The 57,671-nt window shown below is 59.0% G+C and carries 49 protein-coding genes and 2 pseudogenes (1 of these 51 running past the window's edge); 23 read left to right on the forward strand and 28 right to left on the reverse strand.

Going from position 1 to position 57,671, the window contains the following annotated elements; all coding sequences use genetic code 11:
* Nucleotides 1-1,477 (reverse strand): IS21 family transposase (gene istA / locus Q3C01_RS23645; protein ID WP_458147706.1); only part of this gene is annotated, 1,477 nt, incomplete at its 3' end.
* A gap of 151 nt (nucleotides 1,478-1,628) precedes the next feature.
* On the opposite strand from istA, the gene Q3C01_RS23650 reads away from it, so the two are divergent.
* Complete coding sequence (locus tag Q3C01_RS23650; RefSeq protein WP_458147707.1) at nucleotides 1,629-2,894, forward strand: IS701 family transposase; 1,266 nt, start codon at nucleotides 1,629-1,631, stop codon at nucleotides 2,892-2,894.
* A 172-nt stretch (nucleotides 2,895-3,066) separates the two neighbouring features.
* Here the strand turns inward: Q3C01_RS23650 and Q3C01_RS23655 are convergent.
* A pseudogene (locus Q3C01_RS23655) lies at nucleotides 3,067-3,179 on the reverse strand (transposase domain-containing protein); the annotation flags it as partial.
* Between the two features lie 172 nt (nucleotides 3,180-3,351).
* Between Q3C01_RS23655 and Q3C01_RS23660 the strand changes: the two are divergent.
* Together Q3C01_RS23660 and Q3C01_RS23665 are read left to right on the forward strand one after the other, a co-directional pair.
* Nucleotides 3,352-4,017, forward strand: a complete 666-nt coding sequence (locus Q3C01_RS23660) for a site-specific integrase (RefSeq protein WP_458147708.1) — start codon at nucleotides 3,352-3,354, stop codon at nucleotides 4,015-4,017.
* Between the two features lie 142 nt (nucleotides 4,018-4,159).
* Nucleotides 4,160-4,435, forward strand: a complete 276-nt coding sequence (locus tag Q3C01_RS23665; RefSeq protein ID WP_458147709.1) for a hypothetical protein — start codon at nucleotides 4,160-4,162, stop codon at nucleotides 4,433-4,435.
* A gap of 466 nt (nucleotides 4,436-4,901) precedes the next feature.
* Here the strand turns inward: Q3C01_RS23665 and Q3C01_RS23670 are convergent.
* Nucleotides 4,902-5,271 (reverse strand): annotated as a pseudogene (locus Q3C01_RS23670) (IS66 family transposase); the annotation flags it as partial.
* Nucleotides 5,272-5,386: 115 nt separating this feature from the next.
* Complete coding sequence (ald, locus tag Q3C01_RS23675; RefSeq protein ID WP_458147710.1) at nucleotides 5,387-6,496, reverse strand: alanine dehydrogenase; 1,110 nt, start codon at nucleotides 6,494-6,496, stop codon at nucleotides 5,387-5,389.
* Between the two features lie 766 nt (nucleotides 6,497-7,262).
* Between ald and Q3C01_RS23680 the strand changes: the two genes are divergently transcribed.
* From Q3C01_RS23680 to Q3C01_RS23690, 3 genes are all read left to right on the forward strand, one after another.
* Nucleotides 7,263-7,997: a helix-turn-helix transcriptional regulator gene (locus Q3C01_RS23680; RefSeq protein ID WP_458147711.1), complete on the forward strand. Its 735-nt coding sequence runs from the start codon at nucleotides 7,263-7,265 to the stop codon at nucleotides 7,995-7,997.
* A 79-nt stretch (nucleotides 7,998-8,076) separates the two neighbouring features.
* A complete protein-coding gene (locus Q3C01_RS23685) occupies nucleotides 8,077-8,709 on the forward strand; it encodes an acyl-homoserine-lactone synthase (RefSeq protein WP_458147712.1) in 633 nt (210 codons plus the stop codon).
* A gap of 407 nt (nucleotides 8,710-9,116) precedes the next feature.
* Nucleotides 9,117-10,073 carry a LysR family transcriptional regulator gene (locus tag Q3C01_RS23690; RefSeq protein ID WP_458147713.1) on the forward strand — a complete coding sequence of 319 codons (957 nt, stop codon included), beginning with the start codon at nucleotides 9,117-9,119 and terminating at the stop codon, nucleotides 10,071-10,073.
* Here Q3C01_RS23690 and Q3C01_RS23695 read toward each other — a convergent pair.
* The 13 genes from Q3C01_RS23695 to Q3C01_RS23755 form a co-directional block, all read right to left on the reverse strand.
* Complete coding sequence (locus Q3C01_RS23695) at nucleotides 10,049-10,288, reverse strand: DUF2274 domain-containing protein (protein WP_458147714.1); 240 nt, start codon at nucleotides 10,286-10,288, stop codon at nucleotides 10,049-10,051. The two genes, Q3C01_RS23690 and Q3C01_RS23695, sit on opposite strands and share 25 nt — an antisense overlap.
* Nucleotide 10,289: 1 nt before the next feature.
* Nucleotides 10,290-11,486: a TraB/TrbI/VirB10 family type IV secretion system protein gene (locus Q3C01_RS23700; RefSeq protein WP_458147715.1), complete on the reverse strand. Its 1,197-nt coding sequence runs from the start codon at nucleotides 11,484-11,486 to the stop codon at nucleotides 10,290-10,292.
* Nucleotides 11,483-12,457 (reverse strand): P-type conjugative transfer protein TrbG, encoded by a 975-nt coding sequence (gene trbG, locus Q3C01_RS23705; RefSeq protein ID WP_458147786.1) that lies wholly within the window; start codon nucleotides 12,455-12,457, stop codon nucleotides 11,483-11,485. Before trbG ends, Q3C01_RS23700 begins: the two co-directional genes overlap by 4 nt.
* Nucleotides 12,457-13,140: a conjugal transfer protein TrbF gene (gene trbF, locus Q3C01_RS23710; protein WP_458147716.1), complete on the reverse strand. Its 684-nt coding sequence runs from the start codon at nucleotides 13,138-13,140 to the stop codon at nucleotides 12,457-12,459. The genes trbG and trbF overlap by 1 nt, the downstream gene beginning before the upstream one ends.
* 80 nt (nucleotides 13,141-13,220) lie before the next feature.
* Nucleotides 13,221-14,459 (reverse strand): P-type conjugative transfer protein TrbL, encoded by a 1,239-nt coding sequence (trbL, locus tag Q3C01_RS23715; RefSeq protein WP_458147717.1) that lies wholly within the window; start codon nucleotides 14,457-14,459, stop codon nucleotides 13,221-13,223.
* Nucleotides 14,460-14,462: 3 nt separating this feature from the next.
* Nucleotides 14,463-14,840: a putative entry exclusion protein TrbK-alt gene (trbK-alt, locus tag Q3C01_RS23720; RefSeq protein WP_458147718.1), complete on the reverse strand. Its 378-nt coding sequence runs from the start codon at nucleotides 14,838-14,840 to the stop codon at nucleotides 14,463-14,465.
* Nucleotides 14,840-15,574 carry a P-type conjugative transfer protein TrbJ gene (gene trbJ, locus Q3C01_RS23725; protein ID WP_458147719.1) on the reverse strand — a complete coding sequence of 245 codons (735 nt, stop codon included), beginning with the start codon at nucleotides 15,572-15,574 and terminating at the stop codon, nucleotides 14,840-14,842. Before trbJ ends, trbK-alt begins: the two co-directional genes overlap by 1 nt.
* Complete coding sequence (gene trbE, locus Q3C01_RS23730; protein ID WP_458147720.1) at nucleotides 15,574-18,012, reverse strand: conjugal transfer protein TrbE; 2,439 nt, start codon at nucleotides 18,010-18,012, stop codon at nucleotides 15,574-15,576. Before trbE ends, trbJ begins: the two co-directional genes overlap by 1 nt.
* A gap of 8 nt (nucleotides 18,013-18,020) precedes the next feature.
* The gene (locus tag Q3C01_RS23735) at nucleotides 18,021-18,281 is read right to left on the reverse strand and encodes a VirB3 family type IV secretion system protein (RefSeq protein WP_458147721.1); all 261 of its coding nucleotides are present in this window, start codon (nucleotides 18,279-18,281) and stop codon (nucleotides 18,021-18,023) included.
* Nucleotides 18,281-18,607, reverse strand: a complete 327-nt coding sequence (locus Q3C01_RS23740) for a TrbC/VirB2 family type IV secretion system protein (protein WP_458147722.1) — start codon at nucleotides 18,605-18,607, stop codon at nucleotides 18,281-18,283. The genes Q3C01_RS23735 and Q3C01_RS23740 overlap by 1 nt, the downstream gene beginning before the upstream one ends.
* Nucleotides 18,604-19,572 carry a P-type conjugative transfer ATPase TrbB gene (trbB, locus tag Q3C01_RS23745; RefSeq protein ID WP_458147723.1) on the reverse strand — a complete coding sequence of 323 codons (969 nt, stop codon included), beginning with the start codon at nucleotides 19,570-19,572 and terminating at the stop codon, nucleotides 18,604-18,606. Before trbB ends, Q3C01_RS23740 begins: the two co-directional genes overlap by 4 nt.
* Nucleotides 19,573-19,777: 205 nt before the next feature.
* On the reverse strand, nucleotides 19,778-21,082 hold the full coding sequence (locus tag Q3C01_RS23750) for an MFS transporter (RefSeq protein ID WP_458147724.1): 1,305 nt from the start codon (nucleotides 21,080-21,082) through the stop codon (nucleotides 19,778-19,780).
* Between the two features lie 103 nt (nucleotides 21,083-21,185).
* Nucleotides 21,186-21,839 carry a hypothetical protein gene (locus tag Q3C01_RS23755; protein WP_458147725.1) on the reverse strand — a complete coding sequence of 218 codons (654 nt, stop codon included), beginning with the start codon at nucleotides 21,837-21,839 and terminating at the stop codon, nucleotides 21,186-21,188.
* A 689-nt stretch (nucleotides 21,840-22,528) separates the two neighbouring features.
* On the opposite strand from Q3C01_RS23755, the gene Q3C01_RS23760 reads away from it, so the two are divergent.
* The 3 genes from Q3C01_RS23760 (at nucleotide 22,529) to Q3C01_RS23770 (ending at nucleotide 26,430) form a co-directional block, all read left to right on the forward strand.
* Nucleotides 22,529-23,800 (forward strand): protein kinase domain-containing protein, encoded by a 1,272-nt coding sequence (locus Q3C01_RS23760; RefSeq protein ID WP_458147787.1) that lies wholly within the window; start codon nucleotides 22,529-22,531, stop codon nucleotides 23,798-23,800.
* A 16-nt stretch (nucleotides 23,801-23,816) separates the two neighbouring features.
* Nucleotides 23,817-24,983 carry an AAA family ATPase gene (locus Q3C01_RS23765; protein WP_458147726.1) on the forward strand — a complete coding sequence of 389 codons (1,167 nt, stop codon included), beginning with the start codon at nucleotides 23,817-23,819 and terminating at the stop codon, nucleotides 24,981-24,983.
* A 172-nt stretch (nucleotides 24,984-25,155) separates the two neighbouring features.
* Nucleotides 25,156-26,430 (forward strand): hypothetical protein, encoded by a 1,275-nt coding sequence (locus Q3C01_RS23770; protein WP_458147727.1) that lies wholly within the window; start codon nucleotides 25,156-25,158, stop codon nucleotides 26,428-26,430.
* 1,098 nt (nucleotides 26,431-27,528) lie between these two features.
* On the opposite strand, the gene Q3C01_RS23775 is transcribed toward Q3C01_RS23770, so the two are convergent.
* From Q3C01_RS23775 to Q3C01_RS23785, 3 genes are all read right to left on the reverse strand, one after another.
* Nucleotides 27,529-27,747, reverse strand: coding sequence for a hypothetical protein (locus Q3C01_RS23775; RefSeq protein WP_458147728.1), 219 nt, complete (start codon nucleotides 27,745-27,747; stop codon nucleotides 27,529-27,531).
* Between the two features lie 147 nt (nucleotides 27,748-27,894).
* A complete protein-coding gene (locus tag Q3C01_RS23780; protein ID WP_458147729.1) occupies nucleotides 27,895-29,697 on the reverse strand; it encodes an ABC transporter ATP-binding protein in 1,803 nt (600 codons plus the stop codon).
* A gap of 896 nt (nucleotides 29,698-30,593) precedes the next feature.
* Nucleotides 30,594-30,737: a hypothetical protein gene (locus Q3C01_RS23785; protein WP_458147730.1), complete on the reverse strand. Its 144-nt coding sequence runs from the start codon at nucleotides 30,735-30,737 to the stop codon at nucleotides 30,594-30,596.
* A gap of 496 nt (nucleotides 30,738-31,233) precedes the next feature.
* Between Q3C01_RS23785 and cysD the strand changes: the two genes are divergently transcribed.
* Nucleotides 31,234-32,169 carry a sulfate adenylyltransferase subunit CysD gene (gene cysD / locus Q3C01_RS23790; protein WP_458147731.1) on the forward strand — a complete coding sequence of 312 codons (936 nt, stop codon included), beginning with the start codon at nucleotides 31,234-31,236 and terminating at the stop codon, nucleotides 32,167-32,169.
* Nucleotides 32,169-34,061: a sulfate adenylyltransferase subunit CysN gene (cysN, locus tag Q3C01_RS23795; protein ID WP_458147732.1), complete on the forward strand. Its 1,893-nt coding sequence runs from the start codon at nucleotides 32,169-32,171 to the stop codon at nucleotides 34,059-34,061. Before cysD ends, cysN begins: the two co-directional genes overlap by 1 nt.
* A 62-nt stretch (nucleotides 34,062-34,123) precedes the next feature.
* Here cysN and Q3C01_RS23800 read toward each other — a convergent pair whose 3' ends face one another.
* Complete coding sequence (locus Q3C01_RS23800) at nucleotides 34,124-34,963, reverse strand: DUF938 domain-containing protein (RefSeq protein ID WP_458147733.1); 840 nt, start codon at nucleotides 34,961-34,963, stop codon at nucleotides 34,124-34,126.
* A gap of 319 nt (nucleotides 34,964-35,282) precedes the next feature.
* On the opposite strand from Q3C01_RS23800, the gene Q3C01_RS23805 reads away from it, so the two are divergent.
* Nucleotides 35,283-36,668, forward strand: coding sequence for an FAD/NAD(P)-binding protein (locus Q3C01_RS23805; RefSeq protein WP_458147788.1), 1,386 nt, complete (start codon nucleotides 35,283-35,285; stop codon nucleotides 36,666-36,668).
* A 397-nt stretch (nucleotides 36,669-37,065) separates the two neighbouring features.
* On the forward strand, nucleotides 37,066-37,437 hold the full coding sequence (locus Q3C01_RS23810) for a DUF930 domain-containing protein (protein ID WP_458147734.1): 372 nt from the start codon (nucleotides 37,066-37,068) through the stop codon (nucleotides 37,435-37,437).
* A gap of 164 nt (nucleotides 37,438-37,601) precedes the next feature.
* On the opposite strand, the gene Q3C01_RS23815 is transcribed toward Q3C01_RS23810, so the two are convergent.
* From Q3C01_RS23815 to Q3C01_RS23830, 4 genes are all read right to left on the reverse strand, one after another.
* On the reverse strand, nucleotides 37,602-38,147 hold the full coding sequence (locus Q3C01_RS23815) for a GNAT family N-acetyltransferase (protein WP_458147735.1): 546 nt from the start codon (nucleotides 38,145-38,147) through the stop codon (nucleotides 37,602-37,604).
* Nucleotides 38,148-38,160: 13 nt separating this feature from the next.
* Complete coding sequence (locus tag Q3C01_RS23820; protein ID WP_458147736.1) at nucleotides 38,161-39,357, reverse strand: hypothetical protein; 1,197 nt, start codon at nucleotides 39,355-39,357, stop codon at nucleotides 38,161-38,163.
* A gap of 9 nt (nucleotides 39,358-39,366) precedes the next feature.
* Nucleotides 39,367-40,824 (reverse strand): coproporphyrinogen-III oxidase family protein, encoded by a 1,458-nt coding sequence (locus Q3C01_RS23825; RefSeq protein WP_458147737.1) that lies wholly within the window; start codon nucleotides 40,822-40,824, stop codon nucleotides 39,367-39,369.
* Between the two features lie 251 nt (nucleotides 40,825-41,075).
* Nucleotides 41,076-41,246 carry a hypothetical protein gene (locus tag Q3C01_RS23830; RefSeq protein WP_458147738.1) on the reverse strand — a complete coding sequence of 57 codons (171 nt, stop codon included), beginning with the start codon at nucleotides 41,244-41,246 and terminating at the stop codon, nucleotides 41,076-41,078.
* Nucleotides 41,247-42,224: 978 nt separating this feature from the next.
* On the opposite strand from Q3C01_RS23830, the gene Q3C01_RS23835 reads away from it, so the two are divergent.
* The 7 genes from Q3C01_RS23835 to Q3C01_RS23865 all read left to right on the forward strand — a co-directional run bounded on the left by Q3C01_RS23835 (nucleotide 42,225) and on the right by Q3C01_RS23865 (nucleotide 51,805).
* Nucleotides 42,225-43,064 (forward strand): radical SAM/SPASM domain-containing protein, encoded by an 840-nt coding sequence (locus tag Q3C01_RS23835; RefSeq protein WP_458147739.1) that lies wholly within the window; start codon nucleotides 42,225-42,227, stop codon nucleotides 43,062-43,064.
* A 579-nt stretch (nucleotides 43,065-43,643) separates the two neighbouring features.
* Complete coding sequence (locus Q3C01_RS23840; protein WP_458147740.1) at nucleotides 43,644-44,123, forward strand: GNAT family N-acetyltransferase; 480 nt, start codon at nucleotides 43,644-43,646, stop codon at nucleotides 44,121-44,123.
* Between the two features lie 1,224 nt (nucleotides 44,124-45,347).
* Nucleotides 45,348-46,865 (forward strand): GMC oxidoreductase, encoded by a 1,518-nt coding sequence (locus tag Q3C01_RS23845; RefSeq protein ID WP_458147741.1) that lies wholly within the window; start codon nucleotides 45,348-45,350, stop codon nucleotides 46,863-46,865.
* A 26-nt stretch (nucleotides 46,866-46,891) separates the two neighbouring features.
* On the forward strand, nucleotides 46,892-48,202 hold the full coding sequence (locus Q3C01_RS23850) for an aminotransferase class III-fold pyridoxal phosphate-dependent enzyme (RefSeq protein ID WP_458147742.1): 1,311 nt from the start codon (nucleotides 46,892-46,894) through the stop codon (nucleotides 48,200-48,202).
* Nucleotides 48,203-48,231: 29 nt separating this feature from the next.
* Entirely contained in the window at nucleotides 48,232-49,173 is a 942-nt protein-coding gene (locus Q3C01_RS23855) for a sulfotransferase family protein (RefSeq protein WP_458147743.1), read from the forward strand.
* Nucleotides 49,170-50,417: an MFS transporter gene (locus Q3C01_RS23860; RefSeq protein ID WP_458147744.1), complete on the forward strand. Its 1,248-nt coding sequence runs from the start codon at nucleotides 49,170-49,172 to the stop codon at nucleotides 50,415-50,417. The genes Q3C01_RS23855 and Q3C01_RS23860 overlap by 4 nt, the downstream gene beginning before the upstream one ends.
* Before the next feature lie 23 nt (nucleotides 50,418-50,440).
* The gene (locus Q3C01_RS23865; RefSeq protein ID WP_458147745.1) at nucleotides 50,441-51,805 is read left to right on the forward strand and encodes a condensation domain-containing protein; all 1,365 of its coding nucleotides are present in this window, start codon (nucleotides 50,441-50,443) and stop codon (nucleotides 51,803-51,805) included.
* A gap of 395 nt (nucleotides 51,806-52,200) precedes the next feature.
* Here the strand turns inward: Q3C01_RS23865 and Q3C01_RS23870 are convergent, their stop codons facing one another.
* Entirely contained in the window at nucleotides 52,201-52,584 is a 384-nt protein-coding gene (locus tag Q3C01_RS23870) for a hypothetical protein (protein ID WP_458147746.1), read from the reverse strand.
* A 357-nt stretch (nucleotides 52,585-52,941) separates the two neighbouring features.
* Nucleotides 52,942-53,343 (reverse strand): hypothetical protein, encoded by a 402-nt coding sequence (locus Q3C01_RS23875; RefSeq protein WP_458147747.1) that lies wholly within the window; start codon nucleotides 53,341-53,343, stop codon nucleotides 52,942-52,944.
* Between the two features lie 275 nt (nucleotides 53,344-53,618).
* On the opposite strand from Q3C01_RS23875, the gene Q3C01_RS23880 reads away from it, so the two are divergent.
* The gene (locus Q3C01_RS23880; RefSeq protein WP_458147748.1) at nucleotides 53,619-56,582 is read left to right on the forward strand and encodes a TrlF family AAA-like ATPase; all 2,964 of its coding nucleotides are present in this window, start codon (nucleotides 53,619-53,621) and stop codon (nucleotides 56,580-56,582) included.
* Nucleotides 56,583-56,843: 261 nt separating this feature from the next.
* Here Q3C01_RS23880 and Q3C01_RS23885 read toward each other — a convergent pair whose 3' ends face one another.
* A complete protein-coding gene (locus Q3C01_RS23885) occupies nucleotides 56,844-57,218 on the reverse strand; it encodes a hypothetical protein (protein ID WP_458147791.1) in 375 nt (124 codons plus the stop codon).
* Here Q3C01_RS23885 and Q3C01_RS23890 point away from each other — a divergent pair.
* Both Q3C01_RS23890 and Q3C01_RS23895 read left to right on the forward strand, forming a co-directional pair.
* Entirely contained in the window at nucleotides 57,195-57,281 is an 87-nt protein-coding gene (locus tag Q3C01_RS23890) for a hypothetical protein (RefSeq protein WP_458147789.1), read from the forward strand. The two genes, Q3C01_RS23885 and Q3C01_RS23890, sit on opposite strands and share 24 nt — an antisense overlap.
* Nucleotides 57,274-57,671, forward strand: the 5' end (the start) of a protein-coding gene (locus tag Q3C01_RS23895; protein ID WP_458147749.1) for a hypothetical protein. 541 nt of this gene lie beyond the right edge of the window; the window shows 398 of its 939 coding nt (coding positions 1-398); the start codon lies at nucleotides 57,274-57,276; its stop codon lies beyond the right edge, outside the window. Before Q3C01_RS23890 ends, Q3C01_RS23895 begins: the two co-directional genes overlap by 8 nt.

Raw genomic sequence — 57,671 nt, forward strand, 5'->3', positions numbered from 1 at the left:
CTTCGTAGGCCTGAAGCGGCGCCAGGCGGACGACTACGTTGGGTAGGCGCGCGGGATCGGGCGCGAAGCGGGCACGCAGCGCGGCCATGTCGGGGAGCCGGTGATTGTCGAGGCAGATGGACAGCTCCTCGGCCAGTTCGCTCTCGCAGCCGCGCTCGTGGGCGAGGCCAAGAAGCTCGACCATGATGCGGCAGGCCTGGCGCTCGGGCAGACGCTCGACGAGGAGATCGAAAGTCCGCCGGTAGGCCTCGCGCGGGAAGAGCCGATCGCGATAGACCAGATTGAGCAATGCCATCGGCTTCCTTCTGAGCGAATGGATGACGTGCCGGTAGTTGACGACCTGGTCATGCTTGCCGGACGGGGAAGCACGCCCGCGCGGCAGCGTCATGAGATGCGTGCCGCCGATGAAGACATCGAGCCGATCGTCGTAGAGGCGCACGCGCAAGCGATGGCCGATCAGGCGCGAGGGCACGGTATAGAAGACCTTGCGCAGCGTGAAGCCGCCTGAGGAAGTGACGCGCACGCTGAGTTCCTCATAGTCGGTGGTGCGCCGCTCAGGTAGCTCCCGAAGCTGGGCGCGCTCGGCATCGATGCGCTTGGCGTTGCGGGCATTGCGGCGGCCGACGATCTCGTCGACGAAGCGGCGATAGGAGGCGAGATCATCGAAGTCGACGGTGCCACGCAGCAACAGTGCATCCTCGATCGCCCGCTTGAGATGGCCGTGCGGCCCCTCGATCGAGCCGTTCTCGTGGGCGATGCCGGCATTGTTGCGTGACGGCGTCATGCCGTAATGGCTGCACAGCTCGTTATAGCGGCGGGTCAGGTCCTCGCGCGCGTCCTTGTCCAGGTTGCGGAAGGCGGCGGACAGGCTGTCCGAGCGGTGCTCGCGCGGCACCCCACCGAGGGACCAGAGTGCGTTCTGTAGGCCTTCCGCCAGCGCCACGAAGCTCTCGCCGCCGAGCACGACATGGGCGTGCTCGAAGCCGGAATAGGCGAGCCGGAAATGATAGAGTCGGTGGTCGAGCGGCTGACCGGCGATGGTGATGCCGAACGAGGCCACCTCGGTGAAGTCCGACAGACCGAGCCTGCCGGGTTCGTGCGCCTGGCGGAAGATGACCTCCTGCTCCTCACCGTGGATGGCACGCCAGCCTCGGATGCGCCGCTCCAGCGTCCGGCGCACGCCCTCGCCCAACTCGGGATGGCGCCGCATCATCTCCTCGAAAATGGCCACGGGCCGGATGCCGGGCGCTGCCCGCAGCAGCGGCACGACTTCAGCGTCGAAAATGTCGGCGATTGGATCGGGACGCCGTCGTGCGCGCGGCTCCTTCTTCTGCGAAGGTAGTACTGGATCCTTCTCGATGCAGTAGGCCGTTGCCACGCTGATCGACGCCTTCGCCGCGGCGACAGGCGTCGAATGGGTCTTCCTGAGCTTCATGTAGAGCCTCAATTGATGGTCGGTTATGTGGCGGCCGGGCACAAAAGTGATTCCTCCGAATCGGAAAAACCACCGGCATACCGGCCGACCGCGACCACCTGAGGCCTCGAAAAGGCCGCCGCCGCTGGACGGAAACTCCGGTCGGGCTACGCCCTCCCTACGTTCCCGTCCAGCGGCGGCATTCTCATCTTGATTGACGCTGCACTCTCACTTTGATCGCCGCGCCGCACCTCTGTATGTTGCGGGACTGATCGGTCCTGGCGATCGCAAGAGCGTTCAGCCGATGGCGGAGCGCCTTGCCACGGGCAACTACGACCAGTTGCACCATTTCATTGCGGACGGTGTCTGGGACGCGACGCCGCTGGAGACGGAACTGCTCAACCAGGCGGACCGACTTGTCGGCGGTAGGGATGCGGTGCTCGTTATTGATGACACCTCACTGCCGAAGAAGGGCGAACGCTCGGTTGGTGTCGCGGCTCAATACGCGTCGGCTCTCGGCAAAACGGCAAATTGCCAAACGCTGGTGTCTTTGACGCTTGCGCGCGGCGAAGTGCCAGTGATGGTCGCGTTACGCCTCTTTCTGCCTGACAGTTGGACAAGCGACGTGTCTCGTTTGAAGCGTGCTCGCGTGCCAGTCGAACACCGAACGCCACGGTCCAAGCCGGAAATTGCTTTGGCCGAGATTGATCGCGCGATGGCAGCCAACGTGCGCTTTGGATGTGTGCTGGCGGATGCAGGATACGGACTTAGCGCACCATTTCGACAAGGGCTAACAGAGCGCGGGCTGGCCTGGGCTGTCGGCATCCCTCGGCACCTGAAGGTGTATCCGGTCGATGTGAAGCTCATTTGGCCGATTACCAAAGTCCGCGGGAAACCACGAAAGCACCACGTGCCCGATATCTTATCAATTGCGGCAGAGCAAATGCTGGCCAGCGCCAAATGGAAAGCCGTGAGCTGGCGCAGCGGGACGAAAGGTCGGCTGAAAGCCCGATTTGCTGCTCTCCGTGTCCGCACCGCCGACGGCCCTCCTCAGCGGATTTGGGATAAAGGTCAGCAGCATCTCCCGGGCGACGAAGCTTGGCTCATCGGCGAGCAACGTGCCTCAGGGGAGAAGAAATACTATCTTGCCAATCTCCCTGCGGCGACGGATCTGCGCACACTAGCCGCCACCATCAAGGCAAGATGGATTTGTGAGCAGGCGCATCAGCAATTGAAGGAGGAGCTCGGACTTGATCACTTCGAGGGGCGATCATGGCAGGGTCTTCATCGCCACGCCCTGATGACAATGATTGCCTACGCCTTCCTGCAGCATCGTCGCCTCGCACACGCGGGGCGGAAAAAAAAGAATCAACGGACCTCCGCCTCAGCCAACCATGCCCGCCGTACGTCACGCCATCGTCGGTCTCATCCTTCGGCCGCCGTCTCAGCGGTGCCCATACTGCCGAAAACAAATCCTTGAAAAACTTCTGCCAAAGTAGTGTTAGATTACCCGTCCTCGATATGCATTTCGTTGGCGACGTCCCCCTACCATTTTTCATCTTCGTCGAGTTCCTCGGCGACCGAGTGATGGTGGTGACGTGATGGACCAAGTTGACATGGGTGGTGATGCGGCTTGAGCTGAGCGCTGATGCTGGCGTCCAATTCCAGGGCAGAAGTTCGTCGAGCCGATGGGCGGATGAGCGGCGATCCGGGCGAGGATATCCGTAAGCCACGCCTGCGGGTCGATGCCGTTCATTTTCGCCGTTTATGCCGCCCGCCCGAGTCGGGTCGTTTTCCCAGGTTTCTCGCTTACCAGCGTTTGGTCGGTTCGGCATAGTTCGTTCTGTGCCTCCGCTCTCAACAGCGGAGAATAGGAAGATGGAAGTTGAAGAGTACTTGGGCAGAAGCCAGGATCATCACGACGAAGCTGGCATGGAATGGGCAACGCTGCCGCCCGATCGTCATGCATCCTGGACGCTGCGATTGAGCGAGTGCGCGGGTTCGCGCGCCATGTCGCCAACTTCGATCCGAGAACGGATGTGTCGCCCGTCGGCATGCTGCCCGGATGGGAGAGTGTCAAGCCCTATGTCTACAGCGACGCGGAGATTGATGCGTTGCTGACGGCAGCACTGGGTCTGCCGCCAGCGCACGGGCTGCGCCGATGGACCTACCATACCTTGTTCGGGCTGATCGCGGTAACAGGCATGCATATATCCAAGGCGATGGACGTGGAGCGTGATGACGTCAACCACGACGCCGGAGTGCTGACGGTTCGGCGACTAAATTCGGCAAGTCGCGGCTCGTTCCATTGCATCCGACGACGAGAACCGCGCCGCGCGACTACGCCCACCGGCGCAATGCGCTATTCGGATCACGCTGCGGCTCGATCTTCTTCGTTGCCGAACAGGGAGGCCGATTGCTGCACAAGTTCGTTCATCGCGTCTTGCGATTATCCGGAGAGATTGGGCTGCGGCGCCCAGGTGATCGTACCGGGCCACGCGTGCACGACTTCCGGCATCGCTTCGCCATCCGGACGCTGCTCGATTGGTATCGCGAAGGCAAGGACGTCGAGCAACAACTCCCAGTGCTCTCCACTTACCTAGGCCACGCCTGCGTGCGCGATACCTACTGGTATCTCTCGGCCTACCCCGAGTTGATGAAAGAAGCGGCGCGGCGTCTCGATCGGCGATGGGAGGTGACGCCATGAAGCCCGCCTGCAACGTCGCCACGTTGATCGAGCGCTTCTTGACCGAGCGCCTCATGCGCCGGCGCAATGTTAGCGGCAACACGATCGCCTTCTACAGAGACCCGCTCCGGCTGCTGTTCATTTTCGCACAGGTGCGGCTGCGGAAGTCCCCATCGGCCCTGATGCTCGCCGAACTGGATGCAACGTTCATCGGCGCGCTCCTCACCGATCTCGAGGTAACGCGCGATGCCAACGCGATGCGTAACCTGCGTCTGACGGCCATCAGATTCTTCTTCAGGTTCGTGTCCTTCAGGAAGCGGCACACAGTGCGCTGATCCTGGTCGCCGCGATCACACCTTGCTCTCACGGGCTTGCGCCTCTCAGAGCCCTTGACCGGGATACCGTCCACCTCGGGTCTGGTGCACACGTACGATGCTTCGGTAAAGGGCGGAAGGAGCGGACCGCTCCGCTGACCACATTCGCTCGGTGTGCGCTCCAGGCATAGCTCAAGGAACCGTTGCGGAAAGGAGCAACAGCGTTGCTCCCGCACGGGGGCCGTCTCAGTGCCGATAGCGTCCAGTCCCTGCTGGAAAAGCATGTTCGTGTCGCTCAGAAGTTGTCCGTCTTTGAAGGCCAAGAGCGTGGCGCCGCGCGCGCTGAGGCACAGAGCCGCGATGGAACTGCTGCAAGCCGGCGCCGACTGCTCCGTGATCGCGCTGTGGCTCGTTCATGAATCGGTCGAGACGACACAGACGTAGCTGCATGCCCGCCTCGCCCTCAAGGAAGCTGCCATGGCGAAGCTCAAGCCGTACGAGCGCGGCAAGCGAATCCGCTTCCAGCCGAATGACCGCCTACTCCTTCCGAGGCGCTCTGAACGACCAGGCTATGCCGAATGGAATGGGGCTGCCGTGCACGCGATCGACGCGCGCGAGCGTGACAACGGCATACCAAATCCGTTCGGCATAGTTCGGTGGGCGGCATTAACCCGCTACGCCGAGTGCGGCATAGCGCTGTGACGATGAGGCTGTACATGGAATCATCGCGCCGTCGCCCGCGATCCGATCCGCAGAACAGCCAGGACTTCCGCCAAGAGCTGTTCGGCGGCATTGTTGGAGAGACACACGCGTCCATCTTCCAGAAACAGCGTGAAGCTCGCCCATCGCTTGAGGATGTCCCTGACTTTGAACCAGCCAGTTGCAAAGCGGATTTGAACAGCCCTTCATAAAAAGGGGCACTCCGAGAAGTGGCTCAAGTAAGGGAGCAAACGTCCCGTGGGGCCTCTGGGATCAGGCCGCCTGTTCGATCGGTGAGAATGGTAACCCGAGGCTCTCGGCCACGGCCTTATAGGTTAGGCGCCCCCGATAGACGTTGAGGCCTGCACGCAGATGCGGATTCTCCAGCACGGCTGCAAATCCATTGTTGGCGAGAGCCAATCCAAAAGGCAGGGTGGCGTTATTCAACGCATGGCTCGAGGTGAGCGGGACAGCACCGGGCATATTAGCAACACAGTAGTGGACGACACCATCCACCTCAAACATTGGATCAGCATGCGTCGTCGGATGCGATGTCTCGAAGCACCCGCCTTGGTCGATAGCCACGTCTACAATCACGGAGCCTTTGCGCATCAAGCGCAACATGCCATGGCTGACGAGTTTCGGCGCGCTCGCCCCAGGAATGAGCACCGCTCCAATGACTACGTCCGCGACGAATAGCTGCTCCTCAACGGCGTCCATGGTTGAGAACCTGGTACGCACTCGCCCTTGGAATAGCTCGTCCAGCTCGCGAAGCCGGGGTATCGAACGGTCGAGAATTGTGACTTCGGCACCCAAGCCTGCCGCCATCCTTGCCGCATGGGTACCGACAACGCCGCCCCCGATCACCACGACACGCGCCGGTTGGACGCCCGGCACGCCGCCAATCAACAGCCCCCGACCGCCCGCATACCGCTTCAGGGCCGCACCAGCCGCTTCGATCGCAAGCCGGCCCGCAACCTCGCTCATTGGCGCAAGCAGCGGAAGCCCACCATGCGCATCGGTTACAGTTTCGTAGGCGACTGCCGTACATCCGGATTTAATGAGGCCTTGAGCCTGCTCTGGATCCGGCGCCAAATGAAGGTAGGTGAAAAGGATCTGGTTCTCTCTCAGCTGAGCCCATTCGGAAGCTTGGGGTTCCTTGACCTTTACGATCATCTCGCTCGATGCAAATATCTCGCGAGCGCAGTCCAGAATCGTCGCCCCCGCCTTGCGATAGTCGTCATCTTCCGCGCCGATGCCGGCCCCGGCACCGACCTCGACCATCACGCTGTGGCCGGCAGCCACATATTCGCGGACGGCACCAGGCGTAAGTCCTACGCGGTACTCATGCGTTTTAAGTTCCTTGGGAACACCGACCCTCATTTGCAATTTCCCTTCTCGGTGACCTTTTAGCAGAAGAGCGACGCAAATCTGCGATGTAATCGAACCACATAGCGCAGAAACTCGGCGAATTTAGCATCTACAACGCAGGATTCCGCAGGGGCCCGTTATCGTGGAGCTGGCGGAACGGATTTTTTTCCTCATTGCCGGATTCGAAAAGGTATTAGCGCCCTGCGCTCGAGCGCGAACCCGTAGCTTCTGCCTGTCGCATGTGGGGCGCCACGTCGCGGCTCGATGATGGTGGGTTCGATATACAGTTGAGGATTTTTCTTCGCCTCTTTCGCGCGGAGCCTTGCCCAGCGGTGCCTGCCGTACACGCGAGAATGAGCGGATTTCAGGTGTGTCGAGGGCTTTGCACAATGGGCAGCTTCTTGGCGTCCGACTGCCTCTCAATCCTCTCGATCAGCCCGTCCTTGGCGAGTTCCTGCCGACATTGCCACAACGTCGTGTGATCCCGGGTCTGATCGTGCAGGCTCAGACTAGTTCACTTGATCGAGAACCGCTGCCTAACGCCGTTTTGGGAGCACTCGGTTCAGACGCGGTAACGCTCGGCAAGCGAGGTGCCATTGTTGCAGTCATAATGAGATCTCAAAGCCGAAATTCACCGAATTCCGTGCGGATTCCAAACTACCATTGGAACAATGACGAAATTACAATTATACTAGGAAACTGAACCAACTCGCGCGACCCACGCACCCAGTCAGGAGCGGTTCGGCGCTCTTAGTCCGCAATGCCGTTATCCTCGCGCATGACCCTGCATCGCATATTCCAAAGATACAATGATCGTCTCTGGAGCGCTGAATATGCGGATGCTTTTGCAGAGGCGATGGCGATCACAGTGAGCGAGCTTGATCTGTCTTGCTTTGCATATCTTGCGATGCCACGGCGGAGTGACAAAAGGCCATTGGTCATATCAACATATCCGAACAAGTGGGTCGCGCATTATGTGCGCAGCCGTTACGAACGTGTGGATCCGATTATCACGCGCTCATTGGAGAATACTGAACCGTTCCAATGGGGTTTAGATGTACCTTCGAGACCAATATCTCCGACGCAACGAAGATTCCTCGAGGAAGCTAGCGAATTCGGAATTCGGCTAGGTTTCACCGTCCCAGTTCACGATGAAGACGGCTCGGTTGCTGCTCTGACCTTTGCCGCTGACCAACGGCGTCCGCGGTTCGAGAAGTGCATCGATCTGAACGGTCCCGCCCTTCAGCTGATGGCGAGATGCTTCCATACACAGGTGCGCCGCAAGCTCTTGCATCAACTGACGATCGACGGAATCCTGCTGTCTCCTCGGGAACTCGAATGTTTGGATTGGGCCGCAAAGGGCAAAACCGCCTGGGAAGTCGGACGGATCCTCGGCATATCTCATAATACGGTCGCGTACTATCTAAGAAGCGCGAGAGACAAGCTGGGAGTTCGTACCACCGTTCAGGCTGTCATGCGATTGGCGGCTGCCAAACGAGATAGGCAAGATTAAGACTCTGATCCCGCATAGTTATGCGGGATGATGTTGGCGGGCACCTCCTCCAGAGTTTGGTCTCCTTTGGGAGGGGACCATGATTCAGCTAATCACGGAGTCATCATACGCCGCGTTTTCCTGCACGTTAGCATCCATGTATAAGTTGCGCTATCGCGTTTTTAAGCAACGATTGGAGTGGAGAGTTCAGAACTGCGGTGACATGGAAATCGATGATTTCGATGCGCTTCATCCGGCCTACCTGGTCCAAACGTCTCTTGAGGGCCATGTGGAAGGTTCGGTTCGTCTTTTGCCGACCATGGGTCCGACCATGGTGCGCCATACGTTTCCCATGGTTCTTGGGGGGCTTCCTGCTCCCGCAGACCCGTTAGTCTGGGAGAGCAGCCGGTTCGCAGTCGATGCTTCGCCCCATGCTCCGAAGGGCGAACATGGGCTCGCGAAGTCGACTTACGAGCTCTTCGCAGCGATGATCGAATTCGGACTGTCGAGACGACTTAACAACATCGTCACGGTTACCGACGTTCGGATGGAGAGAATCCTGAAACGCGCGGGCTGGCCCCTCCACCGTATCGCAGTTCCCTGTAGCATCGGAAACACCCTCGCTGTGGCGGGACATCTCGAAATATCTGCGGAGGCTCTTCAGAAGGTACGCAATTCTGGTGCTCTGTCCGGGCCGGTTCTTTGGACACCAGTCTTGATGGAGGCCGCTTGAGCACCCGGTTCTCCCGCCCAATCTGAACTCGCCAAGTCATTCCGTCACCTTCCACCACCCAAGATCAGTCGCGTTGACCGAGAGCAAAGTCCTCATGGCTCGCACGCGTTTCAACATTTTTTCCTTTGTGAGCCATGCATGGGCATCGTCGGACCACGGAGCATCATGGCTGCATATGACCACCACGACGAGCTCGTCAGCTGCAAGCAGAGAAATAATTGCGTCGATGCAACTGACTGCCTACGCAGATCACCAAACATCATGAGGAAGGCGGACGACGCGGACTTTCGTCCCGCGATGACGATCCCATCCGGTCGGCGGCCAGCGATTGCCATTCAGAATTGCGAATAGATGCAATTATCTGCGCAACTAACCCGATTCAATTTCCGGATTTCTACGGTGCTGCAATGGTGCGACACGCAAGCTTTGCCGGTCTAACGGCAGGAATTCGACGGCTCAAATTGGATCTCGGTCAACTTCAATTAGCCGTTGCTGCAGCGGACTTTGGAAGTTTTCGTCGGGCCGCCGACAGTCTTTCCATCACACAATCAACGCTCAGCCGTTCCATCCGGCTACTGGAACATTCACTTGGAATAACCATTTTCGAGCGATCGACCGTCGGGGTAAGACCGACAACAGCCGGACTTGATTTTCTTCGAACGGCGCGATCAATTCTTGAAAAGATGGATACGCTCGTCGCGAGGGCAGAGCATAAAACCCGCAGGGAATGCGGCCGCTTTGTTATCGGATTCGCTACGTCTCTTACCGCTGGTCATCTACGTGCAACGCTGCTCGAGCATTGTTCGCGATTTCCGCAAGTAAGGCTTGGAATCGTCGAAGACTCTAGAACACGCTTAGCAAGTGCGCTCCGCAATGGCATGATTGACCTCTATGTGGCAGCGGGAGATTCAATCGATATCAGCAGCAGAAGCAGCTCCCTGTGGAGCGAGCAGGTCTTTGCTGTTATTCCTCACGATCATCCCCTGGCCCTGCAGGATGGTATCTCATGGTCCGATTTGAGCAACCAAATCGTTTTGATGAGCCAATACGATTCGGGGCGCGACCTCGAAGCATTGCTAAATGCAAAGCTCATCGCCGCGACGGAGGACTTGCGGATCGAGCATCGGAAGGTCAGCCGCGCAGAAATCCAAAATCTCGTTAGTATGGGCCTCGGCATCACCCTCGTGTTGGAATCCGATGTGGGCTCCAATTCTTCTGGCTTAGTCTATCGGGAATTGCGCGACAGCATGGGACCAAGCCGCATAGGCTTTTCTGCGGTCTGGCGTGATGACAACGGAAATCCAGCTCTGGCAAATTTCCTCAAATTGTTGGCCGAGCGCTACCCTTCATCATTTTTGGGGTGAAGCCGCTTTCGCGCTCGAGCAAACGCCCGATCCGTTGCCATGAAGCGCTCCACCATTGGCGCTATTAATTTATTCGGATCGCTGATCTTCTGACCGGTTTCGCGCGAGAGAATTTCCGCATAGGAAATCAGGTCCCGATGCACAGTAGCGGGCAGGTCGATGGCGATACGAACGGGCTTGTCATCCGGAAGCGCTCCAATCTTCAATCTCATCACTTCATCCTCTATACGGTTCGAGCACGAGATCGCGGTTGACGATGACCCTCATTGGAAATCCCGGACGGATGGTCAATGTCGGTTGAATGTTGAGGTTACGCCGGACCACTTGTTGTCCGGCCTGATTGAGGGAATCCCCTGCTCCACGGCGCAGCGCCGCAATGATGTCACTGTTGGAGCTATTGGCGTCTGCTCCATAGTTCACCTCTGTCCCAACGGCGAGCAATGTCGATAGCGCGGCTGCTCCCAGCAGCTCCTTCCAATGGTTGTCGACCTCATCCTCGAGGCCAGCGTAACCCGCTGCGTCCGCTCCTGGCTGTCGTTCGAGCACGATGGAACGGCCATTGGGCATGATCAGGCGTGTCCAGACGAGGAGCACGCGCGACTGTCCGAACGCGACCTGGCTGTCATAAGTCCCGATCAATCGCGCCCCCTGTGGGATCAGCCGCGCCCGCCCCGTTGGAGTATCGAAGACGTTCTCGGTCACCTGTGCCGTGATCTGGCCGGGCAGATCGGAGCGGATCCCTGTAATGAGAGCAGCCGGAATGACCGTGCCGGCCTGGACCACGAAAGGAGATACCGGCTTCACGAGACGATCGGGGCTTATCATTCGGCGGTCTACGGCACCGTTGACGAACGCAAGCTTGCGATCCTGGCCATTCTGCGCGAACGCTTCGTCGGAAGACGCCGTCGGGTTGCTCGAGGTCTCGTTGGAAGGGGGAGTTGCAGCCAGTGACCGGACATTGGTCGAGGCAAATACCTTGCTGGTCCGCGCCGCCTCGGTTTCTTGGTTAACTCGCTGTTGTTCAGCATCGACTGCGAGCGAACCGGATTGCGTTTGGGCTTGGGCTGCGAGGATCGGCCGCCCGAGATCGCCTGGCAAGGGTGGTCCAAGCCTTGGCACGTCACGGGGGATTCCGGCATAATCCATTGGCAGGGTCGAAAGTTGGTCCGCAATGGTGTGGTGGTCGGTCGAATAGAGCTCTTCAGGGGTGGGGTTGCGCTTTTCAGGTCTCTGCAGAGCCCATAAAGCCGCACCGGAGATAACCGCCAGAGCCAAAGCGGTGCCGACAAGGAGAGCCTTGCGGGAGAGGCGCGTCACTCGCGGCCGTTCAGGTCGTAGTCGCAAGGATTGGGCAATGTCCTCTCGTGCATCCGCTTTCGCCGGCTCACGACCGGAAACTCCGGTATCGCTCATAGCGGCCTCCCGTCGCTTCTTAGGATACGGACTTTCTGCTGGCCCTCACCGCCGAGCCGCAATTCGGCCGCCGCAAACAGCCGATCGACGATGAGAACATTGCCGTAGACACGGTAATTGACGATCTCGCTCTTGCCGTCCGATCCAATGACAAACAGCGGCGGCATCTCGCCCTGGGTGATCCCTGCGGAGAATTCTATGTAGACCTTACGCCCATCGTCATAGGCGTTGACTGGGCGCCAGGGCGGGCTGTCTCCGCCGATCTTATAGCGATAGCGACGCTCGGCCGGATCAGGAATGTACGGTGCCGGTGGCAGGGTTTGGCCGGGAGCGGATCGAGATTTCGGATAGAACCAGGCGACCGAAGGCATGTAGGGCTTTTCTCGGGAGCGGAGCTCGATCAGATAGGTGCGGCGATCGGTGTTGACGACGAGATTGGTCGTAATCGCCGGGCGCGTCGGTTTGACCATGATGTGGACGCGTCGCGCATCTCCGCCGCCGCTCTCGGTATCACCCACCACCCAGCGGACGGTATCGCCCGCGGCCACGGGTCCCGAGCCGATCAGCTGCTCGCCCGGCTCGAGCGCAATATCGGTGATCTGTCCCGGCGCTGCATAGATCTGGTAAAGCGCCCCCGGACTATAGGGAAACACCTGTTCCGCATTAAAATACCCGCCTTTGCGAGGTTCGACCCGCGCAGCGTCATTGGCCGTCTCGATCCGCTCGACCGGCTCCTTGGCCTCAAGCTTCTTGCCACCACGCGCCGGCGTCCAGGCGGGTGGAACGTGAATCGGTTTTTGACGCTCATCGGCCAGTGCCGGCAGGTCGGGAGGCGGCGGGATCTCGTCATCATAGCTGATCTGCGGCGGCTTGAATGTGGTGCAGCCGCTAAGCACCCATGCACTGATCAACAGTGCGGACACGGCCCTTTGTCTGAATGTCTGGAGGTTCGGCACGAGAACTTGAGGCATCACGATCCGAACTCCTTCGACCAATTGATCGCGTTGACGTAAATGCCGAGCGGGTTCTTGCGCAGCCGCTCGATATCGCGGGGCGGTTCAACGACGATCGTGAGGATCGCGCTCCAGCGCTCGGTGGCCGCGAGTTGCCCGTTCTCGTAATGCCGCTCTGTCCAGGTTAAGCGAAAGCTGTCCACAGAGGCCCGAATGACGCTCGAGACCTCGACGGCGACTTGGGTTTTCCCGACCTTGGCGAAGGGATCGTTGTTGCGGGCATAGTCATTCAGTGCGCCCGCGCCACGGTCGGTAGTGAAGTCATACGCACGCAGCCAATCCTGCCGCAGCACGATGGCGTCCAGCGGAAGACCGCGCACATGCTCGATAAAGCGAGCGAGATGGAAGGCGATCTGCGGATCGCTCGCCTCGTAGCCGCCATTTGCCGGAGCGATGGTTTTTGCCTCGCCCAGATGATCAACTTCGACGACCCAGGGGGTAACCGTTCCTTGCGCCGATTGCCAAACGAGGGCACCCGCAAATCCCGCGCACAAGAATAGACATCCAAACGCCATCAAGCGCCAATTCCGGGCCTGCACACGCGCCGAGCCGATCCGGTCGTCCCAGACCTGGGCAGCCCTCTGATAGGGCGTGACCGGCTGGGGCGTGCGGCCATAGTGGACGGCCGATCGTTTAAACATGCAGTGATCTCCCTAAAACTAACGTGCCACCGTGAGTGTCGCCGGCCCGGAAAGGGTAAAAGACGCCTTCACTGGCATCGCTATTCTTGCTCCCTAAGATCGACCGATGCGCCACCGCCTCCGTGATCACCGGCACGAACCGCATTTGTCGCCGCTGTCGCGCCCTGGTGGATCGCCTGTGCGCGCTTTGCGCGGCGCGCCCAGGCAGGTACGTCCTGAGATGTCGCGGCTGAAGGATCTGACGTACCCACATTACGGGCCGTCGCGCCCCCGCCAAGTCGAGCAGCGAGCGAGCGCAAAGGACTTGCCGCGGCAGAGGCGCCCGCTTCCGCAACACCGGCCAGACCTCCCGCCCGAAATGCGCTAGAGGTTCCGCTCGCGATGGTTGTCGCGCCCCTTGCCGCTGTTCCGATTGCACCGCCGGCAAGTCCAACTCCACCTGCAGCAAGACCGGCCCCAGCGGCGACCAATCCTCCAGCCGCAAGACCCGTCCCCACTGCTGCTCCAGCACCAAGCTGCGGTCCGCCGGAAACGATACCGTTAGCGATGCCGGGTCCGAAGATGCCAAGACCCAGCAGCGACAATGCTGCGAGGACCAGCGCCATGGCGTCCTCCACCGTTGGCTGGTTACCTCCGAAGCCGGCGGTGAACTGTGCAAACAGTGTCGATCCGATGCCGACGATGACCGCGAGCACCAAGACCTTCACTCCGGAGGAGATGACGTTGCCGAGCACCCGCTCGGCGGCAAAGGCCGTCTTGCCAAACAGCCCAAATGGGATCAGCACAAAGCCGGCGAGCGTCGTCAGCTTGAACTCGATCAGCGTGACGAACAGCTGGATCGCCAGGATGAAGAATGCGAGCAGCACCACGATCCAGGCGAACAGCAGGACGGTGATCTGAACGAAGTTTTCGAAGAAGCTGACATAGCCCATCAGGCCCGAGATCGATTCAAGGATCGGCCGTCCGGCATCCAGACCGACCTGAGCGATCTTTCCTGGCCTGAAGAAGTCTGCCGAGGAAAGGCCGCTTCCCGACGCTTTCAATCCAAGACCGGCGAAACTCTCGAATACGATCCGGGCCAAGCTGTTCCAATTGCCGATGAGGTATGCGAACACACCGACAAACAAAGTCTTCCTGACGAGCCGGGCGATGATCTCCTCGTCAGCGCCCCAGGACCAGAACAGGCCGGCGAGCGTAATGTCGATTGCAGCGAGCGTAGTCGCGACATATCCGACTTCTCCCCCGACCAGCCCGAACCCGGAGTCGATGTAGCGGGTGAAGGTCTCCAGGAATTGGTCGATAACACCAGTAGCACCCATCGTTTACTCGTCATTGTTGGGAATGGAGGGATAGCCGGACGGCAGACGGCTCTCATCCTTGCCGCGCAGAGTCGATGTTGCGTCTGGATTAGTGTCGCTAATGCGAGCCCCTGAGGATCCGCGGGCAAAGCCGAAGAACTCACGGCGCTTCTCATCCCAGAGCTTTCGGCACGCGAGGAGAGCATCTTTCTCGTCGTATTTGACCGTCCGGCATTGCTCGAGCTTTGAGGCGGTCGCCTCAGAGGACTCTTGCGCGATCGGCGATTCGGACAGAGCCTGATCTTGATCGCCGTGCAGCCGGATCGTGCAAGCCACAACAACTAGGACAGCAAGCGTCACCGCCAAAACGATCGGGATTCGTTCAAGTCTGTTCATCGACATCAATGGAACATCTGCACTGTTGTAGATTGGTATCCCTGTCCCTGGGTCAGGAATCGCCTGAGCTGCTCCCTGCCCTGATCCTGGGCGGCCGCGCGCGCCGCCTGTTCCAAAGTCTGAGCACGCCCCTGCGCTGCAATTGTCGCAGTGAGATCTGTGAGCTGTTGGTTTTGAAGCGCGAGCAGCTGATTGCCGGCTTGGCTCGCCTGCAGCGCACCGGTGGCGCCCTGGCTCGCTACTACAAGGGCCGACATCTGGGTGCGGGTCGTATCGAGATTGCCGACCACCGTCGCCTGCACGCGCATGGCGTCCTGTAAACCGGCAACCGCATTCTGCCAGCGTGTTTGCGCATTTACAATCAGCACCTGGCCCGACTGGCTCGAAGAAGAAGGTGCGTAGGTGGATGAGAAGGCACGATCGATCTGCCCGACATCATAAGCGATCCGTTGCGCCTGGCCGAGCAACTGCTGGGTACGCTGGATCGACTGCTCGAGCTGCTGCAATGAAGAATATGGCAGGCTGGCCAGGCTTCTTGCCTGGTTGATCAGCATCATCGCTTGGTTTTGCAGCGATGTGATCTGGTTATTGATCTGCTGCAATTCGCGGGCTGCAGTCAGCACATTCTGCGCGTAGTTATTGGGATCGAACACGATCCACTGTGCCGTGGCCTTTCGTGGCTCTTGGACGATCGCAGCGGCAATCAGGCCCGCCGCTAAGAGTTGAGTGAGACGTCGCATCAGAGGCTCCCCATCTTTGCAAGTTGCGGAATAAGGTCGCAGGCCCAGCCGAGCTCACGGGCTTTGAGCCAACCCGTCACAAAATTCTCCCGGCCGTGATCGGCCAATACGCGGTCAATCAGGGCCTGGTCGGCCTTCGAGGAGCTGGCCGTAAACGCGAGTGCGACCTCACCTAAGCCAAGCTCGAACAGGCGATTGCCCCGACGGGACTGGCAGTAGTAGTCCCGCTTCGGTGTTGCGCGAGCGAGAATCTCGATCTGCCGGTCGTTGAGCCCAAAGCGGCGGTAAATTGCCGTGATCTGCGGCTCGATGGCCCGGTCGTTTGGCAGCAGGATTCGGGTCGGACAGCTTTCGATGATCGCCGGCGCAATGGGCGAGCCATCGATGTCGGCAAGCGACTGGGTCGCAAACACGACTGAGGCGTTCTTCTTGCGAAGCGTTTTCAGCCACTCCCGGAGCTGCCCGGCAAAGTGGGCATCATCGAGCGCGAGCCAGCCCTCATCGATGATGAGAAGGGTCGGTCGGCCGTCAAAGCGGTCCTCGATCCGATGGAACAGATAAGAAAGGACGGCGGGAGCGGCCGCGGTCCCGATCAGCCCATCGGTCTCGAACACCTGGACGGAGGAGCCGCCGAGATGCTCGCTTTCCGCATCGAGCAGGCGATCATATGGACCGCCCAGACAATAGGGCTGCAGCGCACGCTTCACCATATTCGACTGAAGAAGTACCGCTAGCCCTGTAAGGGTGCGCTCACCGGCGGGCGCAGAGGCCAGGGAGGTGAGCGCAGACCAGATGTGCTCTCTGATCTCAGGCGTAACTTCGACCCGTTCGCGGGACAGAATGGTGGCAATCCATTCGGCCGCCCAGCCGCGTTCGGAGACTTCGTCGATTTTTGCCAGCGGCTGCAGCTCAACAAAGTCGGAGGATTCTCCAGCAACCGCGCCACCGAGATCATGCCAGTCGCCGCCCATTGCGATGGCCGCGGCCCGAATCGAGGCGCCGAAGTCGAAGGCAAAGATTTGCGCCTCGGGGTAGCGGCGGAACTGCAAGGCCATCAGCGCCAGGAGCACGGACTTGCCGGCACCCGTCGGCCCTATAATAAGAGTGTGGCCGACATCCCCCACGTGCAGGGAAAACCGGAACGGCGTCGATCCTTCCGTCTTGCCAAAGAACAGGGGCGGCGCCTTGAAGTGATGGTCCCTCGCCTCCCCGGCCCATACGGCCGATAGCGGAATCATATGGGCCAGGTTAAGGGTCGAAATCGGGGGCTGGCGGACGTTGGCATAGACGTGTCCGGGAAGACTGCCGAGCCAGGCCTCGACCGCATTGACCGTCTCGATCATGCAGGTGAAGTCCCTCCCCTGGATCACCTTTTCGACCAGGCGCAGCTTTTCGTCGGCTGCATGCGGATTGCTGTCCCAGACGGTAACGGTTGCGGTGACGAAGGCTTCTCCGATTTGATCCGAGCCCAACTCCTGGAGGGCTGCATCGGCATCAATCGCTTTATTGTTCGCATCAGTGTCGAGAAGTGCCGACGCTTCGTTGGTCATCACCTCCTTGAGAATCGCCGCAATCGACTTGCGTTTGGCAAACCACTGACGCCGGATTTTTGTGAGAAGCTTTGCCGCATCGGCCTTGTCGAGCATGATGGCTCGGGTCGACCAGCGATACGGGAAGGCCAACCGGTTGAGATCATCGAGAATCCCCGGCGTTGTCGCAGTTGGAAATCCCACCACCGTTAGAACGCGGATGTGGGCGAGGCCCAGCATCGGCTCGAGCCCACCGGTTAGCGCTTGATCGGCGAGCAAGGCATCAAGATACATGGGAATCTCTGGCACTCGGACCCGATGCCGTTTGGTCGAGATTGTGGAATGCAGATAAGTCAGCGTGGCCTCGTCATCGAGCCAACCGCATTCCGGCATGAACCCTTCGACGAGCTGGAGGACGCGGTTGGTTCGATCCAGAAAGCCGCTCAGCACTTCTTTAGAATCTGCACTAGCCGTCCGATGACCGCCCTCATAGAGCAGCCGTTCTGCAACCGCCGCGCTCTCGGCTGGCGGCAGATAGAGAAAGGTCAAATAGTAGCTCGACTCGTAGTGAGCTCCCTCCTCTTCGAACTGGGCCTTTCGCTCGGCGTCGACCAGAGCGGATGCCACATCAGGAAAGGTGTTCGGAGGATAGGCGCCGGCAGCATGGCGCTGCGCCTCGACGAACACCGCCCAGCCGGATCCGAGACGGCGCAGCGCATTGTTCAACCGGCCGGCAACCGCGACAAGTTCTGCCGGCACGGCGCTCTCGAGATCAGGCCCCCGAAACCTCGCCGTACGCTGGAACGAGCCATCTTTATTGAGAACTACCCCCTCATCGACGAGCGCCGCCCAGGGCAGAAAGTCAGCAAGACGCGCGTTTGAACTTTGGTATTCAGCGAGATTCATCATGGGACAATTCACGTGTTGAGGTGACCGGGGACGCGGACGTGACGGCGCACGACTTCAACGAATTCGGGATCTCGCTTGGCGGCCCAGACGGCAGCCATATGGCCGATGAACCAGAGCAGGAGACCCGCGATCCAGAGCCGCAAGCCTAAGCCAAGCGCGGCCGCCAAGGTGCCGTTGAGGATCGCAACCGACCGCGGGGCACCACCCATCAGGATCGGCTCTGTCAAGGCCCGATGGACCGGTGCGACGAAACCTGAAACTTCATCCATCAGATCACCATTCCGCCGCCAAAGGAGAAGAACGACAGGAAGAAGCTCGAGGCGGCAAAGGCGATCGACAGACCAAACACGATCTGCACCAGCCGCCGAAATCCTCCCGAGGTATCGCCAAATGCCAGTGACAGCCCGGTCACGATGATGATGATGACTGCAAGGATCTTGGCGACGGGCCCCTCAACCGATTGCAGGATCTGGTTGAGCGGCTGCTCCCACGGCATGTTCGAGCCAGCGGCCCAGGCGGGAAGCGCGCTGGTGAACGAGAGGGCTAATGCCGCGATGGCAATGAGGCGCTTGTTGCGAGGTGATCGAAAGCTCATGGTTGATCTCCTATTGCTGAAAGGCTGTAATCACCGGAGGATCCGAGCCCCGAGACGCGAGCAAGCTCGGCGAGGCGGCGATCGGCGCCGCGGCCAACAAGCACAGCGATGACATTGATCGTTTCGGCAATGAGTGCACGCGGAACCGTGACCACAGCCTCCTGGATGAGCTGCTCGAGCCGGCGCAACGCACCAAGAGCGGTGCCGGCATGGATGGTCCCGATGCCGCCGGGGTGGCCTGTCCCCCAGGCCTTGAGGAGATCAAGAGCTTCGGCGCCGCGCACCTCGCCGATGGGAATACGATCGGGCCGCAGGCGCAGCGAGGCGCGGACAAGTTCGGACAGCGAAATCACGCCATCCCTGGTGCGCAAGGCAACGAGATTCGGCGCCTTGCATTGAAGTTCTCTTGTATCTTCAATGAGAACAACGCGGTCCGACGTCTTGGCCACCTCGGCGAGAAGCGCATTTGTCAGGGTGGTTTTCCCGGTCGAGGTACCGCCCGCGACCAGGATGTTATGGCGAGCGGCGACGGCACTCCGAAGAGCGCCGGCCTGCTCGGTAGTCATCGTCCCGGCGGCGACATAGTCGTCGAGGGAGAATACAGCCACGGCCGGCTTGCGAATCGCGAATGCCGGAGCGGCAACGACCGGCGGCAGCAGACCTTCAAATCGCTCCCCGGTCTCCGGCAGCTCGGCCGAGACGCGTGGCGCCCCGGCATGAACTTCGGCACCGACGTGGTGAGCGACCAGCCGAATGATCCGTTCTCCGTCGGAAGCGGATAGGCCTTCACCGGTCTGGGTCAGGCCAGTCGACAGCCGATCGATCCACAGCCGACCATCCGGATTGAGCATCACCTCGACAATCGAGGGATCTTCCAAAAAGCGCCCGATCGCGGGACCAAGCGCAGTGCGCAGCATGCGTGCTCCGCGCGAGATCACCTCCGGCTGAAACGACTGAATTGTCATCGATGCCCCAAGCGCTGAGGCACCGCGAGCGGCCTCAGGTGGGTATGATTAAAAAAGCAGGTCCTTCATTGGCGCAACGCGCGGCGCGTGGCGATCGTAGGTTGGCGTAGGAAAAGAAAGATCAAACCGGAATGCCTTGACGCACGGCGTCGTTGACGTTCTCACGGATCAGGCGAGGAAGTGGAATTAGCCGATGCGGCTCCCGCTACCATTCCTCGTCTTCAGGCTTGACGACCTCCGCTTCTGCTAGTGTCGCCGATGCCTCAACCGGGTTTCCATTTGCTTCGGGATCGCGGAGGAAGAATTTGGCGATCCATCTGCCCAAAATTCCAAGCCACGGGATCACAAACCAGCCTAGCGCCAGAACCTGCACCCCAACGGCGGATGCGAACGCAACCTGGTAAGCAATGATCGGATAGTGGCCTTCCTGAACGGGCCATTGGTCAAGGATGAGTCCGGTTCCGTATTGGGCGATGAAACACCAGCCGAAGTGAAGAACGTTCAAGCCGGCATTTGCTCTGCCCGTAAGCTCTCTTGGGAAATATTCCGCTACGGTCGCATAGCTGAGGACCGTCGCTGCGCCGACAATCGAGATGACGAGCCATGGCAATAGCGATGGCAACGGCGCCCGCAGGATCAACGCAAGCTCAGCCCCTACAAACAGCACTGTCACAGCTGCGAACAGAGCTTCCGACCCAATCCCACGTCGGCGTAGCCAATCAGCCGACGTACCAAGTAACAACGCGCCGCCGCTGATCCCTAGTGCCATGATGAAGAGATGCGTGATCGACGATTCGCGGTTGAGCCCTTCGACGTTCATCATCCAAGGTGCTGCCCACAAGGCCTGCAATGACCAAGCTGACCCAATACAGCTTGCCGAAAGCGGTGCTATCCGCCAGAAGCGCCGGTCTGTGTAGATCGCCCTTAGCTTAATTGCGGTCGGCGGGCTCCCCTGTGGTCGCGCGACCTCAGGAACCGTCCAAAAGATGAGGATGACCGAACCGAAGGTCGCAAGCGCCAGGATCTCAAACAGCCCACGCCAGCCCGTATATTCCAACAGCCACTGAGCTGGCGTTGTTGCAGTCACCGCACCTAGTGCGCCGAGCATCATCATGTAGCCATTGACCAGGGCAATGCGTTCCTTTGGAAACCAGGTGACAATGGCCTTCAGCCCAGCCATTGCGGCTGCCGAGACTCCGATCCCGATCATCGCACGCGCAACCAGAAGCTCCCAAAATCCTGAGGACGCTCCAAATAGAGCCGCCCCGCTGCCAGCAATCATGAGGAGCACGCTCTGGACACGGCGTGGACCAAAACGATCTAGCAGCGTCCCGATCGGAATCTGGACACCCGCGAACACCAAGAAATAAACCGACGTCAGCAGGCCAAGATTGGCAGCATCGAGGCCCAGATCAGCTGAGAGCTGTCCTGAGATCAGCGTGTTGATGGTCCGGAACAGATAGGAAAGGTAATAGCCGGCCACGAAAGGAAGGAAAACACAACCGATCAAGCGCCAAGTCGAAACTCGTCGCATACCGTCGGATTGCGAAGCATTGAGACTGGATGGGCCGCTCGCTGCTTCTTGCGTGCGGATCCCGCGGTTACCGGCCGGTTTAGCAGAACGCGTTCGGCAGATGTTGAAAGTTGCGGTTGCTGCCGCCCTCCTCGGCGGCAGCGCTGATGTCGGCAGTTGCGTCTAGAATGATGGCGGCAGGGCTTTCCTGGGCAGTATCCGCATAAACTTGCGAAACATCGTCAGCGGCATAGCTGTGAGCATTCGAGGCGTTGATTTGGTCGATCGTCTCTCGCAGTAAAGGCCGGTTCGAGCGCACGCGCCGGTCGACCTGTTCGGCCAATGCGTTGAATCGCTCTTGGCCGAGTGAACAGGCTTCACGCTGCTGTGATTGCGGCATCTGAGGTGTGACGGTGAGATGATAGCGGGCATGCAGCGCAACCGTCTCGGCGATGATACAGACCTCGCCGTCCAAACGTTCAAGTTGCCCGTTTATCCGCTCGAGCGCCTCGTGAATGAGACCTTCGATCGGCGGCGCGGGATCAAGGAAACGTTCAAGAGCAGCCTCGACGACCATGCTCTTGCCGACTCCGGGCCGGTCCGTTGCAACTTCGAGACGGCGGAAAATCTGTTCGGAAAGCTGAACGCTGACCTTTCTCGTTACGGCAGGGGTTTGCTGCCTTGTCCTCTCGGCAGCATCGGCTTGGGTCAAATTTGGCTCGATCGCTTGGTCGAGCGCTGTTTCGAAGCTCATGCCCGGCTCCTCCCGGATACAGAAAAGGTCCAGCACGCCCATGGCTGAGCGCGGCGAAATCGGTTCGAAATGACAGTGATTGCCCCACCGATGATGGGACGACACAGAGGGCAGGACGGCTAATGCTTCAATCGCAGGAAATTCGGAAGCGTAGTCTGGCGTAGCCAAAGAAAGGAACGGCGAGCCTTATCAGGCGGGGCGCGTCTTTTCGCTTAGTTGCCAGGTCTGCGGCACCAGAGGCAGCGTCCTTGGAAGGACGAATAGGGTCAGTGCCTCGTAGAATGTGACGGGCCCAGTCGCTCGAGCAGCCATCTCGTCCAGGCGCGCCGTCCATTCGCTCGGAACGTAGAACGACACGACGTGACCAGCGCCGCCTCCGCCGCGAGGCCTAGGAACTCGTTGATCAAGACATCACGCGGATACAAACTCCAACATGCGACGAAGTTCAGCACCAAAATAACAAAGCGAGCCCAATGTATGCGCGCAGACCAACAAGTTGGCAGAATTTCTTCTTCACGAGAGGGGTAGATATCGCCTTTCGCTTCACATCGAGGATCCCGGCCCGATGATCCTGTTGACCACAATGAAGGTCCTCTCACGCGCTTTCTTTAATAGGATTTCCAGTGTCAGATGACGATTTGATCGGAACGGCGAGACGATGGTGTCTCGCCAAATGTCCATCGTGGGAGGTGATCAGTGAGGCTGGGGAAGGGGGAACCTCACAGGTGTTCTCCGTCCAATCGCCTGATGGTATTCGAGCCCTGAAGCTCTACAATCGAAAATTTTCGTCCGATAGTTTGGGAAATATCGAGAGGAAAAGAATTGAACGTCAGGTGGAGCTCGGCGTGAACGCTTGCCCCTATCTGGTTGACGTGTTCGAGGGCGGAGAGTTCGAAAGCCATCTCTTCCTAGTCATGAATCAAGCTCCGGGTAGAGAGCTTGCAAAATGTCTCGGTGAGATACCGCGAAGCCAGATCAGGTCGATTGTTGACCAAATCGCCCAAGCTCTCATTTTTCTAAGGTCGCATGGACTCTGTCACCGCGACGTTAAATCAGCAAACGTATTTATCTCGGACGATTTTAGTCATGCGACGTTGCTCGACCTTTCCGTAACGCGCGACGTCAATGATCCTATTGGTCTCGGGACGGACCAGAATAACCAGTTGCCGGTAGTTGCGACCGCAAGATATTCCCCGCCGGAGTATCTGTTCCGGCTTCTTGATCCTACCCCCGACGCCTGGCACGCGTTGGACGTCTATCAACTGGGCGGCCTCTTACACGACCTCATTATGCGGGAACTGCTCTTCGAAGCCGAGTTTCTGAAGTCGCGCGAAAATCGGTATAGATTTGCCTGGATCGTCGCGACTGCTTCCCCCTCTGTGAATACAACAGATGTTGATCGCGATCTTATATTTCTCGCACGTCGAGCATTGGATAAAGATTGGGCGAAGCGATCGCTACTCAAGTTAGAAGACTTTTTAGCTGATAGAGAAAAACAGCAAGCGCTTGCTCTCAATGTTCTTGGGCTGACTCGCACCCATCTCATTGCCCCGAAGGCCCCCAGCCTCAACGAATTGCGGCAACGCGTCAGAGAGGTGGCGAATGCGCTCGAGTCTCGAATTCTGGAATACCTCGGACGGCACGGCATTACTGCGGTCCACGTCAACGAAGCGGGGCGATACGACTGCTCGATGCAATTGCGTTTCGTTTGGGATGCCGAAAAGGACACACCTTTGACGGGCAGAATCGCGCTTACGATTGATCTGCTCCTGAAAACTGTACCAGCCGGACAGTCATTCGACTGCAAGGCTTCGCTTCAAAGCAAAATAAGTGATGTCGACGCATCGAGCCACATCGAGTTTCCAGAAATAAAGGACGAGGCTGGTTCGAGCGATCAAATAGGCGAGCAGATCGAAGCCTCGCTCGGCTCGCTTGCCGCATCGCTCCTGCACGTTAGCTAAGAGATGGATACCGGAAATGTCATTGTGGTGGGCACGACGAGAGAATCTCGATAAACATCAAGTCGCATTAATTGAGGATTTGCCTCTTGGCGAGCATCACTTAGTGCTGGGGCCACCAGGCTCTGGAAAAACGAACGTGTTACTGCGTCGAGCACAATATGTTCGGAGCCAGGGCTCACCCAATGTGTTGGTTTTGAGCTTCACCCGGTCGCTCACAGAATTCATAAAGACCGGATGCTTTGACGCGCAAGGCAGAGAAATCTTTCCTCAAACCTGTGTCAGCACCCTGGAGTCCTGGATACGTGGACTCTACCTTCAGCACGGAGCGTCTCTTCCTGCAGCAAGGGCCACGCTAGGCGAATGGAAACGGTCGCTTGCAACTGAGGCGCTGGGGTTCGCTCCCAAGACGAAGGTTCCCAAATACGACACGCTTTTCATTGACGAAGCTCAAGATTTGTTGTCAGAGGAGATCGAGCTTTTATCCAAATGGGCTAACACACTTTTCTTGGTCGGAGACGCTAGGCAAAGAATCTATGATGATTCCAGTGGAATAGACGCCATTCGCGCCCTGGTCCCGGCACCAATTGTTTCGTCTCTATCGTTTCACTATCGATTGGCACCCGACGTCTGCCGAATGGCCGATCGCATTCTCGTAGCTCAAGGCGGCCAGTCCCTGGAATCGACTTGCCTGTATAACGGACCAAAGCCTGGAAGGATCATCATCCATGGTCCACTTTCGAAGGACGCCACCATCGCCGCTTTAACGCAGAGACTGCGGGATCAGATGCGAGCATATGCAGACTTGATCGCGCAAGGGGATCTGTTGGGTGTAATTGTAGCCCGCAAGGAGGACCGGGAGTTTGTCTTCTCGCGGCTCGAGAATGATTCCGAGTTAGCTGGCAAATCCCAGATCGTAAGGGCTCGGGAAGCGAACGATGATGATCACGACCCCACGCTTAGCAAAGACGCACCCATTTGCATCCTAACGGTCCAGGGCTGCAAAGGATTAGAATTCCGAGCCGTTCACTGGCCGTTCTGCGAAGAACTTCAGTATTATTATGATTCTGAACACTACTACACTGTGGTAACGAGGGCGAAGACGTCTCTAGACCTCTACTACGTCAACCAATTACCGCAGAAGCTGGCGCTCGCTTATGCGCCTCCCGTTCAGAAGCTGTGGTGAAGCCATGCTGCCAAATGTGAACTTCAGTAGGGTAACAGATAGCGAGTTAAACTCTTTGGTGGAGGGAGTTCAACCGCAATATTTGGTTCCGTGGTCTACGCGGGAGTCGCCGATGCGAATCGGCCCCAACGAATTCGGCGTCTTGTGGGTTTCCACCAGGTCTGAGACATCCGTGGCCCAACCACTTGTGTTGATCGTGCGCAAAGAGGACCAGCAACGCCTGTTCAGTCGCTTTGCCCAGCTGAGAAGTGATTTATCACCTTTCTCCGCCTGGTGCCATATCACGACGCCGAATCGAATGGATGTAGTCGATGATCTGACTAAAGATGGTAATTTAGGTGACTACGCTGCGGCATGGACGGGGCTCGTTGTGGCCGAAACAATGCTGCTAGCCGAACGGCCTCTCGCGCGAATCCGGATCCCGGCTTGCACGGCGACCCAAACGTTCGCTATCGCGCGCGCCGCCGCACTCTGGTCACCATCCATTTCAGAAGTGACTCAGAAATATGATCAGGCTCAAAACCTCTTCCGCGCGGAGCACAGAAGATCTTCAAGAATTCGGTCCGCGCTAGAACCGATTTGGGACGCATTAGCAACGTTGTCCAGAGTTCGTTTGCCCCCGCGCGATGAACGCCTACTTCCGCTAATCGAAGGCATCCACCTGCTCCACGTGGCGCGAACTCAAAAGGATCCGGATGAGACGGCTTCCTTCCTGAGGTCCTTGCGCAATGTCCTTCCGACAGATCTGGTGAATGAGTTTGAGCATCTATCAACTCTAGCTCCGGAAGAGCGGGTCCGAGCGTTTGATAGAGTTCTCTCCTATGTAGAAAAATCGCAAGAACAGAACGAACGCCAGATCTTTGCTGCATTGGCAGGATACTTGGCAACAATAGCTGCTGGAGGAACGCCTAGTCTTGGGTTACTTACAGCGAGTGCTCAACGCTTTCCAGAAATCACCGCGTGGGCCTATGTTTTGGGGGGAGTGGGTGAGCCAGTCCTGTGGACTGCCAGTTTTGACGGGCTAGGAAGACTGGTAGCCAGGGAGCTTCTTCGTCCTCTCCGCTTTGATGAGCCGCCCACTGCCGATTTCGCATTAGACGAAGCTCTCGTTCTTGCGGATCCTCGATTGGCGGACCCTTTAGTGCACTTGCGCATCAAACAATCAAGAATTGCGACTGTCGCTCTGTACCCCGGTGTAAACGTGTCAGTTCCCATGAGCGATCAGCCCGCATCGAATGCGAAGGAGAACCGTCATGACGACATTCCTTCGAAGTCTGTTACATCCGTTTCGCCTGGTGGGAACCCCTGGGCGTTATTGGCGGAAGGTCTTTGGCCTTATCTAGAGGACAAACTCTCGGGACGTGAGACACTCGACGGAAGCAATAGGGTTCGAACAGGTAGACGCGGCGGGGCAGGTCAATCGAAGCTGCCGCTCAAAAAGCCATAGATGGGCGATGGACCAACAATAAACAATGCTACGGTGCAATCAAGCGAGACCAACTTGCTCGACCCTGATGGTGGTTACGTTCGCCCTGGTCGTCCTCCGCTTGCATATTTGGCGTCGGAGCGTGATTCGGGCTTTGTCACCTGTTGCGCCATCCGGAAGACCGTCCAAGAGCCGAACGTTGAACAACAGACCACTAGGGCCGGGCTTTCGAAGCGTTAAGAGTGGCCTCCGCGACCGTGCTCTTGCGGATACCGGTTTCGAGACGGCCGAACGGCTGTTCGAAGAGCAGGATTTCATTTAGAGCAGGGATTTGCGGCCTGCCCCGTCGACCGCGTCAGCTTTTTCCAAATTCGGCCCCGTCGACTGGTCGAGCGCTGCGTGGAAGCCCATGCTCGGCTCTCCTCCCGGATACAGAAAAGGTCCAGCACGCCCATGGCTGAGCGTCGAAAATCGGCTTGAAATGACCGTGATTGCCCCACGGATGCACAAAGGGCAGGACGGCTGCTCGTTTCAATCGCCGAAAATCAGAAGCGTAGTCTGGCGTAGCTAAAGAAAGGGACGGCGGGTTCGTGCGGTAGGAGTCGCTCGACTTTTCCCCGCCGCCACGTCGAAGCTAGCGAGTCTGCGCTGCGCGTGGCGCCGACCAAAGGTCGACCCACTACGCTCGTGGGCTTTCGCATCCGTTGCCCGTTACATCGTATCCGGAGGGCCCTGTCCGTGAGCCAGAACCGGTCAGGCCGAAGCATCATGTGATTGGAGGCCGAAGGTGACGTTCAACCAGTTTGGGGCTGGGTAACCCCGGTCCATCCGCTGGCGGCGTCTGCTTCGTTCGCAATGGTGGGGTAGAAGTGGTCATCTCCAAGACGCGGTGCTACGCCAAAAGGCCAACTTCTTCCATCAAGTACAATCAAGTGGTGCCGTTCCCAGCGTCCTCGTCGCCATATGCGGCTGGAATGCATGTGATAACGCGGTCCGCGGATCGAAGAGCTTAGTCGCGGACGAAAAAAGGCCGCCCCAGATGTGGGGCGGCCAGTAATGTTCGTCGCGGGAGGAAGAATACGACGAACGAATTCAGCACGTAGCGCTTCAGCGTCAGCGTCACTCGACTTGCGCCGATTGCAGCCGCAGCTCTCTGGCTTCAGAACGCCATGGCAGCACGTCGCCTTCGGTATGCCTCGGCTCAAGATAACGCCCATCCGTTTGCCGCTGCACAATACCCACTTGTTCATATCGATTAATGCAATGGTCCGGAAAGTGGCGACGGATTTCAGCGCGGAATGGGTATTTTGCGGGATTTTCAACCATGTTGACGGCCAACTCTATCGGCGCTTTCAAGGACGCGGGCGGCAATTGGCGGAAGCGGCCCGTGCGGATGTCAACAGCCCCGAGGCGGCCTCACTTGCACGCACAGGCCGCTTGTTGCCGTGTCGCTGCATGCTGACTCCAGTTCTCAGTAGCTTCTCGCTAGCCGGCCGCAGACATCCGGCCGAACTCGGTACTTTGGCTCTCCAACAGCCGCCGATAGATCCCGCCGGGCCGCTTAGTCAGAGCGGCATGCGTACCCTGCTCGGCGATTACGCCACCATCAAACACCAGGATGCGGTCGAGGCTGCGCACCGTCGACAGCCGATGTGCAATCACAATCGAAGTGCGGCCCTTCATCAGCCGCTCCATCGCTTCTTGGATGAGGGCTTCCGATTCCGAGTCGAGGCTTGAGGTTGCCTCGTCCAGAATCAGCACCGGCGCATCCGCTAAGAAGGCGCGCGCCAGCGCGACGCGCTGCCGCTCACCGCCTGAGAGCTTGACACCGCGCTCACCGACCAGCGTACCGTACCCCCTGCGGAGACGCAGAATGAACTCGTGCGCATTGGCCAGCCGTGCCGCCCGCTCGATCGCCCCAATATCGGCTCCGGGCCGGCCATAGGCGATGTTCTCGGCGAGCGAACGGTGGAACAGGATCGGTTCCTGCTGCACGACGGCTATCTGGCTGCGGAGCGATTGCTGCGTGGCAGAAGCGATGTCTTGACCGTCGAGCAGAATGCGGCCACCCGTCACGTCATGGAGCCGTTGCACCAGCTTGACGAAGGTCGTCTTTCCGGAGCCGGAGCGGCCGACCAGACCAACCCGCTCGCCGGCGCTGATTTTGACCGATAGCCCGTCATAGAGCAGCACGCCCTCGCCCCCATACCGGAAGGTGACATCGTCGAATACGATCTCACCCCCGTCGATGGCAATAGGACTTGCATCCGGCGCGTCCGCAATCCCGATCGGCTCATCATGGATCGCAACCAGCTCCTCCATGTCGTCGACTGAACGCTGGAGGTTGTTGATGTATATGCCAACCTCGCGCAGATACGCGTGAATAACGTAGTAGCTAGTCAGCACATAGGTAACGTCGCCCGGCGAGGCGAGCCCCGCCATCCAGAGCAGCACCGCGCCGCCGATCACCGACGCTCGCAGGAACAATAGCAGCGAGTGCTGAGCCATCGCGGCGTAATTGTAGCACAGCCAGGTTCGCCGCAGCCGCGTTCGCCAGCGGTTGAGGATGCGGGCGAACTGAACATCCTCGCGCGCCTCCGCGCCGAACGATTTCACCACCGCATTGCAAGTCAGCGCATCGGCTAGCGTGCCGCCGACTTTGGTGTCCCAGGCGTTGGAGACTCGTGCGGCAGGCGCGATATAGCGGACCGAGAATGTCAGCGTCACCACAACATAGATCGCCGCACCAATCGCGACCACGCCGCCCAGCGCAGACCAATGCAGCCCGAGCAGGATCATCGAACCGACCAGTATCGTCAGGGACGGCAACAGAGACATCAGGATGGTCGTGTTGAGCAGGTCGAGGGCCGACATGCCGCGCGTAATCTTCCGCACGCTCGAACCGGCAAAAGAGTTGGCGTGCCAATCAGTTGAGGACCGCTGGACGCGCATAAACGTATCGCTGGCCACGTCCGCCATCGTCTGAAGCGTGAACGGAGCGATTGTGTGCAGTCCTATGAGGCGCAGGATCATCGAAACGAGGCCGAGCGCGACGATGCCGCCGAAGGCGGTGAGCGCCGCATGCCGCGCCGCCTGGTTGTAAGGGCCTAACGTCAATGCGTCGACTAGATGGCCGGAGTAGACCGGCATGAACAGGTCGGCCACCGTTGACCCGAGGAACCCCACCGGTACAAGGACGGCGCGATAGGGCTGGTTCAGCCAGTGGCGGAAAACGAACGGAAGCACCGCTCGGATCGCGATAGGACGTTTGTCAGCTAGAACGGTCATGCCGCAATCCGGCCGTTGCCAGCGTACAAATCGGCGCGATCTAAACTGAGCTCCGCGTTACACGATTGCGATCGAACACCGGCGCTCTGTCGGCATTCCTTGACTAAGCGAAGCACTCGATGCCAACTCTTCAGGCCGCTCGAACTCCGCTCCATAGCTTCTCGTGGAAGCCTGGCGGTCTTATGTGACGGTCTCCGCTCATACAGTATCAGGCCCTCATCCTGTATCTGGCCCTTTACGAATTCGCTTATGCTAGCATCTTGTCCGAGGAGGATCTCCTTCGAAAGCCTTGCACGACAATGACGCCCGGCTTGCTTTAACCTTCCCTGCATGTGAGCGGTCGGCGCGCATAAAGAGAGCCCATCATGGCGTTCCAGGAAAAGAAAAGATCGCATGTCAGAACTGCAGGCGAGAAGTCAGCGCACCCACAAGGTGCGGCGTGGCCAGATTGATGTGGAATCCCAAAGACAGGCGGGACGCTCATGCAGTGCCAGTGTCCGTCTTCTCAATCAATTCCCAAGGCTGGTAGTTGACTTGGGCGCAAGGCGTAGTCACGCCTATGCGTGGCTAGCCCGTTGGGCAAAGCTGACTGGAAAGATATGAAATTGGGCCTCCGCCGGACATTGCTTGGCGGCGCGGAGATACCGGGCGCCAGCGCCATAGAGATCTACCAGATTGACGACCTGCAGACCAAATCTCCCAAATGGCGATCGAGAGTTTGATTTTTAAGAACCAACTACTCACGACAGCGGGTTGAGCGACCATCAGGTGGGTTTGCTAGTCAGTAGAAGAGGTCTGCCATCACGTGAGCCGTGTAGAACAGCGTGCCGATGCAAATCACCTAAATCAACGCGCGCCAGCCGCCGGGGCAGCCGCCATGGGACTGTGTTCGATCATCAGAGTATTGGATCGGGAGATTGAGACCAAGCCGTCAGGAGCGCATCGTCACGATCGGCGATGTGAATGCGTTCCATCCAAAGAATCGATTTCCCCAACTCGCCTACTGCCGGGTAGGAAAAACGCCAGCCATTGAGCAGCATGGTAGGTTTCCGGGCGAGAAAGCTACGACGAGTATGTCATCATGGACACGGCACCCCGTTTGTAGGCGCGGTTTTCAGTGGCTCTGCACCAACTCTATATTGGTGGCAACGGCGCCTGCGAGCCCGAAATGTGTGCAGGATGATCCTGCCCTTGAGCAACACGGCCCGATCGCGCTGCGCCGGTCCCACCCGCAAGGGCTTTGCGACACGATAAACCAGCGTATGTTGAGGCAGCAACCAAGGAATGAATTGACGTCAGTCAGTCTCCCATCTACAGCCGCGGCCTCGCTCCAGAAATCTATGCCCGTGGCGAGGGTGAAGCCAACGTCTCGTCCATCCCACTTGGACCGACCATGGATTGGATATCGCGGCGGGGCACGCGATCCTTCTCGCTAGCCGGCAGGGCGATCACTTATCACATAGTCGAGCCCTCAGAGACGGCATGAATACCGCAAGGTGGCTGGGTAGCGAGGGGCATTTCGCGAGGATGTTCAAAATGAACGCGCAGGATATGACCGGATTCAAAACACATACGCTGCCCCGGCATTTGCGGCGGCTGGAGGCCGAGTCGATCGAAATCATGCGCGAAGTTGTCGCCGAATTCAAAAAGCCGGTGATGCTCTATTCGATCGGCAAGGATTCCAGCGTCATGCTGCACCTTGCGGTAAAAGCATTCTATCCGGCGAAGCTGCCCTTCCCGCTGATGCATATCGATACGACCTGGAAATTCCGCGAAATGATCAGCTTTCGTGACGAGACAGCCAGGCGCGTCGGGGCCGATCTGATCGTCCACGTTAACAAGGAAGGCATCACCCGCGGTATCAATCCGATCGACTCCGGTTCCACGTTGCATACGCAGATCATGAAGACCGAGGCGCTCAAGCAGGCGCTCGACTTACACGGATTCGACGCGGCTTTCGGCGGCGCGCGGCGGGACGAAGAGAAAAGCCGTGCCAAGGAGCGCATATTTTCATTCCGCTCAGCAGGACATGCATGGGATCCGCGCAACCAGCGGCCTGAACTTTGGAATCTGTTCAACACCCGCATCCGGCAAGGTGAAACGATGAGGGTGTTCGCGATGTCGAATTGGACGGAGCTCGACATCTGGGAATACATCATGTTCGAAAGACTCCACGTCGTCCCCCTCTACCTTGCGAAACCGCGACCTGTGGTACATCGGAACGGCGCTCTGATCATGATGGACGACGAGCGCCTGTCGCTCCAGCCAAACGAAGCCCCCGAGATGCGTACGATCCGCTTCCGTACCCTCGGCTGCTACCCCCTGAGCGGCGCAATCGAGTCGGAGGCCGCGACCATCGAGGACATCGTAGCCGAAATGCGCCTTGCGAAAGTGTCGGAACGCCAGGGGCGTCTGATCGACACGGATGAGGTGGCGTCGATGGAGAAGAAGAAGCGGGAAGGATACTTTTGATGGATACGGACGCTGTGTGCCACCTCAGTGAGGCCGTTCGCAAAGATCAACTGCGGTTCATCACCTGCGGCTCGGTCGACGACGGCAAATCGACGCTGATCGGACGCCTCCTGCATGACAGCAAGATGATCTATGAGGACCAGCTACAGGCGCTCGCGCGCGACAGCGCCAAGCACGGCACGACGGGCGAGGACATTGACCTTGCTCTGCTGGTCGACGGCCTCGAAGCTGAACGCGAGCAAGGGATTACCATTGACGTCGCCTATCGGTTCTTCTCCACGCCGCGCCGATCCTTTGTGGTCGCCGACACGCCGGGCCACGAACAATATACCCGTAATATGGCGACCGGCGCATCCAATGCGCAGCTCGCCATCATTCTGATCGATGCGCGCAAGGGCGTTTTGGTGCAGACCAGACGCCACTCATTCATCTGCGCGCTATTGGGCATCCGGCACGTCCTCGTGGCCGTCAACAAAATCGACCTCGTTGATTACCGGAAGGATGTCTTCGACGGCATCGTGCGCGACTATGTCGCCTTTGCTTCAGCGCTCGGCTTCAAGTCGATCGTACCTTTGCCGATTTCCGCCAGATACGGTGACAATATCACCTACCTATCCGGCAACACCAATTGGTATCACGGCCAGTCGCTGCTGGATTATCTCGAGACCATTGAAATTCAGTCCGAAACGACCGATCTGCCCTTCCGCTTTCCGGTACAGTGGGTGAACCGGCCCGATCTGGATTTCCGAGGATATGCCGGCACGATCGCCTCGGGAGGCATCGCGGTTGGCGATGAGATCGTCGTGGCGGCTTCCGGCCGCAGCTCGCGTGTGAAGCGGATTGTGACCTATGATGGTGATCTTGCGGTTGCAGAAGCTGGCGATGCGGTAACGATCACACTCGAAGATGAGATCGATGTCAGCCGCGGCGATGTCTTGGCAGGTTCCACGCAGCGCCCTGCGGTCGCCGATCAGTTTGCCGCTCATCTCATCTGGATGGATGATGAGCCAATGGTGCCGGGCCGCTCCTATGCATTTCGGATTGGCACCCAATCGATTGCCTCCGGCAACGTCACGCGCATCAAATACAAGATCGACGTCAACACCGGTGAGCCTCCTCTTCCGGCGACCACTCTGGGTCTCAACGAGATCGGCTTCTGTCACGTCGCGACCGCTCTGCCTGTGAGCTTTGATCCCTACCATGAGAATCGGCGCACCGGGTCTTTCATCGTGATCGATCGCTACACCAACCGGACGGTCGGTGCGGGAATGATCGATTTCCCGCTCCGTCGCGCGAGCAACATCGCCTGCCAACCGCTGGCGATCGGCAAGCAGGAGCGTGCCGCACTCAAGCATCAAAAGCCATGCATCATCTGGTTCACCGGGCTTTCCGGCGCCGGCAAGTCGACGATTGCCAATATCGTCGATCAGAAGCTGTACGCGATGTCGCACCACACGATGCTGCTGGACGGCGACAACCTTCGTCACGGCCTCAATTGCGATCTTGGGTTCACCGAACCCGATCGCGTCGAGAACATCCGACGTGCTGGTGAGGTGGCCAAATTGATGCTCGAAAGCGGCTTGATCGTCATCTGCTCGTTCATCTCGCCCCACAAGGCCGACCGAGACATGGTGCGCAAGCTCGTCGGTATCAGCGAATTCCTCGAGGTCTTCGTAGATACGCCAATAGACGAATGCGTCCGGCGCGATCCAAAGGGTCTTTATTCCAAGGCAAGGTCAGGCAAGATCAAGGACTTTACTGGTATCGATGCCCCGTACGAAGCGCCGCAAGCGCCCGAGGTTCATTTGAAGACACTGGACGGGCGACCTGAGCAATTGGCCGATACGGTGCTAAACTGCCTCGTGGCGCGAGGGATCGTCGCTTTGAGATAGCCGAATTGATTGCACAACGCGCCGGCGTAGGAAAGTTTTAAGGACTGGCCGCGCCATACCCTTCAGGATCTGCTGAAGAGCAGAACGAAATTGTTGGCTGGTAGGTTGAATTGCTGTTCGAGCGCCAATCCATGCTTTCTGCCCGCTCTCTGAAGGTCCCGCACGTCTTTGAGGCGCCATTCTGGCACACCGGCCGCCCGGATCTCCCTGTCGAAGGCCCGGTTCGATGGCGCGGTGTATTTCCCGTCAAGTTTGAAGGGACCATAGATGGCGACGAAGCCAGACGGCTTCAGGAGTTTTGCGCCAAGCGCAGCGACGCCATCGGCGATCGAGACGGGTGCAACCTGGAAGATATTGATGGCAAAGATGACGTCGTAAAGCCGCTCATCGGCGCTTGGCCAGGTCGCGGGGACGGTGAGATCAATGAGAATGGGATCAGCAACGTTCTTGTTGCTGGCTCCGGCGCCCTGTCTTTTGATGGAAACAAAGACGTCTCGATCGTCGCCGGAGGGCTGAAACCGAATGTTCAGAAAATGAGGCGCGAAGTCGTTGATATGCAATCCAGCACCTGTCGCCAGCGCAAGCACGTCACCTTTCGTCGGAAAGATGCCTTCGAACGTCTTTAGGATCGGATGCTTGTCGCGATTGCCCGCCCAGGCGACATAAGGGCTGAGCGGATGCGGATCGATATCGGGTCTTGGGCCGGACATTCGGGTATTCCACTGCAGCAAGAGGTCTTCGGTAGCGGCGCGATAAAAATCGATCAGGTTAGCCAGGAGGCCTGCGCCCAGTCTCGGCGCGGTCGACACGGCGAAGTCGGTCGCTCGCCCGACGGCAAACTCACCTTTCCACTTTGCGGCCCCAAATCGTCGCGGATCCGGCAATGAAGGGAAGGTAATCATCTGAGCGAAGCGCTTGACCCGGACGCGTGATCGGCTTGACCAAGTTCGTGTCATTTTCGTTCGCGCCGTTGACATGATCGTGAAAGGCAACGGTCACGGCAGCGGAGAAGCTCGGTGAGGCGTTCAGGACGCTTTTCGCAAGGTCGAACGTAGAATGTCTTGGGCTACATGGTTCACACGAAATGGATTTCTCTCTCCGAGCTTGCCTGGAAAACGACTTCGCTACGAAAGAGACCAGCGCGCGCCCATGATTTCAAAGTTACCCAAGTTGCGGGCTCCCGAACATCTGATCCGGTCCCTTGATTGGAAGAGTGGTGGCATGACGACTTCAAACGAGCGGCACGTGATCATCGTCGGCGGGGGCGCCAGCGGCGTCCTGCTGACCTATCAATTGCTGCAGCGACCGACCAGCGGTCTGCGCGTCACGCTGATCGAGCAGCGTCCCGATATCGGACGCGGTATTGCCTATCACACGGGCAATCCCGATCACCTGCTCAACGTACGCGCGTCGAATATGAGCGCGCTGCCCGACCAACCAGATCACTTCTGGCGCTGGCTGAACTCGCATAACGCGGACACGTCGCTGTGCCCCGATCCCTATTGTTTCGTGCCACGACGCATCTATGGCGACTATATGGCGAGTTTACTCGATCAGCAGACGTCTCGTCCGATGGACGCGCGGCGTCTGTCGATCCTGCACGCGACTTGCGTCGATATCGACGAGAGCCCGACCGGCATATGGGTCAAGCTGGATGATGGCCGCTTCCTCATGGCCGACACCGTCATTCTCGCAACCGGACATGATCCGAGAGCTAACCCGCCAGCCCATGCGAACCCCTGGGCACCACCGTCGGCCGCTCACATCGACACCGATGCAACCGTACTGATCCTGGGCACGGGGCTTACCATGGTCGATTACGTCCTGTCGTTGCTGCGCGACGGCCATCGCGGGCCGATCATCGCGATGTCACGGCGCGGTCTGCTCGCAAAACCTCACCGCCACATCGATGCTTTGCGAATTGAGGAGGCGGACGTTCCTTTTGGCGCCAGCATTAATCACCTGCTGCGCTGGCTTCGCGACCACATAGAGCGGAATGCGGCCCAAGGCGGCGACTGGCGCAGCGTCATCGACGGCCTTCGACCCTATACCCAGCGGCTGTGGCATGACCTTCCGCAAGTCTCGAAACGCCGCTTTCTGGAACACGCGCGCGCTTGGTGGGACGTGCATCGGCATCGGATGGCCCCGGAAGTCGAAGCACGCGTTACCGAGGCGCTTGAACGAGGTCAGCTTGCCCTCATGGCAGCAAAGGTGATCAGCATCGAGCCCAGCAATACCGGCGCGAGAGTCAAGTACCGCCGGCGGGGCAACGCCACCTCCCTTGACCTCCAGGTTGGCGCGGTCGTCGATTGCACCGGCATCGTCAAAGATCCCCGCGCTACGCTCAATCCGGCAGTACGCAGCTTGTTTGACCGTGGTCTTTGTCGTGTCGATCCGCTCTGCATTGGCATCGAGACCGACCGAAATTGTGCGGTCATCAGCCGCACTGGCGCGGCTTCGCGCCACCTCTTCGCGGTGGGTCCGCTCACGCGCGCGGCTTTTTGGGAGATCAACGCGATACCCGACATTCGCAACCAATGTGCGGCACTGGCAGCCCTCCTAGTCCATACCGCCGGCGAGCATCAAACGCATCATGAAAGCGCCTGACCGGTCTTAAGCGCGGAATAAAGACGGGCAGCTTCCGTACCGATCACAAAGCGGAAACTATTGCTTCGAACCTGATCGGGAGCCTCGAGCACGAGTTGCCCGAGAGCTGCCCGTTTACTCAGGTGTTGCCTGAACTGCTCTGCTTGAACGGCTGTCTACACAACGGGGCACCCGGTTCTCCCGAATCTGCCAAGATGTTCAAGTCCGTCAGGAACAGCCGTAATGTTGCCGAACACAAGCATTGTATGGAGGCGCCTTCAAAGATTCGGCGGACACAGAGATTCGTAACCGTGGCACGAATTTTCCTGCAGGCAGCACGCCGTTGCAATGATGTGACCACCCTTGACCCCACTCTTGACCGCCATAGCAAAGTTCAATGATGAGATGCCCCCTCTTCTTGGCCTACCTGATCCTTCTCGTCCTGCCTCGGATTGCCCATGCGGCCAAGTCTACCGAAGAGCAGATGTTGACGCTTTCTCCCGAAACGCGACTTGAGCAGCGCTGTGATGCACGCGCGATGGGAGCGATCGGCCGCGAGCATCAGGGCTTTCGGCCGGATGAATTCGTCGCCTATGCGTTCGCGGATCCGATCATTAGCGGGCATGCCATAGCCGCCAACGGCGCCGCGTTGCGAAGCCGCGGCATGTGGTACCACGTTGCGTATCGTTGCGAAACGAGCGACGACGGCCTCACAATTCGATCATTCAGCTATACCCTCGGATCGCCAGTGCCTAGGCCCGAGTGGGATCATCACTATTTGGTACCTTAAGACCACAAAATCATAGGGCGCGAGCCCACCAAGAGAGAACGCGGCGAAACTAAAAGCGCCAGAAGGGCAGCAGCTTACGTTGTTTCAGCCCGTCAGTGAGCAGCCCTACAGCGCTGGAATGGATCATTCCAGCCTCACAAGCTCACTTTGTCGAGACAAGAGACCTAATCCTGGTCAGTCAGCCGCTTCTCATAGAAGATCACCGCATATCCGTGCAGAATCCCCTCCCTGCGCCGAACATAGCCAGCGGTCTCATAAAGTTTTTGCGCCCCGACTTGGATCGTCGTCGTATCGAGCACTACCCGTTTGAACCCGAGAGCTGTGGCTCTCGATTCCAATTCATGAAGGAGGCTCCTTCCAAGCCCTCGTCTTCGAAGGGCCGGATCGACGCGCATACGCTTCAGCTCTACCACATCGGAATCGACAGGCTTCAATCCCCCCATGGCGACGAGCTGGGAACCAATATGGGCAGTCAAGAAGTCGCCGCCCGACCTGATGTACACTTCGCTTATATTGCGTAAATCATCCTCCCACGCCCCTTCCGGGCCGCGCGCACCACCATCCTCCGATGCGGCTCTATGCAAATGCCAGACATCATCGGCATCCCCTGGCTCGAACCGACGAAAGATCACCTCGCCCTGAGACATCGACATCCGCTGCCGAATGGCGTCGGAGACTAGCGCCTCTCCCATCATTGGCTTTTTGCCCACGCAGATAGCGCCCTCAAGTTGACTGACGCGCCGTCGTCAACAGTCGCTGCAAAAGGACTGCGTCAATGCTTTCGGATGCCTCAACTCCGACGACTGGTCGGCCGGGCTCGACCGTATATTTGAGAGCTGTCGTATGGTGCATCAGGGTAAACCGATCCAGCGCACGAACACAGGAGGCGCGCAGCTTTTGGATATCACCGTTGCCCTGTTCTATGACAGGCGAAATGGTCGCAGATCTAGGAAACTCCTCTTTTCCTTCTAGCCACGCAGGCTTGAGCAACGCGCTGGCCTTGTCTGGCACCAACCAGCGGAATACTTCATGAATGTACGCTTGCGGATAGTACAGGGACAGCCGATAGACATCCCTGTAGAATTGCGGCTTCTGAAGGAAAAGCTCTTCGCCGATCAGCAGCACTGAGACAGCCACAATGCGGGCCGAAAATCTGCCGCTTGGGCCGAGCGTATCTTTGTAAGGATTTTTTCCGTAAAAGACCCGGAATTGGCCAAACAGATCCGGCGACATTTGTTCATAAAAGCGCACTAAGATTTGATTCGCTGCCTCAAGTCGATCCACGCACAGCGCAAGACATTGACGCGCATCCGCGTCAGCCACATCGCGCAACTTAAGGAGTGCGTCGATCGCCGACTGCAATTCGCTTTCGATGAGTTGATGGCCTAAGCAGAAGTCTCGTTCCTCGACCCCGGCTGCTCCAAGGCAGTATACCCGCGGATCGTTCTGGACCGGATTCGTCAATATCATATCATCATAGGAGAGGACCTCAATGCCAGGCTGCCGCTCGCGGGTTAAGCGGGCAAGTTGGCTTAGCGGTTCCCCAATCGTCAATTCGGCGTCCGCACGATGGAGGCCCGCCATCGCAGACACGTGATAAGCACAATTGGTGAGATATTGGATGTCTGTCTTGGCGACCTCGAAATCGGACTGAGGTAGCCGGCGCAACAGCGTATCGTAGTCCGAGGCCGCCATGATCGCGCCGACACTGCGACCGAGGGCCCTAACCGCTTCATCCGGCCGCTCACTGCATTTGATCTCTACAATACTGTGTGGCAGCTCATCGACGACAAAATTGCTCAATCGCCCCATCGGTCGCTGCTGGTGGCCGCGATCGATGCTATCGGTCTCATGAGAAAACATGTCTTGCGCGCCGGTGCGTGGCAGTTCTTGGGCGGAAGAGGAAATAGGGGTGGCCACAGCGCACACTCACCGGCCTTGGTTAAAAACAGCTTGCATCTCGGCGGTCGCCCCATATCGGGCGGCCGGTGAATAGTCGTGCTTCTCGATAAGATCACTTCGTTTGTCTAAGATCCTGCTGTCGGTGCGCGCGGCTCGCTCGAGCACATTGTTGGAGAAAAACTGCAGCGATACCGCGCCCGAATTGATGATCCCGGCGGTGGTTAACGTCAGCACGCCTTCGTTAGAAATGCTGATGAGCCCCGCCTCATTTAGTTTTTTGAGCTCGCGGCGGAAGTATTGTTCCATGGACACGCCAAACTCCTTCTCGAAACGAAAGAGCGACACGCCGCTACTTCGCAACGCCAGCATCACCGTTCTGCGGATCAGGTCGTCTTGCGACAGGACGATACCTTTCCACACCGGCTTCTCGCCACGCTCGACCCTCTGCAAGTAGCGAGCTAAATCTGCCTCATTATAGAACTGGCACTGACTCATGTAGCCAAATCCGCCAACCCCAAACGGGACCAGATTGTTGTCGTTCCAGGAATCGTATTTGCGGCTCTGCTGAACGGAGTGCGGCTGCGACTTCTTGGTCCAGTAGAAGATCGGGCCATGGCGATAGCCAAGTCTCGTGAGGATGTGCTCCGCCATGAAATGCATGATGATGCGCTCCTTCGCCCCAGCGAACTGGTATCGCCCTCTGCTCAAATGGCGAGCTATGGGGTCCGTCGATTTGAACAACAATGGGAATATGTTGAACTTCTCCGCGCCCATGTCCAATAGTCCGATGAGCGAGTCATACCAACTGCGGAGCGTTTGCTGCGGCAGGCCATAGATGAGGTCCAGGGATAGATTCTGAACGCCCATCTTATTCAGCAACTGTACGAGCTCTCTCACCTCGTCCACACCGTGGCCGCGGTTCAAAATCCGCAAGATGTTTTGATCAAGGCTTTGAACACCCAGCACGAAGCGGTTTACGCCCCCTTGGAGCAGAGTGGATATGCGATCTGCGGCGTCCAGCTGCTTTGCAAGAGAGGGATGCAATTCGAAGCTGACTTCGGACTTCGATAGGTCAAAGCGCTGCTTGATCATGTCAAACAGCGTTTTGAGTTGCTCGTTGGTCAGCATTGATGGGGTGCCGCCGCCAAAGAAAGCTGTTTCGATAGACCGGCCGGCAAGCGCCGCGTCCGACCAACTCATTTCCTTATCCAGAGCCGCCAGGTAACGTTCCACTCGCCCGGGACGTGGATTGATCTCCTTGGCGAAGTGACAAAAGGTGCAATACTGATTGCAGAAGGGGATGTGAAAATAGAGATCGATTGACGAGGTAATCTCGCCCAATAACCTCTCGGCATTCAGCTCACCCATTGCTTTGAGAGGTGGATATGTGCCGACAAGGTAATCGTTATAGGTGTCAAGGTGTAGTTTTCGCGCCCTCAGCATGTCGAGGTTGATGTCGTACGAGCGGTCGATCGCAAACTCCATGGTTCGCAGCGGACCTCCGGCGGGGCCGCGCTTAACAGTGCAGCGTCCATCGCATTGACTTAAACATTGGACACACTCATTTGACATCCTGGACAGTGAGAGCACACGCGTTGCTCATCCTTCTCCGTGTCAGCAATTGGCGTGCCATCAAAAACGTCCTACGAAGCTTGCTTGAAGTAGAACAAAACCTATCTCCTTCGAACCGCATCGCCACAGACTTTCCCCTAGCGTTTGGTTCTGGACATAAGCGTCTAAAGCCGAACACACTTGAAACGCGACAGCACGGAAATATCGGTGATGACGGTCCCCCTCAACGCGGTCTCGGACGCTTGCTCGAGAATTGTCCAGAACAGCGAAATTGCGACCTGAAATAATCTTCTCTTGTAGGTGATCTTCTTCCGCTTCTGGTCGATGATCTTCATTCGCTCCGTCCTATCGCAAGGGCAAAGAAGGAGACGACGTTATGCTCCATCAGTCATCGGCTGATTCGGTACCGCGAGAAGCCGCCCGTTGGCGCCCGCCTGGCGCTAGTGGGCCTGGCAACCGGGTTCGCGCGCGGCGTATAATCACATTCACCCGCTCCGCGAGCGGTCACGCTCATAACGAGACGTCACAAAGACAAATTGCAGAGGGTTTGTTAGAGTAACTGTGCTTGATGAGCGTGAACTCGTCTTTTGCAGAGAGCACCGGTCCCAAATTGTCCGCTTTCGCCCGTGGATGCGTCCGAGCCGTCCCGCAAACATGGATCGGGCCACGACCACAGTTCTTTCGATAAACCGCCGGGACCTCGCCGAGGCTGTGCCGATTGGTTGGACTGACGCCCCCGCAATGATAGATTCGTGATTGGATCATGCGACGGCTAGTCGCACCACCATTGCAGCAAAAGATCAAAGTTTCGACGAAGCACCTCATCATGCGAGCGAGTTATGCAATTGCGGCGTGCTGATAGTCTTTGCATGACATCTCGCTACCAGCAAAGGTCGCCCTCGTTCTGCACCAGGCTTAAGTCTCAATCCAGAAAACGCGATCGCCCACGCCGGGGTCTTTCATCGTTGTCGAGCGCCCGACCCACGGCGAAGCCGTCAGGCTTGATGGATCGAGCGCACTTTCGATTTCTGCTTTGTTTCGAGAGATCTTGAATCGTACGTTGCGTCATATTGTACGGCATATATCACGCGAATTTGTCCACGCTAAACCCGTGACGATTCTCAGACTTGGCGAGATTTCAGTTTGCCATCAGTGCGCGGGGACCCGCGGCGACAACCTCGATCCGACTGCAAATAGCCCCGCTGTGTCGCGCTTATGCCCCATTCGAAGATGCACGATTGAATGCATCAGGCCCGTCAAGTGACGGTCCCTTCGTTGCGCTTCTTTAGCCAGACTGCTGAGAGGGCCACAAAGTGAACAACTCATATTCCGCAAACCCCGACGGCAGGGTCTTGGAAGTCACGACAACCGTTGGCTGCTTCGTCGAGTGTTCTTATTGTCCGCAGGACAAGTTCGCCATCCGGCAAAGAGCCGTATCCGATGCAAAGCGTCTTCGTCTCGAGGACTTCAAAAGATGCCTGGCGCGCGTACCAGCAGCTGTCGATATCAGCTTTTCCGGTTACTCCGAGCCGTGGCTCAATCGGGATTGCACCGAAATGGTTGAGCATGCTTACGAAACTGGCCATGGCATCCGAATTTCCACGACGCTAGTAGGAATGAACGGACGGGATCTACGACGCTTGCAAGCGCTGCACTACCGGGTTTTCCTCGTGCATGTCTTCGATGACGGCACGTATATGAATAGCCGCCTCGTCACGGACAAGTATATCGATTTGATCCGCCAACTGGTCGACGCAGACATTCCATCGATTTTATTCACAGTCACGGGCGAGGTTCATCCGGAACTTGATAAGATAATCCCCGATAAAGCGCTCATTCGCTCTCGTCCGCCAGGCGGCAGCGCGGGATGCGCCGATCCTCGAATCGTTGAGCAACGACAGCCAATCGTCGGAGCACTGAGATGTGCTGACGAACGACACTACCGTAATCTTCTTCTCCCAAACGGCGACGTTACGCTCTGCTGCATGGATTTTGAGCGACGCCACGTCTTAGGCAATCTTCTGCGGGACGAATATGAAGATCTTTTCGAAGGGCCGGCCTTTTGCGAAGTTGTCGATCGCATGAACGGAAAGAGCGGATTTCTCCTTTGCCGGACGTGTGAATCTGCTGGATCAACAGCGTCGGGCTGCTGATTTGTAGCGTACCGTACAAGCAGATCAGATAGTAACCGCACCCCGCTTCCTTGAGCGCATCGAGACCGACAGGCGTAACGGCCGGAGCCAAGGTCATCGAAACCGATCCCGGCCAGGCCAACACCGATCCATAGTAGCGCGCTTAGACGTGAAGACGCCGATGCAATGCACGCAAATTGGATGGATATTGGCTTAGTTGGACCTCAGGCTGCGGGATGTAGCTGACGATCCTGCTGCCGCTACATCAAATCGGCGGAACACGGATGCCGATATCTGATGCCCGCTTAGCCACCACGTCCGGGCTAGCAGACGTTTCCTTCCTGGAGCCAAACATGCTTCGGAAAGCCGCCCATCCATCGCCGGGAGATCCTCCCGGCCCTGATGGCAGCCCCGTATAGCATCTCCCGCCTGCTGTAGGGTGAAGTCGCGCGGACAAGGCGTTTCGGCCCACGACAAGCGCGACAAGCTTGAGCGGCTTAGCGCCCGATCCGCGTCTGTCCTTCGCAACAATTCGGTGCTAGTGGTTGTCCATATAGTTAGGAAATTCATTGAAAGCACTTTTGCATGCCATGGCGAGGAATGGAGCCAGACGATCTTCCTAAGGTTAAGGCCATCGCAGATCGCGTCCACCTCAACTACCCTGAGGATGAGGCGGTCTTCTCGGAACGGCTGGAGCTATACCCTGACGGATGTTTCATGCTTGAGCGCGCGCGGGATGGCCTGGCCGGCTACGTCGTCAGCCACCCCTGGCACTTCAAGAAGCCGATCGCTCTGAATGTGCTGTTGGGCGCCGTCCCCGAGCCTGCGTCAACCTACTATATTCATGACATCGCGTTGCTAGCCGGGGCCCGCAGTCATGGTGCGGCTTCCGAGGTCGTGCTCAAACTGATCAGACGCGCGAAAAAGGCCCGGTTTCGCAACCTCTCGCTGGTGGCTGTCAACAATTCAAGCAAGTTCTGGGAGAGGCAGGGTTTCCGAACGCTGGATGATCAAGATCTGAACCACAAACTCACAAGCTATGATGGTCGGGCAAAGTATATGGTTCTTGAACTGGAATGACATTTCCGGGAAGCCGTTATCCCAGCACCAAAAGAGCGTTGCCGTCAGCCGAGGTGCGACTTTGACTAACGTGGCTTCGCAAGCTCGCCCTTTTTTCGCATTTTATCGATCTCCTTCGTGGGTGGCTTCTCGCTTTTTCGGAACATTAATGGCGCCGGCGTCCAGCACGTCCTGATATGTGAAGCCTAGAAATTTCCGATCGTCTCCAGACTGGCTCGACAATTCTTTCCAACATGTCGATGGTCCCGCCCTCCGTCAGCGGGAAGCAGAGGTAGGTGTGCCGCAACCTGCAGGCCGGGCTAAGCGCCCTTCACTCCTTCACGGCCAAACTTAAGCTCACCTTCTCGAAGAGTGCGGCTGAACATCGCATGGTGCGATCCTTAAGATGATATGCCAGTGCCCCTCGGCGCTCGTTGCGATTCAGCGGCCGTTTGAGGGCGGGCGCGGCATTCGTGCTCTTGCACAGGACCATAGCCGCGCTTTTTCGCGCAAGTCGATTTCGAGAATTGTTTCATGTGCACCTCCATCAGGACCACTATGACGTCATAATAACCCGGACGAAGAACCTCATCTGACCGCTACGCCCGGTCTCCCTCAGAAGAGCACGAGTTGCGTCACTAATGACTCCAGTAGCGCGGCTTATCGTTGAATGGCTTCTACGCGCCCCTCCCCGCGCGCATCGCCTGCGAATGAAGCTCCTGTGGACCCGCTCGAGCTCAAAAGGTGACGCTCGCCTTAATTTTCGAGTCCACGGGTCGCAAGAATCGTCCGTATGATCATGGCACGCCCGCCATCGCGTTACTCTCATCGACAATGGCCCTTCACGCGTCAACACAGGGGCGCGCTTTACCTCTGGAACGCCGCCGCGAGCGCCTAACAGGCGCGCCAATAGCTAAGCGGTATTCAGGGGGGCGGATATATTTCAGCGCCACTCGTAGCCTGAGCTCCATCCGTACACACCGCCAGGTGTTTAAGGGAGCGCCGGTCTTCTTATGTCTCGGTATTCAAATACTCGCTGCTTCAGCGGATCTTCATCGTTTTCATGCGGCAAAGCACTTGAATCGTACGGAGCGTCACATTGTACGAGTTTCAAGTGGGTCGCGACGGTCTGATCAGCCGCACGTTCAATATTGGCAGTGGCAGATCTCATAGCCGTCTTGACTTGCCCATTAATGGACAGCTCGCCATGACGCATGGCCGATGTCCCTTGCCACAGGTAGGACAATGACGTCCAACGCCGTTGACGTATGTGTAGTCGGCAGTGGTGCCAGTGGCTCGATCGTCGCTCACGAGATCGCCAGAAACGGATTCCGGGTACACGTCCTCGAAGCAGGCTTGAAGCTTCCTGCCGACGCCTCACTGTCGACGGTCAAAAACGGTATCGACGACGCTGCCCTGGTGCGCTCTTCGGCCGGTACATTGAAGCCGCTCGGCCGTCCCTGGACCGTGTCGGCGCTCGGCGGCGGAATGACGTTGTACGCCGGGATCGCCTTCCGATATCGCAAGGTCGATTTTGACGCGCGAGCGCATGTCGCGCCCGACGCGCTCAACCCGGTCTGGCCTATCGATTACGGCGAACTACGCCCCTACTACGAGGAGCTCGAGCAGCGGATCGGGGTCGCTCGGCTAGCTGGCGCGGATCCATTCGAACCGCCCAGTGATCCCGCTGTACTGCCACCGCACAGATATAGCTTGCAGGGCAGATTGATCGCCACTGCGGGCGGGCGCCTAGGCCGGCAGCCGTTCCCGACCCCGCTGGCGGTCAACTCGGTCCCCTACCGCGGCCGGCCGGCGTGTGACCGGTGCGGCCCGTGCAACGAACACCCCTGTGCAAGCGGCGCGCGTGCCGATGCGCACTCACCATTCACCGACGTTTGCCTGCCACCCGGCGCCCTGTCGGTCAGCTCCGGCAGCAAAGCTGTGCATATCGAACTTGGCAGCGTCAGCCGCGCCGATACGGTCGAATGGTTGGACACCGTCACCCGGCAACGCGCTCGGGTGCATGCCCGCTGCATGGTGCTCGCTGGCAACGCGATTCAATCCGCCGCCTTGCTGCTGCGGTCCACGCAGCGAGCGGCACCCAACGGCATCGGCAACGCCACGGGCATGGTCGGCAGGGGCATCTGTTTCAAGATCAGTGGCTACGTCTCTGGGACCATCACAATGAATAGGCTGCCCCTGCATTCGTCCGGTGGGCCGTTCTCCACTGTTGCGATGACGGATCACTATCTCGACAGTGATGCGCCCTCTGGCCTCGGCGGGCTTATTTACGAAGCAAGTCCCGCAGATCGGGCAGTCCGCGAGGGACAGGTACCGCTGAGAGTGCATTTCCTGGCGGCCGATCAACCCATGCGCAGCAACGCCGTTCGACTGGCCAACAGTCGCGATCCGCTCGGTCTGCCCAACATCATTCTTGAATACTGCACCCATCCGCTGGACAGGCGCCGTCTCGGCTATTTGTCCCGACGCGCATCGGACTTGCTGACCGCGGCAGGCGTGAAAGAGATCGATTACAAGGATTCCAACTATCAGTTCGGTAGCAGTCATCTGCATGGCGGCTGTCGAGCGGGGGTTGATCCAAAGGAATCCGTGGTCGACCGCTGGGGTCGCGTGCACGATATCGACAATCTCTATGTCGCGGACGGCGGGTTCTTCCCGTATCCCGGCGGCGTCAACCCGACCTTCACCATTCAGGCGAACGCGCTGCGGATCGCTCGGAGAATCCTCACGCAGCTGGCCTGACAGCCGCGACGACCGGAGCATTGTTGATGTTCACCAGCATACCCCATGGCACGTTGGCCGCGACGGATACGCACGAATCCGCACTGCGCCGCGCGTTGCGGATCACTGCGTCGGAGAAATGGGATCTCGATCGGCGTTTTCCCCTCGTCATGAGCCGTGCCTCAGGTGCGCACGTCTTTGATATCGACGGAAGGCAATACGTCGATCTCACCTCCTGTAGCGGGGCCGCGCCGCTTGGAGCTGGATATCAACCGGTCGTCGATCATGTGATTGCAGAAATGCGCCGCAGCGGCGGCATCCTGCCCGGACCGTTGTCCGTGCATCGGATCGAGGTGGCCGAGCGGCTGGCGGAGATATTCCCCCTCGCGCAACGCTCGATATTTTTCCGCACTGGCTCCTGCGCCACGACTGCTGCGGTCCGCCTTGCTCGCGCGCATACCGGTTTGAACCTGGTGCTTACCAGCGGATACCACGGTTGGCACGACTGGCATTTACAGGACCGCCCCGGAATGGGCCTACCCGACCGGGACCTGGACAGTATCGACTTCCATTACGACCTTGACCTGCTCAAGAGACTGATCAAAGGGCAGCCCGTCGCTGCCGTGATCATCACCCCCGAGGTCAACTTCTTCCCGGACGAATATCACCGGGAATTGCAGCATCTCGTGCACCAATACGGTGCTCTGCTCATCCTGGATGAGGTGATGACGGGATTCCGCTACGGCCTCGGCGGTTATCACACCGCGATCGGGCTTGCGCCCGACCTGATCACACTCAGCAAGGGACTGGCCAACGGCATGGCATTGTCGGCGGTAGTCGGTCGGGCAGACGTGATTGCCGCCGCCGAAAAGACGTACATGGGCAACACCTATCAACGCGAGATCACTCCGTTCGCCGCTGCCCTCAGCACCCTCGATGCGCTGCGCGACGGCACCGCGCTCGCCCGGATGCGCCAGGTTGGCGAGGACCTCATCAATGGCCTCAACCAGGTCTTCGCCCGCCAGCAAGTTCAGGCGCGCGCGTTCGCATGGCCGACCATGTTCGACGTCGTGTTTGCCAACGCTGATCTTGGTCACACATTCTTTCAGGAGATGTGGTCGCGCGGCTTCCTCATGCAGTACGGCGGCCGTTTCATGCCGTCCGCAGCGCTGTCCGATGCCGACGTGCGAGGTGCGATTGAAGCCGCCGGACGGGCTCTGACAGCGGCACTGGCCCGGGTAGAGGCTACTTGCGACAATCCGGATCCGATCGCCGCTGCGGTGCGGTTCGCAGGTGATCACTTCATCGCCACGCCGGACACCGTCCGGCGGTGGTTCACCGCTCCGAGCCAGCCATGAACACCAGCAGTCGAGCAGCGGACACTCCCATGCCCAAGGCCGACCCGTTCTCCACCTCGCCGGTGCTGCTCGGTGGCGAGAACCGCTCCGGCACAACATTGCTGAGCGTCGTGCTGGACTCGCATGCCGATCTGGTGGTCGGGCCGGAGATCGACTTCCTAGAACCGCCGAACCTCGGGCCGCACATTCTGGAAGCGACCGACCTGCTCGCAGCTAACGATCCCCGGGTCACCGGCACCGCCAAAAGTGCGATCGACCCGTTCTGGTATGACGGCGCGCACTTCGTGGTGCAATGCCGGCGGTTCGGCCTGGACTACGATGACGTGCGCAAGCTTGTCACTGAGGTGATGGACGAGACAGCGGGCGATATCATTTCGTTCGCCGACAGATGCAGGCTGATCGACGAGATCGGTGAGTTCTGCAAGGCACGAACAGGGGCCAAGCGCTGGGGACTAAAGCTGCAGCGCAAGATCACCCAAATCGACGTTTTCGCCCAGTTATGGCCCGATGCGCATTTCGTGCACATCGTACGGGACGGTCGGGACCTTGCCGCCTCGCATTTGAAATCTGTGCCAGACTGGGGTTATCGGACCGTGGCAGAGGCCGCGCAGGGATGGCTTGAAGTCGTATCTCAGCCGCATCTCCTCGCACCGCCGGAGCGCTATCTCGAGGTCCGCTATGAGGATTTGGTGAGCAGCCCTCGCCCCAGCCTTATGCAGATCTTGGATCACCTGCACCTCCCCTGGGATGAAGCCGTGCTCCGGCACGCCGAACATGAGCACGCGCTGTTCGAAAGGCCGCGCGGCCATCCGGCAGCCGAGTCCGCGGGTAAACCGCTGCACGCAGGCCGGCTTGGCCGGTACAGGCAGGATCTGACACTTAACGAGGTCGCGGAATTCGAGCGAATCGCCGGCGGCGAATTGGCCCGATTGGGCTATCTGTCGACCTCGAGCCCGGCCATCGACGCATGAATCCCACCGAGATCTCCACCCCATCTCGCGGATTACCGCGCGGCTACTTAGGGCTGCTCGTCGGGCGCACTGTGTCGGAATTGGGATCCGAAGTGACGCTGCTAGCCCTACCGCTGACGGCGATCACTCTCCTGGGAGCGGGTCCGGCGCAGACCGGGTTGCTGCTCGCCTGCGGCCGGGCTCCATACCTCGTCATTGGACTGCTCGCGGGAGTGATCGTGGACCGCCTGCCGCACCGATGCATCCTGTTGACTGCCAACTTAGTGATGGCAGTAACGCTCGCGACCATTCCGCTGCTCGCCCATCTTGGCTGGCTCGGAATGATCCAACTGTATATGGCAACCACGCTTGTCGGGACGGCTGCGGTAATCGGCGAAGTTGCCTATCTGGCGTGCGTGCCCACCGTCGTGGATCGTGCTCTACTCGTCAGAGCCCAGAGCTCCTGGCAACTCAGCAGATCTTGCGTGGTGACCGTCGGTCCATTCCTGGCAGGCTGGCTGGTCACCACGTTCTCCGCGCCAACCGCTATACTCGCCGACTCGGCCTCGTTCGTGCTGGCCACCCTCTTGCTGCCGCTGGTGCCGGCACGCAAGGCCGAACCGCCCATAACTGGATCGAGCTCAGTCATCGGTCAGATCGCGGAAGGACTGACGACCGTGTTTGGCAACCCAATTCTGCGGGCGGTTACATTTGCGACCGGCAGCTTCATCTTCTGCTACAACGCTTACTCTGCGGTTTTTCTGCTTTATCTGACCCAACACCTTGGTTTGGACGGTTGGACCACGGGCGTAGTTCTCAGCATCGGCGCACTGGGTGGTATTGGGGGCGCGGCCACCGCAGCATGGGCCGGCCGCGCGATAGGCCTTGGGCCTGTGTTGATGGTTGCCTTGGCGCTTAGCGGCGCAGGCATGACTCTGGCAGCACTGCTCACGCAGCCGTGGCCGGCGGCAGTCGTTTGCGTGGCGCTGTCCCAGTTCGTGCTGTCGTTTGGTCAAGAGATCTACAACGTACACCAAGTCTTCGTTCGATATGCGCTGGCTCCGCCTCGGGTGCTGGGCCGCGTCAACGCGAGCATCCGCAGCCTGGTGTGGGGGCTAGCGCCGGTAGGCGCGCTGCTTGGCGGTGCGGTCGGCGCCGGACCTGGCCTGCGGACTGCCCTAGTGGCCAGCAGCGCGCTGAGCGCGGCCTCCGTGCTGTGGATCTGGCGATCACCCCTGCGCCAGACCCACAACTTGCATCCCTGACGTACTGGCTGGCAGGACTGTGTATGGAGATTAACGAGCTCCGGGACCTCGAGCTGTGGCCGGGCCGGCTAACCTTGTGGCGCATCAGCGTGCCCGATGCTGCCAGATGGCGCCCCGACCCACGTCGGCCGTCCTATGTTCAGGAGGAACACCTTCGCTGTTTCGAGAATGGCCGGCCAGCCTGGCTGGGCGTCGCGTTTGAATGGTCGGGCGAGGTCGATACGACAGCACTGAGCTCAGCGATCCTTGGATGGGTCGACCGGCACGAGGCACTACGCTGCCGCTTCGACAAGGACGGCAGCGCGATCCACCTCGCGACGGTCAGACCGGGCGTGGCAGCACTCGATTTGGTCGAACTCGGTGACTACGCCGATCCGGACAAATTAGCCTGGACGCTGGAAGAAGTGTTCGACACCGAAACGAAACCGCTGAGCTGGCCGCCGTATGTCTTCGTAACAATCAGCCGGCCCGGATGCACCACTCTCATCATCGCCTCTGACCACTCGGTGACGGACGCCTACTCAATGGCCTCGGTACCCTACGAGATCGGGGAACTCTACTCCGCGAAGATTCGGGGCGAGGCCCCACGGCTGGCCCGGGCACACAGCTATCTGGAGTACGCCGTCTCCGAGCGCGCCCGTGTGAGCGATCTGACCGATGGGCATCCGGCGATCGGACACTGGCGCGAGCTGATTGCGGCCACCGGCGGTCAACTGCCCGATTTTCCAGTCCCACTCGGTGCACTGGGCGACGGTGCCTTGCAGCAAACCAGACGGATCTGGCTATTTGACGCGGAAAGCGCAGTGAGGTTCGATCGGGCGTGCCGCGCCCAAGGCGGACATACGACGGCAGGCGTGTTTGCGTGCCTGGCCTTGGCCGGGAAAGCGCTGGGCAACCAAAAGAAATTCTACACCGTCGCTCCCTTTCACACGCGAAACGCCACGCGTTGGAAGAACTCGGTTGGGTGGTATGTTGGGATGAGCCCGGTAAGCTTCCCAGTGTCCGACACGTTCCCAGATCTACTACGCTCCGTTAGGCACGAACTGAGGCGGGCCAAGGAAACCGCGCAGGTGCCTTTTTCCAAAGCGATGGAAATGCTAGGCGCTGCATTGCGCGATCGCTTCATGGTCTCCTATATGGACGATCGGGTGGTGCCCGGATCGGATTGCTGGACGCGCTGGCGAACGAGATTTCTGATAAGCCGCAGCAGCGACCCGCACGAGGTGTATCTGTGGGTCAGCCGGTCGCACGATGGAATCTGCTTGAATATCCGTCACCCCGGCACGCCGACCGCGCGCAGCGCGGTGGACCGCTATTTCGCCGAAGTCGCGACGCTGGCCAACGGGATCAGCGGCGCATTAACGCGGCCGGTCGTGGTGGACGACTGATTTGGCTATCGGCAGACAAGAAAACTCTCAGTTTTGCCGATCGAAAAACAAGTGTCCTAGGGTCATCCAACCGTAGCTGCGTTGGAGTGATGTGCGCCGTCGCGAAGAGACCGTTCAGCACGATCGCTCAGCGCGACATCGACCCATGACGTTGGCCGGTGCCGGGTCCCCGCCCCCATCACCGTGACGGTAGGCATGCAGCGCGGGCAACGCACTTAGCGATGCAGCCCAGCTTGATGTCTTCTTTTTCTAGGACGCGACCATTCTGTCGCGAGCTCATCAAAACATTGCCCAGATTCCCACAGTCGATAACAAAAGAGATCGTTCGGAGCCGCGATTTCACATCGTCCACGCGGTTTGACTGATTCCAGACCAGCCGGCCGCGCGAGGACGGCTCACTTCGGTTGAGCGGCTTCAGGCCAATCTGTGAACTCCATCTCGAATCGACCAAATCCAGCTGGCTTCGTCGTAAAGTTAAGTGTCCGTCCTGACAGAGCCGCCAATGAGCCGGATGCGTACTTAAAGACCATCTTACCGGACGCTGCTATGCCAAGAGGTCTCTTATCCCGCATGACTAGGAAGGCGATCCCCTCCAGAAGCTGTCCAACTGCAAATCCGTCGATCGCATGGTGAATATCGAGAGACGCTAAAGACGTCCCTTTCTCACCATTCAACTCGCTGACCGAAATTGCCGTGATCGTATCATCTCGCAACGGCCCGTCGGCCACGTGACAGGTATATTGAAGGCTGACAATGACGTGGTCATCCCGATCGCCCATTGGCTCTCGATCAACCCCGTCTGTCGAGCAGTCATAGCGCCGGATCGTGTCCGCAGGTGCTCCCCCGCTCAGCCCGAGCAAACCCAAAGCGGAACATAGTACGATCGCGAGAAAGGATGTCTTCATCCGCTTATGCCTTCGTGGGATATCCTCCGGTTGATACGTACAACTTGACGCCACGACCGGTTCAAGCTCCTTCGGCGATCTCTGTGGCCCGGGGGGTCGTCAGCGTGCGCTCGGTCATCGCGAGCTCCGCCGCGATTGGAACGCGGCCAAGCGCTTAGCCACGATGAAAGATCGTTGCGGCCTGCGATTCCGCTAGGGAGCGCCACAGTCGAATTTGCTCCTTGAAATCACTCAACAATTTGCTCTGATTGACCCACTTTTTGGAACGGCTGTTCCGGTGGGCCACATTTTGTTCCGGATCGATCTGAGTCCGTTTACAATTGAGCTCGGACCTCTGCCCCCCGTTCCCGGGTCATTTCCGGCAAGCCGTTGAGCAGTTTGCATTTCGCGCTCGAAATCGTTGTCGTTAGCGCGTCCCATTGACGCGAACGGAAGCGGCCCGTGAGTTTCGGAATTCAAGGGCGCTGTGAGCGCGGTGATTGCCGCCTCGCGGTCTTCCGCGCCGGTGCCGTAGCCAATGCGAAAGGCCAGGTAGAGCGCTCCGCCGCAGGCGGCTGCCAGCACTATGCGGCCGAACTCGCCGGCGAGCACCAGACCAGCTACCGCGAGCATGAGAAGGAAGGTTCGCATCATGATGCGAATCGAATCACGGCCGAGTCAGCGAAGCAAGCCGCCATGCAGCTTTTCGTGTGCACAAGACTGGATGCACGCGAACCGGAGACGTTGCTCGTGCTCAGGAAGGTTTCGATAATTAGGCATTATCAAAGGCAGACCTGCTTTTGGCTTGGCCCATCCAATCAGGATAGATTCGCCAGGTGGATAGCTGGGATGCCCCTCCACCGACAGTTGCATAAGCCATTAACATCGGCAAAACTGGACCCGGCGCAAGAAGGGTCGGGGGAACTTTGGTGATCAGTCGGGGTTCGGAATGGCACCGATGGGAGCCACATATTCATGCGCCCGGCACCTTGTTCAACGATCAGTTCAAAGGCCCGAACGCCTGGGGTGATTATCTAACCAGCCTCGAGCAGGCGATGCCCGCAATCCGCGCGATCGCGGTGACGGACTATTATTGCACCGATACCTACCAGCACGTCGTGCGGGAGATGAAGGAAAACGGCCGCCTGCCGCAGGTCGCGCTCATCTTCCCCAATGTCGAGCTACGGCTCGATGTCGCGACGGTGAAGGAGCGCTGGACCAACATCCACCTTCTCGTCTGCCCCGACGATCCGAATCATGTAGCGGAGGTGGAGCGCTTTCTCAGCCGGCTGAGATTTGAAGCCTTCGGCGACAACTTCGCCTGCACGCGAAAGGATCTCGCCGAACTGGGGCGGAAGTCCAAGACCCAGCTGACCGACGAGCGGGCTGCGTTCCGCCATGGAGCTTCGCAGTTCAAAGTCAATTTCGGAAAATTGCGCGAGGAGTTCGGCAGGAGCGATTGGGCGAAAGAGAACATCCTGATCGCAGTCGCCGGCGCCGAAACCGATGGCACGTCCGGCATCCGCGACGCCAACGACGCGACCTTGCGTCAGGAAATCGAGAAGTTCGCGCACGTAATTTTTGCCAGCAGCCCGGCGCAGCGCGATTTCTGGCTGGGCCGAAAACGCGACGTCGGAGAGGACGTGCTTCGCGAGCGATATGACGGGTGCAAACCCTGCCTGCACGGCAGCGATGCGCATGAGCAGGCGACCGTCGCCAAGCCCGATGGCAACCGCTATTCCTGGATCAAAGGCGCGCTGGAGTTCGATGCGCTGCGCCAAGCCTATATCGATCCTGACGGTCGGGCGTATATCGGCCCCCATCCTCCTTTTCGCGCGACACCCGCACGCGTCATCGCGGAGATCGAATTAACGGGCGCGGACTGGGCGCAGACGCCGAAGCTCGCCCTTAATCCCGGTTTGGTCGCCATCATCGGCGCGCGGGGCTCCGGCAAGACCGCGCTTGCGGACGCGATCGCCGCGGGAAGCGACGCCACGGATGGCCGATTGAGCAATGCGTCATTTATCGTGCGGGCACGTGAGCATCTCGACGGCGTAGGCGTCCGGCTGAGCTGGGAGACCGGAGATCCGTCGGTACGCCCTTTGCTCGACGATTCCATTGATCCGTCGCTCTATCCGCGAGCGCGATATCTCTCCCAGAAGTTCGTGGAGGAGCTCTGCTCGGCCGATGGCTTGAAGGACGAATTGTTAAGCGAGATTGAGCGGGTCATTTTTGAAGCACACAGCACGCTCGAACGCGACGGCGCGACGGATTTCGACGAGTTGCTGGAGCTGCGGACGACGGTGCTGCGCGACAACCGCGACCGCGACGAGGAGGCCATTGAGACACTCTCCGATCAAATCGGGCTAGAGCGCGAGAAGCAAAGCCAGATCGCCGGCCACAAATCGCAAATCACGCAGAAGAACGCGCTGATCGCCGGCTATATCAAGAGTCGGGACGCATTGGTGACCATAGGCAGCGCGGACCGGGTCGCGAGGCTAAACGCGCTGACCGAAGCGGCCGATCACGTCCGGACCCAGATACGATTGTGGTCGCAAGAAAGCCAAGCTCTGCGATCTTTGCAGAACGACGTGTCGGACTTCCGGACGAATCGCGCCCCTATGGCTCTTCGTACGACCAAGCAGACCTTTGTCGGCGCGCATCTCGACGACAAGGCGTGGGAGGTATTTCGGCAGACCTATGCCGGTAACGTCGATGGGACATTGACCGACCGGCTGGCGAAGGCCGAGCAGGAGACGGCTGCGTGGCGGGGTAAGGAACTGCCTCGTAAAGCGAACGATCAGGAGCCATATGTGGCGGCCGACGCCGAGCTGAAGCAATTGTCGCTGGGCGAACTCGAGGCGGAGATCGGCCGCATTCAGCGCCTCATCAACATCGATACAGATACGGCCAATCGCCTCAGAACGATCACCACCAAGATCGGGGATGAGAACGCCGCGCTGAAACGCCTGAAGGATTTTCTGGCCGATTGTGAAGGCGCTCCGGCGCGGATCACCCAGCTTCAAGCCGATCGAGAGCAGGCCTATTTGCGTATCTTCGACTCCATCGTTGCGGAAGAACAAGTGCTGCATGCGCTGTATCGCCCGCTCATGGATCGGCTCGCGCAGGCTTCTGGGACGCTGCGTAAATTGTCGTTCTCAGTTTCTCGCCATGCGGACGTCAACCGCTGGGCGACGGAGGGCGAAGGCTTATTCGACAAGCGGCGCACCGGCCCTTTCAAGGGCGTCGGCACCTTGGAGGCCTGGGCCGATGCTCTGCTGAAGCCAGCGTGGGAAACGGGCGATCCGAAGACCGTTGCCGAGGCCATGGCGGGATTTCGTCAGGCCCACCAAGCCGAGCTGCTCGATCTCTCCGAGGTGCCACGATCACAGCAAGCCGATTATCGCTCTTGGTTGAGACGGTTTGCCAAATGGCTGTATGGCACCGGCCACATCGAGATCAGTTACAGCATCGACTACGAAGCAGTGGACATCCGCAAACTCTCTCCGGGCACCCGCGGCATCGTCCTGCTACTACTCTATCTCGCCTTGGACGACAGCGATGACCGCCCGCTGATCATCGACCAGCCGGAAGAGAACCTCGATCCGAAGTCGATTTTCGACGAGCTGGTCGAGCTATTCATTGCCGCGAAGAATGTGCGCCAGGTCATTATGGTGACGCATAACGCAAACCTGGTGGTCAACACGGACGCCGATCAGGTCATCGTCGCGTTTTCCGGTACTCATTCGCCCGGCAAGCTGCCGCTCATTCGCTATCTGTCGGGCGGCCTCGAAAGCGCAGAGATGCGCAAGCACGTCTGCGACATCCTCGAAGGCGGCGAACGCGCCTTCAAGGAGCGCGCCCGCCGCGTTCGTGTCCGCCTCGACCGATAGACCACCTGCGAGATGACCAGCTGCGACATCGCCGCCTCCGATTTTCAGCTACCCCTCGGTCCGCTGGTGGAGCGCGGCTGGTCTCGGCTTCGCACCGATAGTGCTGACGCTGACGCGACCGTCCGCGAGCTGGGCAAGCTCGGTGATCGCCTAGGCACTCGGGTTGCCGGCCGCGCCGGCTCACTCGAAGAGATTCTCCAGCCGCGTGCAGCCGAACATGCACATCCTCGATCCTTGAGCGCCCGCTACGGCTTGGGCACCTTACCGTTCCACACAGAACTCAGCCATCGCACCCGACCCTGTCGTTACCTTCTCCTCGGATGTATCGACCCAGGATCGTCGGCTGCGGCGACGATGCTCCTCGATTGGCAAACGCTCGGCTTTTCGCGGGAAGAGCTCAACCTTCTCGAATACACCCCAGTGCTCGTTCGTGCCGGCCGGCGTTCCTTCTACTCGACGATCCTCGCGCCGGGAGGAGCCTTCCTGCGATACGATCCCGGCTGTCTCGAAGCCGTGGACGAGCGCGGCGGCAAGGCCCTTGCGCTCGCCGAGGACCGGATCGCCGGCGCTCCGTCCGAAGCCCATCATTGGCGGCAGGGCGACATCCTCATCATCGATAACTGGCGCGTCCTTCACGGGCGCAGTCCGTCGGACCGAGGGTCCGGCCGACGCCTGGCAAGGATTCTCATTGATGCCTGAAGACGTCTTCATCGCTATAAATGGCGACGCGCTCCACTCAAAATCGAAGGTCTACATTGGCCGTGCGCTCGCACGCAAAGGCGCCGGCAATCTCGACGAGTATCAGCTCTGGGCCTCCCTGGCGCTCGAGCTGCTAGGAAAGGCCGCGCTCGCCCGCAAGCACCCGAGCCTCGTGGTCGATCCCACGCACTGGCAGTCCATGTTCGTCGCCGCTGGTATCAACGTCACCACGGACGTGAAGACGATCACCGCCAAGCCCCTATTTGAGCGCCTCCCGCATTTCGTTTCACGGTTCGACAAGACGATCCAGAAGTTCTGCCAAGGTATCGCGGAGCGTCGCAATGCCGAGCTCCACTCGGCCGACCTACCGTTCATGACCATGAGGCTCGA

This window comes from Bradyrhizobium sp. UFLA05-109 (assembly GCF_054185165.1).

Excerpts from the sequence above, each read along its gene's own strand:
- Q3C01_RS23700 (WP_458147715.1), bottom strand. The coding sequence starts at position 11,486 with ATGAGCGATACCGGAGTTTCCGGTCGTGAGCCGGCGAAAGCGGATGCA.
- Q3C01_RS23680 (WP_458147711.1), top strand. The coding sequence starts at position 7,263 with ATGACCCTGCATCGCATATTCCAAAGATACAATGATCGTCTCTGGAGC.
- Q3C01_RS23735 (WP_458147721.1), bottom strand. The coding sequence starts at position 18,281 with ATGGATGAAGTTTCAGGTTTCGTCGCACCGGTCCATCGGGCCTTGACA.
- Q3C01_RS23660 (WP_458147708.1), top strand. The coding sequence starts at position 3,352 with ATGGGCAACGCTGCCGCCCGATCGTCATGCATCCTGGACGCTGCGATT.
- Q3C01_RS23825 (WP_458147737.1), bottom strand. The coding sequence starts at position 40,824 with ATGGAGTTTGCGATCGACCGCTCGTACGACATCAACCTCGACATGCTG.
- trbK-alt (WP_458147718.1), bottom strand. The coding sequence starts at position 14,840 with ATGTCGATGAACAGACTTGAACGAATCCCGATCGTTTTGGCGGTGACG.
- Q3C01_RS23830 (WP_458147738.1), bottom strand. The coding sequence starts at position 41,246 with ATGAAGATCATCGACCAGAAGCGGAAGAAGATCACCTACAAGAGAAGA.
- Q3C01_RS23805 (WP_458147788.1), top strand. The coding sequence starts at position 35,283 with ATGACGACTTCAAACGAGCGGCACGTGATCATCGTCGGCGGGGGCGCC.
- Q3C01_RS23685 (WP_458147712.1), top strand. The coding sequence starts at position 8,077 with ATGATTCAGCTAATCACGGAGTCATCATACGCCGCGTTTTCCTGCACG.
- Q3C01_RS23755 (WP_458147725.1), bottom strand. The coding sequence starts at position 21,839 with ATGAGCTTCGAAACAGCGCTCGACCAAGCGATCGAGCCAAATTTGACC.
- Q3C01_RS23865 (WP_458147745.1), top strand. The coding sequence starts at position 50,441 with ATGGAGATTAACGAGCTCCGGGACCTCGAGCTGTGGCCGGGCCGGCTA.
- Q3C01_RS23780 (WP_458147729.1), bottom strand. The coding sequence starts at position 29,697 with ATGACCGTTCTAGCTGACAAACGTCCTATCGCGATCCGAGCGGTGCTT.
- trbF (WP_458147716.1), bottom strand. The coding sequence starts at position 13,140 with ATGTTTAAACGATCGGCCGTCCACTATGGCCGCACGCCCCAGCCGGTC.
- Q3C01_RS23800 (WP_458147733.1), bottom strand. The coding sequence starts at position 34,963 with ATGATTACCTTCCCTTCATTGCCGGATCCGCGACGATTTGGGGCCGCA.
- trbJ (WP_458147719.1), bottom strand. The coding sequence starts at position 15,574 with ATGCGACGTCTCACTCAACTCTTAGCGGCGGGCCTGATTGCCGCTGCG.
- trbL (WP_458147717.1), bottom strand. The coding sequence starts at position 14,459 with ATGGGTGCTACTGGTGTTATCGACCAATTCCTGGAGACCTTCACCCGC.
- Q3C01_RS23785 (WP_458147730.1), bottom strand. The coding sequence starts at position 30,737 with ATGCTGCTCAATGGCTGGCGTTTTTCCTACCCGGCAGTAGGCGAGTTG.
- Q3C01_RS23850 (WP_458147742.1), top strand. The coding sequence starts at position 46,892 with ATGTTCACCAGCATACCCCATGGCACGTTGGCCGCGACGGATACGCAC.
- ald (WP_458147710.1), bottom strand. The coding sequence starts at position 6,496 with ATGAGGGTCGGTGTTCCCAAGGAACTTAAAACGCATGAGTACCGCGTA.
- Q3C01_RS23875 (WP_458147747.1), bottom strand. The coding sequence starts at position 53,343 with ATGATGCGAACCTTCCTTCTCATGCTCGCGGTAGCTGGTCTGGTGCTC.
- Q3C01_RS23845 (WP_458147741.1), top strand. The coding sequence starts at position 45,348 with ATGACGTCCAACGCCGTTGACGTATGTGTAGTCGGCAGTGGTGCCAGT.
- trbB (WP_458147723.1), bottom strand. The coding sequence starts at position 19,572 with ATGACAATTCAGTCGTTTCAGCCGGAGGTGATCTCGCGCGGAGCACGC.
- cysN (WP_458147732.1), top strand. The coding sequence starts at position 32,169 with ATGGATACGGACGCTGTGTGCCACCTCAGTGAGGCCGTTCGCAAAGAT.
- trbE (WP_458147720.1), bottom strand. The coding sequence starts at position 18,012 with ATGATGAATCTCGCTGAATACCAAAGTTCAAACGCGCGTCTTGCTGAC.
- Q3C01_RS23855 (WP_458147743.1), top strand. The coding sequence starts at position 48,232 with ATGCCCAAGGCCGACCCGTTCTCCACCTCGCCGGTGCTGCTCGGTGGC.
- Q3C01_RS23870 (WP_458147746.1), bottom strand. The coding sequence starts at position 52,584 with ATGGGCGATCGGGATGACCACGTCATTGTCAGCCTTCAATATACCTGT.
- Q3C01_RS23765 (WP_458147726.1), top strand. The coding sequence starts at position 23,817 with ATGTCATTGTGGTGGGCACGACGAGAGAATCTCGATAAACATCAAGTC.
- Q3C01_RS23740 (WP_458147722.1), bottom strand. The coding sequence starts at position 18,607 with ATGAGCTTTCGATCACCTCGCAACAAGCGCCTCATTGCCATCGCGGCA.
- cysD (WP_458147731.1), top strand. The coding sequence starts at position 31,234 with ATGAACGCGCAGGATATGACCGGATTCAAAACACATACGCTGCCCCGG.
- Q3C01_RS23860 (WP_458147744.1), top strand. The coding sequence starts at position 49,170 with ATGAATCCCACCGAGATCTCCACCCCATCTCGCGGATTACCGCGCGGC.
- trbG (WP_458147786.1), bottom strand. The coding sequence starts at position 12,457 with ATGCCTCAAGTTCTCGTGCCGAACCTCCAGACATTCAGACAAAGGGCC.
- Q3C01_RS23840 (WP_458147740.1), top strand. The coding sequence starts at position 43,644 with ATGGAGCCAGACGATCTTCCTAAGGTTAAGGCCATCGCAGATCGCGTC.
- Q3C01_RS23690 (WP_458147713.1), top strand. The coding sequence starts at position 9,117 with ATGGTGCGACACGCAAGCTTTGCCGGTCTAACGGCAGGAATTCGACGG.